Annotated in this window: 49 protein-coding genes and 4 pseudogenes; 44 read left to right on the forward strand and 9 right to left on the reverse strand. The window is 37.0% G+C overall.

Features of this window, described 5'->3' with window-relative positions:
* The 4 genes and pseudogenes from JOC28_RS01555 to recX all read right to left on the reverse strand — a co-directional run.
* Positions 1–241: transposase family protein (locus tag JOC28_RS01555; protein WP_205008891.1), on the reverse strand; the 241-nt coding region annotated here is incomplete at its 3' end.
* Positions 242–370: 129 nt separating this feature from the next.
* Positions 371–1,528: pseudogene (locus tag JOC28_RS01560) on the reverse strand (ISL3 family transposase); the annotation flags it as partial.
* 169 nt (positions 1,529–1,697) lie between these two features.
* Positions 1,698–2,231, reverse strand: coding sequence for a nucleoside tri-diphosphate phosphatase (ntdP, locus tag JOC28_RS01565; RefSeq protein WP_205008892.1), 534 nt, complete (start codon positions 2,229–2,231; stop codon positions 1,698–1,700).
* A gap of 83 nt (positions 2,232–2,314) precedes the next feature.
* Positions 2,315–3,091 (reverse strand): recombination regulator RecX, encoded by a 777-nt coding sequence (recX, locus tag JOC28_RS01570; RefSeq protein WP_205008893.1) that lies wholly within the window; start codon positions 3,089–3,091, stop codon positions 2,315–2,317.
* A gap of 65 nt (positions 3,092–3,156) precedes the next feature.
* On the opposite strand from recX, the gene JOC28_RS01575 reads away from it, so the two are divergent.
* The 28 genes and pseudogenes from JOC28_RS01575 (at position 3,157) to JOC28_RS01710 (ending at position 38,102) form a co-directional block, all read left to right on the forward strand.
* A complete protein-coding gene (locus JOC28_RS01575) occupies positions 3,157–4,098 on the forward strand; it encodes a helix-hairpin-helix domain-containing protein (protein ID WP_205008894.1) in 942 nt (313 codons plus the stop codon).
* The gene (gene rlmD, locus JOC28_RS01580) at positions 4,098–5,456 is read left to right on the forward strand and encodes a 23S rRNA (uracil(1939)-C(5))-methyltransferase RlmD (protein WP_205008895.1); all 1,359 of its coding nucleotides are present in this window, start codon (positions 4,098–4,100) and stop codon (positions 5,454–5,456) included. Before JOC28_RS01575 ends, rlmD begins: the two co-directional genes overlap by 1 nt.
* Before the next feature lie 204 nt (positions 5,457–5,660).
* Positions 5,661–5,834 (forward strand): hypothetical protein, encoded by a 174-nt coding sequence (locus JOC28_RS01585; protein WP_205008896.1) that lies wholly within the window; start codon positions 5,661–5,663, stop codon positions 5,832–5,834.
* Positions 5,831–6,643: a replication initiator protein A gene (locus JOC28_RS01590; protein WP_205008897.1), complete on the forward strand. Its 813-nt coding sequence runs from the start codon at positions 5,831–5,833 to the stop codon at positions 6,641–6,643. The genes JOC28_RS01585 and JOC28_RS01590 overlap by 4 nt, the downstream gene beginning before the upstream one ends.
* Positions 6,644–6,796: 153 nt before the next feature.
* Positions 6,797–8,167, forward strand: a complete 1,371-nt coding sequence (gene dcm / locus JOC28_RS01595) for a DNA (cytosine-5-)-methyltransferase (RefSeq protein WP_205008898.1) — start codon at positions 6,797–6,799, stop codon at positions 8,165–8,167.
* Complete coding sequence (locus JOC28_RS01600) at positions 8,148–8,594, forward strand: hypothetical protein (RefSeq protein ID WP_205008899.1); 447 nt, start codon at positions 8,148–8,150, stop codon at positions 8,592–8,594. The genes dcm and JOC28_RS01600 overlap by 20 nt, the downstream gene beginning before the upstream one ends.
* On the forward strand, positions 8,575–8,955 hold the full coding sequence (locus JOC28_RS01605; RefSeq protein WP_205008900.1) for a thioredoxin domain-containing protein: 381 nt from the start codon (positions 8,575–8,577) through the stop codon (positions 8,953–8,955). Before JOC28_RS01600 ends, JOC28_RS01605 begins: the two co-directional genes overlap by 20 nt.
* Positions 8,956–8,964: 9 nt before the next feature.
* Positions 8,965–9,201 (forward strand): transcriptional regulator, encoded by a 237-nt coding sequence (locus tag JOC28_RS01610; RefSeq protein ID WP_205008901.1) that lies wholly within the window; start codon positions 8,965–8,967, stop codon positions 9,199–9,201.
* A complete protein-coding gene (locus JOC28_RS01615; RefSeq protein ID WP_205008902.1) occupies positions 9,201–9,791 on the forward strand; it encodes a CPBP family intramembrane glutamic endopeptidase in 591 nt (196 codons plus the stop codon). The genes JOC28_RS01610 and JOC28_RS01615 overlap by 1 nt, the downstream gene beginning before the upstream one ends.
* Positions 9,792–10,055: 264 nt before the next feature.
* Positions 10,056–10,358: a hypothetical protein gene (locus JOC28_RS01620; RefSeq protein ID WP_205008903.1), complete on the forward strand. Its 303-nt coding sequence runs from the start codon at positions 10,056–10,058 to the stop codon at positions 10,356–10,358.
* Positions 10,348–10,836, forward strand: coding sequence for a hypothetical protein (locus tag JOC28_RS01625; protein ID WP_205008904.1), 489 nt, complete (start codon positions 10,348–10,350; stop codon positions 10,834–10,836). The genes JOC28_RS01620 and JOC28_RS01625 overlap by 11 nt, the downstream gene beginning before the upstream one ends.
* On the forward strand, positions 10,833–12,716 hold the full coding sequence (locus JOC28_RS01630) for a VirD4-like conjugal transfer protein, CD1115 family (RefSeq protein ID WP_205008905.1): 1,884 nt from the start codon (positions 10,833–10,835) through the stop codon (positions 12,714–12,716). Before JOC28_RS01625 ends, JOC28_RS01630 begins: the two co-directional genes overlap by 4 nt.
* 26 nt (positions 12,717–12,742) lie before the next feature.
* The gene (locus tag JOC28_RS01635; protein ID WP_205008906.1) at positions 12,743–12,979 is read left to right on the forward strand and encodes a hypothetical protein; all 237 of its coding nucleotides are present in this window, start codon (positions 12,743–12,745) and stop codon (positions 12,977–12,979) included.
* A gap of 18 nt (positions 12,980–12,997) precedes the next feature.
* Complete coding sequence (locus tag JOC28_RS01640; RefSeq protein ID WP_205008907.1) at positions 12,998–13,852, forward strand: VirB6/TrbL-like conjugal transfer protein, CD1112 family; 855 nt, start codon at positions 12,998–13,000, stop codon at positions 13,850–13,852.
* A gap of 71 nt (positions 13,853–13,923) precedes the next feature.
* Positions 13,924–14,274: a PrgI family protein gene (locus tag JOC28_RS01645; RefSeq protein ID WP_205008908.1), complete on the forward strand. Its 351-nt coding sequence runs from the start codon at positions 13,924–13,926 to the stop codon at positions 14,272–14,274.
* A 19-nt stretch (positions 14,275–14,293) separates the two neighbouring features.
* A pseudogene (locus tag JOC28_RS01650) lies at positions 14,294–16,573 on the forward strand (VirB4-like conjugal transfer ATPase, CD1110 family); the annotation flags it as partial.
* A gap of 2 nt (positions 16,574–16,575) precedes the next feature.
* Positions 16,576–19,386 carry a phage tail tip lysozyme gene (locus tag JOC28_RS01655; protein WP_205008910.1) on the forward strand — a complete coding sequence of 937 codons (2,811 nt, stop codon included), beginning with the start codon at positions 16,576–16,578 and terminating at the stop codon, positions 19,384–19,386.
* A gap of 460 nt (positions 19,387–19,846) precedes the next feature.
* Positions 19,847–20,440 carry a PBECR4 domain-containing protein gene (locus JOC28_RS01660; RefSeq protein WP_205008911.1) on the forward strand — a complete coding sequence of 198 codons (594 nt, stop codon included), beginning with the start codon at positions 19,847–19,849 and terminating at the stop codon, positions 20,438–20,440.
* A 443-nt stretch (positions 20,441–20,883) separates the two neighbouring features.
* Positions 20,884–26,850, forward strand: a complete 5,967-nt coding sequence (locus JOC28_RS11010; protein WP_205008912.1) for an SspB-related isopeptide-forming adhesin — start codon at positions 20,884–20,886, stop codon at positions 26,848–26,850.
* Positions 26,850–27,005, forward strand: a pseudogene (locus tag JOC28_RS01670) (calcium-binding protein); the annotation flags it as partial. The gene JOC28_RS11010 and the pseudogene JOC28_RS01670, both read left to right, overlap by 1 nt.
* 588 nt (positions 27,006–27,593) lie before the next feature.
* Positions 27,594–34,481, forward strand: a complete 6,888-nt coding sequence (locus tag JOC28_RS01675; protein WP_205008913.1) for a DEAD/DEAH box helicase family protein — start codon at positions 27,594–27,596, stop codon at positions 34,479–34,481.
* Between the two features lie 72 nt (positions 34,482–34,553).
* Complete coding sequence (locus JOC28_RS01680) at positions 34,554–34,856, forward strand: DUF5962 family protein (protein ID WP_205008914.1); 303 nt, start codon at positions 34,554–34,556, stop codon at positions 34,854–34,856.
* Between the two features lie 9 nt (positions 34,857–34,865).
* Positions 34,866–35,153 carry a DUF5966 family protein gene (locus JOC28_RS01685; protein ID WP_205008915.1) on the forward strand — a complete coding sequence of 96 codons (288 nt, stop codon included), beginning with the start codon at positions 34,866–34,868 and terminating at the stop codon, positions 35,151–35,153.
* A gap of 164 nt (positions 35,154–35,317) precedes the next feature.
* Positions 35,318–35,971: a peptidylprolyl isomerase gene (locus JOC28_RS01690; protein ID WP_205008916.1), complete on the forward strand. Its 654-nt coding sequence runs from the start codon at positions 35,318–35,320 to the stop codon at positions 35,969–35,971.
* A gap of 47 nt (positions 35,972–36,018) precedes the next feature.
* Positions 36,019–37,098 carry a CHC2 zinc finger domain-containing protein gene (locus tag JOC28_RS01695; protein WP_205008917.1) on the forward strand — a complete coding sequence of 360 codons (1,080 nt, stop codon included), beginning with the start codon at positions 36,019–36,021 and terminating at the stop codon, positions 37,096–37,098.
* Between the two features lie 53 nt (positions 37,099–37,151).
* Entirely contained in the window at positions 37,152–37,358 is a 207-nt protein-coding gene (locus tag JOC28_RS01700) for a DUF5965 family protein (RefSeq protein WP_205008918.1), read from the forward strand.
* 2 nt (positions 37,359–37,360) lie between these two features.
* A complete protein-coding gene (locus tag JOC28_RS01705; RefSeq protein ID WP_205008919.1) occupies positions 37,361–37,756 on the forward strand; it encodes a DUF5945 family protein in 396 nt (131 codons plus the stop codon).
* 49 nt (positions 37,757–37,805) lie between these two features.
* Positions 37,806–38,102 (forward strand): hypothetical protein, encoded by a 297-nt coding sequence (locus JOC28_RS01710; protein WP_205008920.1) that lies wholly within the window; start codon positions 37,806–37,808, stop codon positions 38,100–38,102.
* Between the two features lie 18 nt (positions 38,103–38,120).
* Here the strand turns inward: JOC28_RS01710 and JOC28_RS01715 are convergent, their stop codons facing one another.
* From JOC28_RS01715 to JOC28_RS01730, 5 genes are all read right to left on the reverse strand, one after another.
* The gene (locus JOC28_RS01715; protein WP_205008921.1) at positions 38,121–38,414 is read right to left on the reverse strand and encodes a DUF5960 family protein; all 294 of its coding nucleotides are present in this window, start codon (positions 38,412–38,414) and stop codon (positions 38,121–38,123) included.
* On the reverse strand, positions 38,401–38,769 hold the full coding sequence (locus JOC28_RS01720) for a hypothetical protein (protein ID WP_205008922.1): 369 nt from the start codon (positions 38,767–38,769) through the stop codon (positions 38,401–38,403). The genes JOC28_RS01715 and JOC28_RS01720 overlap by 14 nt, the downstream gene beginning before the upstream one ends.
* A gap of 170 nt (positions 38,770–38,939) precedes the next feature.
* Entirely contained in the window at positions 38,940–40,253 is a 1,314-nt protein-coding gene (locus JOC28_RS01725; RefSeq protein WP_205008923.1) for a Y-family DNA polymerase, read from the reverse strand.
* A gap of 4 nt (positions 40,254–40,257) precedes the next feature.
* Positions 40,258–40,392, reverse strand: coding sequence for a hypothetical protein (locus tag JOC28_RS10805; protein WP_275582118.1), 135 nt, complete (start codon positions 40,390–40,392; stop codon positions 40,258–40,260).
* A gap of 2 nt (positions 40,393–40,394) precedes the next feature.
* Positions 40,395–41,084 carry an XRE family transcriptional regulator gene (locus tag JOC28_RS01730; RefSeq protein ID WP_205008924.1) on the reverse strand — a complete coding sequence of 230 codons (690 nt, stop codon included), beginning with the start codon at positions 41,082–41,084 and terminating at the stop codon, positions 40,395–40,397.
* 367 nt (positions 41,085–41,451) lie between these two features.
* On the opposite strand from JOC28_RS01730, the gene JOC28_RS01735 reads away from it, so the two are divergent.
* The 16 genes and pseudogenes from JOC28_RS01735 (at position 41,452) to JOC28_RS01805 (ending at position 57,303) form a co-directional block, all read left to right on the forward strand.
* Positions 41,452–41,805 carry a hypothetical protein gene (locus tag JOC28_RS01735; RefSeq protein WP_205008925.1) on the forward strand — a complete coding sequence of 118 codons (354 nt, stop codon included), beginning with the start codon at positions 41,452–41,454 and terminating at the stop codon, positions 41,803–41,805.
* 9 nt (positions 41,806–41,814) lie between these two features.
* Entirely contained in the window at positions 41,815–42,180 is a 366-nt protein-coding gene (locus JOC28_RS01740; protein WP_205008926.1) for a MobC family plasmid mobilization relaxosome protein, read from the forward strand.
* Positions 42,167–44,030 (forward strand): annotated as a pseudogene (locus tag JOC28_RS01745) (SAG1250 family conjugative relaxase). The gene JOC28_RS01740 and the pseudogene JOC28_RS01745 overlap by 14 nt, the downstream one beginning before the upstream one ends.
* A gap of 166 nt (positions 44,031–44,196) precedes the next feature.
* Positions 44,197–46,095: a type 2 lanthipeptide synthetase LanM gene (gene lanM / locus JOC28_RS10665; RefSeq protein WP_239548787.1), complete on the forward strand. Its 1,899-nt coding sequence runs from the start codon at positions 44,197–44,199 to the stop codon at positions 46,093–46,095.
* A gap of 15 nt (positions 46,096–46,110) precedes the next feature.
* Positions 46,111–47,148 carry a lanthionine synthetase LanC family protein gene (locus JOC28_RS10670; RefSeq protein ID WP_239548789.1) on the forward strand — a complete coding sequence of 346 codons (1,038 nt, stop codon included), beginning with the start codon at positions 46,111–46,113 and terminating at the stop codon, positions 47,146–47,148.
* A 12-nt stretch (positions 47,149–47,160) separates the two neighbouring features.
* On the forward strand, positions 47,161–49,284 hold the full coding sequence (locus JOC28_RS01755) for a peptidase domain-containing ABC transporter (RefSeq protein WP_205008927.1): 2,124 nt from the start codon (positions 47,161–47,163) through the stop codon (positions 49,282–49,284).
* A gap of 1,014 nt (positions 49,285–50,298) precedes the next feature.
* On the forward strand, positions 50,299–50,481 hold the full coding sequence (gene slmA / locus JOC28_RS01760) for a salivaricin M family lantibiotic (RefSeq protein ID WP_205008928.1): 183 nt from the start codon (positions 50,299–50,301) through the stop codon (positions 50,479–50,481).
* Positions 50,482–50,612: 131 nt separating this feature from the next.
* Complete coding sequence (gene slmA / locus JOC28_RS01765; RefSeq protein ID WP_205008929.1) at positions 50,613–50,795, forward strand: salivaricin M family lantibiotic; 183 nt, start codon at positions 50,613–50,615, stop codon at positions 50,793–50,795.
* Positions 50,796–50,878: 83 nt separating this feature from the next.
* On the forward strand, positions 50,879–51,061 hold the full coding sequence (gene slmA, locus JOC28_RS01770; protein WP_205008930.1) for a salivaricin M family lantibiotic: 183 nt from the start codon (positions 50,879–50,881) through the stop codon (positions 51,059–51,061).
* An 87-nt stretch (positions 51,062–51,148) separates the two neighbouring features.
* Complete coding sequence (gene slmA, locus JOC28_RS01775; protein ID WP_017648786.1) at positions 51,149–51,325, forward strand: salivaricin M family lantibiotic; 177 nt, start codon at positions 51,149–51,151, stop codon at positions 51,323–51,325.
* A 30-nt stretch (positions 51,326–51,355) separates the two neighbouring features.
* Complete coding sequence (locus tag JOC28_RS01780) at positions 51,356–51,463, forward strand: QVPTGV class sortase B protein-sorting domain-containing protein (protein WP_017648787.1); 108 nt, start codon at positions 51,356–51,358, stop codon at positions 51,461–51,463.
* Between the two features lie 418 nt (positions 51,464–51,881).
* Complete coding sequence (locus tag JOC28_RS01785) at positions 51,882–52,616, forward strand: ABC transporter ATP-binding protein (RefSeq protein ID WP_205008931.1); 735 nt, start codon at positions 51,882–51,884, stop codon at positions 52,614–52,616.
* An 11-nt stretch (positions 52,617–52,627) separates the two neighbouring features.
* Entirely contained in the window at positions 52,628–54,646 is a 2,019-nt protein-coding gene (locus tag JOC28_RS01790) for an ABC transporter permease (protein WP_205008932.1), read from the forward strand.
* A 176-nt stretch (positions 54,647–54,822) separates the two neighbouring features.
* Positions 54,823–56,397 carry a sensor histidine kinase gene (locus JOC28_RS01795; RefSeq protein WP_205008933.1) on the forward strand — a complete coding sequence of 525 codons (1,575 nt, stop codon included), beginning with the start codon at positions 54,823–54,825 and terminating at the stop codon, positions 56,395–56,397.
* Positions 56,378–56,974 carry a response regulator transcription factor gene (locus JOC28_RS01800; protein WP_205008934.1) on the forward strand — a complete coding sequence of 199 codons (597 nt, stop codon included), beginning with the start codon at positions 56,378–56,380 and terminating at the stop codon, positions 56,972–56,974. The genes JOC28_RS01795 and JOC28_RS01800 overlap by 20 nt, the downstream gene beginning before the upstream one ends.
* A gap of 107 nt (positions 56,975–57,081) precedes the next feature.
* Entirely contained in the window at positions 57,082–57,303 is a 222-nt protein-coding gene (locus JOC28_RS01805) for a helix-turn-helix domain-containing protein (RefSeq protein WP_205008935.1), read from the forward strand.
* Positions 57,304–57,671 lie beyond the last annotated feature (368 nt).

Genomic DNA, 57,671 nt, shown 5'->3' on the forward strand with positions numbered 1-57,671 from the left:
AACGGCGCTTTTTGAGACGGATAAGGATCTTGTAGCCCACCATTTCGAGGTAAGGAATCTTGCATGGCTTCTGGAAATCGTACTTAGCCATGTCAGCTTGGCAGCTAGGACATTGCGGCGCATCATAATCTAATTTGGCGTGATATTCTCTGTGAGTTGGAAATTTGTCAAAATCTTTTTCAAAAGTGATGTTAGGGTCTTTAATATCGAGCGAGTCTTTGATATAATCTACTTGTTCCATATGAATCTTTCTAATGTTATAGTTTAGCGCTTTTCATTATAAGTCATGTGGGACTTTTTTTCTACATTCAAAAAGCCCTACAATCTCCTTGGTGGATTTACCCACTACAGAAATTATAGAGCCTAATAACTAAGCACGAGAGAGAATCAAAATGGTTCTCTCTTTTGTTGCGTTCAAAGCGAGAAGAATCCGTTTTTTGAAATTTTCAAAGTTTCGAAATCCAAAAGCATTACGCTTAATCACTTTGATGAGGTTATTTGTTGCTTCAAGTTTAGCATTAGAATAAGGCAGTTCCAATGCGTTGATGATCTTCTTTTTATCCTTGATGAAAGTCTTGAAAACGGTCTGAAATAGCGGATCGACAGTCTTTTTGTTTTCTTGAATGAGGTCAAAAAAGGTTTGAGAATTCTTTTCTTGAAAATGGAAAAGAAGAAGCTGATAAAGTTCGTAATGTTTCTTTAGCGCATCAGAGTAGCTTAAAAGGCGCTGCACAATCTCCTTATTGGTCAAGTGCATGCGGAAAGTAGGACGATAAAATCGCTTGCTAGAAAGCTTACGGCTATCCTGCTGTATAAGCTTCCAGTAGCGCTTCAAAGCCTTGTATTCGTGAGATTTACGGTCAAATTGGTTCATGATTTGGACACGTAATTTATTCATAGCACGAGATAAATTCTGAACAATATGGAAGCGGTCAAGAACAATTTTGGCTTTAGGAAATAAGCTCTTAGCGAGCTCATAGTAAGGGCTGAACATGTCCATGGTAATGACTTTAACACGACTGCGAACCTTGTGAGAATAGCGTAGGAAATGGTTTCTGCGTCCGTCGAGGATAGCAATAATCTTGTTAGAATCGTAATCCTGAGCGATAAAGCTCATCTTGCCCTTCTTGAAGGCATACTCATCCCATGACATTGTCTCAGGTAAGCGACTTAGATCAGTCTTACTTTCAAAACGATTCAGCTGACGATAGACAGTCGAAACAGAGACTGCAAGGTCACTAGCAATGTTGGACATAGCTTCACGGCTCATGAGTTTCTTCGTGATTTTGAGATTGACAATATTGGGAATTTGATGGTTCTCTCGAACAAGTGAAGTCTTAGCGACAGCCATTTTCCCGCAAGCCTTACACTTGAAACGACGCTTTTTAAGGTGGATGAGAACCTTGTAGCCAACCATTTCGAGGTAAGGAATCTTGCAGGGCTTCTGAAAGTCATACTTAGCCATGACACCTTGGCAATTTGGACATTGCGGAGCATCATAATCTAATTTGGCATAAAAGACTTTGTGATTGGTTGCTTTTCATTATAAGTCATGTGGGACTTTTTTTATACTCAAAAAGCCCTACAATCTCCATGGTGGATTTACCCACTATAGAAATTATAGAGCCCTTTTTATTTGAAAGGAATATAAAAAGCCCTATCTACTCATTCTAGACTGGGCTTTTAGTTTGACAACTTTATCTTCTTTTTAATTCAAGATATCGTTTATACCAGATGTTAACATACGATTGTGAAAATGGTCCTTTACCATTGTTAATCCAATCAACCAGGATTTTGACATTTTCTTTTAGGATAAAGTCAATTTCTGGTGAATATGACATTTGAAGTTTGTGTAGTTCATATTCATCAACGTCTAGTAATTTTTTTTCGCCATCTGCAAAGACTTTGACATCAAGGTCATAGTCTATATACTTTAGCGCTTCCTGATCCATGACGTAGGGGCTTGCAAGGTTGCAGTAGTAAGAGACTCCATTGTCTCTAATCATGGCAATAATATTGAACCAATATTTTTTGTGAAAATACACAATTGCTGGTTCTCTTGTGACCCAACGTCTGCCGTCGTGTTCTGTTACTAGTGTGTGATCGTTAACTCCGATAACCGCATTTTCAGTTGTCTTTAATACCATAGTATCACGCCATGTACGGTGTAAACTACCATCATGTTTATAACTTTGAATTGTAATAAAGTCGCCTTCCTTTGGTAATTTCATTTGGTTACCAACTTTCTACAATAAAGGTTATCGTAGTTATTTTATCACAATTTTCAGAAAAAAACATTACTTTTCCTAAGCTTTTAGAAATATTCTCTCAAGTTTGCTTTGATTTCCGAATAGTCAAAGCCTTTACGCATAAGGGCTTGTGTCATTCTTTGTTTTAAGTCGTAGCCGTCATATTTTTTCTGATACTTTCGATAAACTTTGTCAATTTCCTTGAGAAGTAGGTCCTCTTCAAGCTCTTCATCTTTTTCAATATCAAGTTGGTTTAGGTAGCCTTGAATATCAGTATAATGAAATCCCTTGTTTTGTAGTGATTGAGCAACTTTATCTTTTAGGGCTCTAGCTGGGAGTTTATGGCTATATTTTTTGAGAAGCTTTTTAGCTTGCTTTTCTAGTAAGTTTTCAAAATCATTATCTCCTAGAACTTGAGTGATGATTTCTTTTGAAATCCCTTTTTCTAGTAATTTTTGTGATAGGACATGGGGACCTTTGTCTCCAGTAGAGAGATTTTGATTGATAAAGGACTCAGCGTATTTTTGATCGTCAAGCCACTTATCTTCTCTCAGATTATCTAGTACCTTGTAGATGATTCTTGCTTCAATTTCATGCTGAAAGAGATAGTCTTTGACTTCTTTCTCCGTTCTTTGTTTAAAGGAAATATAGTAGAGTGCTAGGTTTTTCCCGTGAGAATATTGGGCAAAATTTTTAATCTCTTCTAAGGTTTTATCATCTAGGGTCATCCCTTTTGAAAGGAAATAACGGACGATAGTATCCTCTGTTACGTAAAGTTTTTCGGTCTCATCTATTTCTAGAAGATAGAGTCTTTTTTTCTTTTCGATTTTGGTGATTTTCATAGTTTTTATTATATCAAAAATGGTAGAATAGAGGTATTGAACTATCATTAAAGGGAGTGATTAGTATGACTGATGAGAATAAGGTGATTGACCTAAATCATTATCGCCATGAGAAGTTTCTTGAAGAGGATTTTTTAGAGTCTCTTTTGGATATGACAGATGAAGAGTTAGATGACTATTATGATGATTTGGCTTTTGGTCAAGAACATTATGATCAGGAGGCATCTGCTGAGATAGATGAGCTCTATCCTGTCTATCGTGCTCTTACTTCAGGTGATGAGGAAGATAAGGCAAACTTTTGCTATTGGCATGAAGATAGTCAGCTTGATTATTTTAAGAACAAGTTTGCCTTGGGACTTTTTTGTAAGCAAAATGGTCTTTACATACAAGCGCTCAGCCATTTTCAAGAACTGCTAGAGCTTGATAAAGCCGACCAAGTCGGTGCCTATTATGAAGTCATGGCTGTGCTGATTTTGTTGCACCGTTATGATGAGGTTGAGGCCATGGTTGCTGACAAGGAAGTTTTGGATGAACAGGAATTGGTCTTGCTCTTTGTGGCAAGTCTCTTGGCAGATGATATTCCTTCCTGCCGAACTTATGTTAGTCAACTACTAGAGGTAAATCCTTATTTTACGGCATTTTTAGATGAGGATACCTTCCCACTGCCTCAAATTATGGAGGCTGTGAATTTAGAAATGGTATCATCTAGAAGCTTAGATAGTCTTTATTTCTCTTTTTCCCGTGTTTTACCAATTTTATTGACAGCTTATGGTTTTGTTCACTCTTATCTGATCAATCATTTTAATGAGATTGCTTTGGAAGAGGAAGTCATGTTAGAAGAGTTGGACTTTGTGACTGACAAGATGAGACGAGAACTTAGTTACTGTGGGATCTTTAGATTGCAAGACTTTGCGGACTGGACAGAGGAAGAGATACTAGCTATACCAGGTATCGGTAAGGTCAAATTGACTAAATTGAAAGAAGCGGGAGCTATTTTTAAAAAATAATGAATTTACAAGTCAAACAGAGGATTCCTCTGAAAATTAAACGTATGGGTATAAACGGTGAAGGGATTGGTTTTTATAAGAAAACGCTGGTCTTTGTGCCGGGTGCGCTTAAGGGTGAGGATGTCTTTTGTCAGGTGACGTCTGTTAAGCGAAATTTTGTAGAGGCAAGGCTTCTCAAAATCAATAAGTCGTCTAAGTTTCGTGTGGCTCCAGACTGTGCTATCTATGAGGAGTGTGGTGGCTGTCAGCTCATGGACCTACGCTATGATAAGCAGCTGGATCACAAGGATGATATCATCAGACAGGCACTCAAAAAGTTTAAGCCAGAGGGCTATGAAGATTATGAGATTCGTCATACTTTGGGTATGGAAAAGCCTCAGCACTACCGTGCCAAGCTGCAGTTTCAGACACGCTCTTTTGGTGGAAGTGTTAAAGCAGGACTCTATGCAGAAGGTTCCCATCGTTTAGTTGCTATCGAGGACTGCTATGTACAGGATCAGCTGACGCAAAAAATCATTAACAAAGTCACACATCTCTTGGATAAATACAAGATTCCTATCTACAATGAACGCAAGATTGCTGGTATGAGGACTGTTATGATTCGTAAGGGACAGTCTAGCAATCAGGTACAGTTGATTTTTGTGACCAGTCGTGAGCTTGCTCTGACTAAGCTTATCAAGGAGCTGACTGCGACATTTCCTGAGATTAAGACTATCGCTCTTAATCTTAATACTAGTAAAACCAGTGACATCTATGGTGACAAGACTGAAATTCTCTGGGGACAGGATAGTATAGAGGAGTCTGTGCTTGATTATAGCTTTGCTTTGTCACCGAGAGCCTTTTATCAGCTCAATCCTGAACAGACTCAGGTGCTTTATAATCAGGCTCGTAAGGCTCTGGATGTTGGTGTGGATGATCATATCATCGATGCCTATTGCGGTGTGGGGACTATTGGATTTGCTTTTGCTGCTAAGGTAAAAAGCGTGCGCGGTATGGATATTATTCCAGAGGCTATCGAGGATGCTAAGAAAAACAGCGCAGCTATGGGCTTTGCCAACACCTACTACGAGGCAGGAAAGGCAGAAGACATCATCCCTAAGTGGTATGAAGAAGGCTATCGTGCCGACGGCTTAATCGTGGATCCACCAAGAACAGGCTTGGATGACAAGTTACTAGCGACCGTTCTCAAATACAAGCCAGAAAAAATGGTCTATGTTTCCTGTAATACATCGACCTTGGCACGTGATTTGGTTAAATTAGCCAAGGTCTATAATGTAGAGTATATACAGTCAGTTGATATGTTTCCGCATACAGCAAGGACGGAGGCAGTAGTGAAACTACAAAAGAAGGAATGCTGAAAATCCTTGATTTCATGCAGTTTTTTAAGCACTTTGTATTTGTTCCAGATGGTCAAGGAGGACTAAAAAAAGTCCAAAAAAAAGAGATAGAAGTTAGCGTTTTTATCTCGCCTGTCTGTGGAAGACACAAAGATTAGATATATCAAAGTTTACGAGAACATTTTAATAAGTGTTCTCGCTTTTTTATTTTCAGGAGGAAAAATTATGGAACATGAAGGAATGTCATCACGACAGCTTGTGATGAATCATCTTATGACGATTATGGGCATTGAAACCATTGAGGCGAGTCTGCTAGTAGCTGACTTGGAAAAGGAAGGTTTGCTTCAATTTGATGATTTTGGAAATGTTAGTTTATTAGTATTGGAGGGACAATCATGAAACGTATTACGGCTAGTCAATTTCAAACATCTGAGCGTTATTATAAGCTCCCTAAACTCTTATTTGAGAGTGATCGGTATAAGGATATGAAGTTGGAGGTTAAGGTAGCTTATGCTGTCCTAAAAGACCGTTTGGAGCTATCTCTGAGTAGAGGTTGGATTGATGAAGATGGCGCAATTTATTTAGTATATTCCAATTCCAAACTAATGGCTCTGCTAGGCTGCTCTAAGTCAAAATTGCTGACGATAAAGAAAACCTTACGAGAGTTTGGCTTGATTGATGAAGTTCAACAGTCTTCCAGTAAAAAAGGACGCTTGGCCAATAAGATATATTTGGGAGAGTTGGAACATGAGATACCCCCAGTCTCAAATTCAGACGGGGGAGGTGTTCAAAAAAGACTAGGGGAGTCTGAAAATCAGACGGGGCCGGTCTTAAATTCAGCCCCTAGTGAAACTGAATATAGTGAGACTGAATATAGTGAAACTAAAGGGAGGCATTTTTCTTCAGAGGAGGATGAGGAGATAAAAGCTCCTCAATCTCAAGAGAAACTAATGGCTCGTAAAGTTGAAAAAGTTAGTCCTTATGATCAGGACTACATTTGGGATCTGGTCTATGAGCGCTTGCGAAAAGACATGTCGCAATCAAATGCTGATATAGCAATGATGAGCTTTGAAGAGCGTTATAGCTATGCTCTTGAACACATGACCTACGCTAAGTCAGCTGAGAAGATTGCGGAATATGTCTTTAATGGCATTCTTGCCGAGTGGAATCAAAAGATTCGAAAGCTACATCTGAAAGGAGGTGATTGAGATGTGGTGGTTATTTCTAGCTATTATTCTAGTATCGCTGATAATCTTTTTTATTGAGTTAAAGCGTGCGCCCCAAATGGATGATCATATTTAACAAATGGTTTTACCCTCAGTGAGTGAAGCCATTTGTTCTTGCCCAAAAAGGAGGAAATAATGTATTTTATGGATTTATTTGCAGGTATTGGTGGCTTTCGGATGGGAATGGAAGCTGCTGGACATACCTGTTTAGCTTATTGTGAGATTGATAAGTTTGCGAGACAGTCTTACCAAGCCATGTACAACCTGAAAGGAGAAATGGAATACCATGACATTAAACAAATTACAGACCAAGAATTTAAACAATTCAGAGGCAAGGTGGACGTCATCTGTGGCGGATTCCCTTGTCAAGCATTTTCACTCGCCGGCAGACGATTGGGATTTGAAGATACTAGAGGAACTCTTTTCTTCGAAATTGCTCGAGCGGCCAAACAAATCAAACCACGTTTTCTCTTTCTTGAGAATGTCAAGGGCTTACTCAGTCACGACAAGGGCAGGACGTTTAGAACAATCCTCGCCACGCTGGATGAGTTGGGGTATGATGTCGAATGGCAAGTCCTTAACAGTAAAGATTTCGGCCTACCTCAAAACAGGGAAAGGGTCTTCCTTATCGGACATTCTAGAGCCTATCGTCCCAAGTTCCTTTTTCCTCTCAGAAGAGAAAGCTATGCAGCTAATTCTCAAAGACTAAAGTCCTTAGGCAATATTAACCCATCAGGTAATGGTATGAATGGAGAGGTCTATCTTTCAACAGGCTTATCACCTACCTTAACGAGAGGAAAAGGGGAGGGACCAAAGATTGCTATCCCAGTTCTAACACCTAATCGACCTCATAAGAGACAAAATGGGAGACGTTTTAAGGAAAATCAAGACCCCATGTTTACCCTAACTAGCCAAGATAGGCATGGGGTGCTTGTGGCAGGAACTATTCCATCCAGTTTTGAACAAACTGGACGTGTTTATGATATAGCTGGGCTATCGCCTACCTTAACTACAATGCAAGGTGGCGATAAAATTCCTAAAGTTCTGCTCAAAAAAGAGATGCCCCATCTCAAAATAAAAGAGGCTACGAAACAAGGCTTTCAAAAGGCTTATGTAGGAGATGCCATCAATTTGTCTTACCCAAATTCAGACAGCAGAAGAGGACGAGTTGGAAAAGGGCTTTCACATACCCTGACCACATCAGGTCAAGTAGGAGTGGTCGTGGCAGCCTTGGAGGAGCGTCAAGGAAAATGGTATCAGGTGGCCGGGCTTTTAGTTGGCGATAAACTCTATCGCTTAAAGATTAGACGCTTAACACCTAGAGAATGCTTCCGACTTCAGGGCTTTCCTGACTGGGCTTATGAGAAAGCTGAGAGTGTTTCCAGTAAGAGCCAATTATATAAACAAGCTGGTAATAGTGTTAGTGTGACGGTTATTGAAGTCATTGCGAGGGCATTAAAAGAAATCGAAGAAAAGGAGACAGAAAATGACACCACTCAATTGTAAAAGTATCTTAGATTGCGATGAACTAGAGACAAGGATTCATCAAGCAGAAATGGAGAAAATTTCTCTGACCCTATTGGACTTGCCGAACTATGACTGTGATATTACGGTAACCTTTGAAGACGACTACCATAAAAAGGTCAATTTCCCCTTATTTTATGAGTCAAATCTTCATCGTGCCCTTGATTTTGTGGAAAATCAAGATATTAAAAATGGTGTTGATGCCTTTGTGACAACAGATAAGGAACTTGCCTTTTTAGCCTATGGTCAACACTATACGGTAAATGGCGAAGATGACATTTTAAAGAGTCTGATTACCATCAAATCTTGGAATGAATCCCACTTACCAATTGATATGGCTCGTGTTTTTGGCGTTTCAAAGGAGACGGAAAAGGAAAAAGGTGTTGAACATGTTACAGATTTATCTTAGTCATAAAGTCGCTCAAAACCAAGCCCTCCTTGAGCAGCTAGATGCCTATGGTGTTTCCTATCAGGCACACGGTGTTGAAGAGATTGGTCAAGCAGAAGTGTTGTCACTTTTTGAAGTGACAAGTGATTGTTTTGAAATATTAAGCCCATCCTATCTCACTTACAAACGCCGTGACACGCTAAGTCTGATGGCTTTGATTACCCTTGTAGCCCAACAGCCTTCAAAAAGTTTGCGTCTTCCCTTAATTGTCTATCGTAACCACGTTTATCCTGCTGTTAAGCCTGATGACCTACGAACCTTTATCCCAAGGTCTGTTAAGGTACATCTTTACTGGAAACAGCTTGGCTTGTCAAAAAGCTAGGAGGAGAATATGGGAGAACGTTTTTGGGATAACTTAACCCTAATTTTGATTGAAAAAGAGATGACCTTGGTGGCCTTGTGCAGACGACTATTTCAAGGACAATATGTCTATCCTAGTGAGTTTAAGCGTCTTTACCAAACGGTTAGGCACTACAAGTCTGAAAAGCGAATCCCCCAGTCTCAGTGGGTGGAACAGATTGTCTGTATTCTAGACTTAGATTATGAAGATTTGTTTAGGAGATTGTGATGTTACGGCTTTTTCTTTTTTACCTCTTGCCTTTTCTAAATAACTATCTCTTACTGGCTTACCTTCAAGGAATGATTGGAAAAGAAATCCTAGTTACCTTGCAAGTTCTTTTTCTTTTGAATCTTGCTTGTGAAATCTATCGTTTTAGTAGGGGGAGAGACCTCTTTACGAGCTGTTGGAAGAAACGGTTGCTTTTCTTAGCTCTTGGACTATTAGCCATGTTCCTCTTGTCTTTAGTAATGACAGGCTTAACCAGTGGTACCAGTCATAATCAGTCAAATCTTCTTTTTCTTCAAGATCTTATTCCTTGGTATGCTTTTCTCTTGTTTCTGATACTGGCGTCAACGATTGAAGAATGCCTCTATAGACAACTGATTTGGGAAAGACTTAACGGAAGGTGGGGAAGACTTCTTGTGACAAGTTTCTTCTTTGCTTTTGCGCATGAAGTGTCTCTCTCACTTTCTTTTTTACTCTATTTTGGTCTAGGTCTTATCCTTGGCTTTATGCGACAAGAAACTGACCTACTAGGAGCGATTAGCCTCCATATCACTTGGAACCTCCTTTTATATTTTCTTTTGTTACTGATGTGATAAAAGTTTCAAGAAGTCTTTCGTAGAATAGGCTTATGTTCTTTGACAATTTCATCCCCTCCAGTTTTGATTAGCGTGCCTGTGTAAGGAGAAACTGAGAGTTAATTTCCCCTTGACAAAAGGGCAGCGGCACAAAACAGATGGGAGGACGTGTCTCAAAGAACGCATAGGAAACTGTGTCAAACGTCAGGTTTGGACTAACCCAAAGGAGTTTGTCGTTACCAGACTAAAACGATGCGAAAACAAAACAAAGGAGTCCTGCATATGAAAACGGTACGCTTATGTGACCTCAAACGAATGGGCCAACAAGGAGGCTATACTATCAAACTAAAACGCCATTTTCCCATTCATCTGGGAATCGGAAAGTTAAAAAGAGACGGTATTGAATTTGAACGCCTAGTTTTCTTTGATGGAAAGCCACGAAGGGTTACCATCAAGGAACCCTATTCTCATGAATTGCTTTATGCCATAGCTTCCATTAAGTGTCAAAAGGTAGAAGTAGCTTATCGAAGAAGTCAAGGCAACTTGCTTGTCCTAACAGGGAAAGGGTATCACCATGTCCTCTGAACAACAAGAACGCCTTGCTATCCAATACGCAGAAAGAGCGGCTCTCTTTACCCTTAGAAGTTTCATTAAATTACTAGAATGGTCAGTCAAATATGGTCTTGCTCAAGATAGTGCTTATAAAATCGGAGTTCAAAAACTTGAAGAGCTCTTACAGAGTCCTTATGCTATTGAACAGATCAATCTAAGTCAAGACCTGCAAGATAAACCCATTGATATAGAGAAACTACAAGAAGAACTCACAAAAGAAGGGTTCCCGATTGCAGTTGCTTGGCAAGGAGATAGCCTCTACTTTTACAGTAAGGATAAGTCTCTCTTGGATAAGCATCTGGAAGGTCTTTTGAAGCATTTTATGGAACAACCTGATAAGTTAAAAGAGCTGTCACTGGATAAGTCACTCGACCAAGAAATTCAAGAGGCTAAAGAGCAGGTTAAGGTCAAAGACAATCTTTCTGTCAAAGAAAGGGAGATGGTGCTATGACAACACGAGCTAGAAAAATTGCTTTAGTAACCCTATTTGGCTTAGCTTTTGGCTATTTCTGCCATCGTCTGACCCTGCTCTATGATGACTCTAGTGGCTTAGCCCTAGAGCGCCTAACAAAAGTCCTTGATGGCATAGCTCTAACCTTAGAAAAAGAGCCTATCAATGTGAACTTTACCAAGTGGTCATTCCTAGCTTTTTTCCTAGGTTTTCTTACCACTGTCTTAGGTTTTCTTTACCTCTCAACAGGTCAGAAGATTTATAGAGAAGGCGCTGAATATGGGTCAGCTCGATTTGGCAATCAAGCTGAGAAAAAAGCCTTTAAAAGTAAAGATGCTAGCCAAGATATTTTGTTAGCTCAAGGCATTGGCTTAACCCTAACGGAACCCAAACCTCCACAATATGACCGTAATAAGAACTTAGTTGTCATAGGAGGTTCTGGTTCAGGAAAGACCTTTAGGTATGTGAAACCGAACCTGATTCAAATGAACTGTTCTAATATCGTGGTGGATCCCAAAGACCATCTAGCAGAGAAAACAGGAAAACTCTTCTTAGAGAATGGCTATCAGGTAAAGGTTTTAGACCTTGTGAACATGACCAATTCAGATGGCTTCAATCCTTTTCGTTATGTGGAGACTGAGAATGATTTGAATCGCCTGCTAACTGTTTATTTTAATAATACCAAAGGAAATGGTTCACGGAGCGATCCCTTTTGGGATGAGGCATCCATGACGCTTGTAAGGGCTATTGCCTCTTATTTGGTTGATTTCTACCAGCCACCTTTAACCAGAGCAGGGTTATTAGCGGATAGTCGCTTGACGAGAGAAGAGAGGGAGAAAAAAGAGAAGGCAAGACAAGATGAAAAGGACAGTCGGAGAAGACGAGGGCGTTACCCGTCATTCTCTGACATCTCTAAACTAATAAAACTCCTTTCTAAAGATGATCATGAGGATAAGAGTGTCCTTGACATCTTGTTTGAGAATTACCAAAAGACCTATGGTTCAGATAACTTTACCATGCGAAATTGGGCAGACTTTCAAAATTATAAAGATAAGACCTTGGATTCGGTAATTGCCGTAACCACAGCCAAGTTTGCCCTCTTTAATATCCAATCTGTTATGGATTTGACAAAACGTGATAGTTTGGATATTCGCTCTTGGGGACAAGAAAAAACAATGGTTTATTTGGTTCTACCAGACAATGATTCGACCTTTCGCTTTTTATCTGCCCTCTTTTTTTCAACGGTTCTTGCCACCTTGACAAGACAGGCAGACCTTGACTATAAGGGAAAGTTACCCATTCATGTTCGTCTAACTATGGACGAATTTGCCAATATCGGTGAGATTCCAGACTTTGCGGAGGCGACCTCAACCGTGCGCTCACGTAACATTAGCCTAGTGCCCATTCTTCAAAATATTGCCCAACTTCAAGGGCTTTATAAGGAAAAAGAGGCTTGGAAAACCATTCTCGGTAACTGTGATAGTCTCTTGTATCTAGGTGGGAATGATGAAGAAACCTTCAAGTTCATGAGTGGACTTTTAGGCAAACAAACCATAGATGTCAGAAACACCAGTCGTTCCTTTGGACAAACAGGGTCTGGCTCGCTCTCCCATCAAAAAATTGCAAGGGACCTCATGACACCAGATGAAGTAGCGACCATGAAACGAGATGAATGTCTTGTAAGGATTGCCAATATACCTGTTTTCAAGGCTAAGAAGTACCTCCCAACCAAACACAAGAATTGGTCACTTCTTGCAGATAAGGATACAGATAGTCGGTGGTGGGATTACAAGATCGATCCTTTGGGTCAAGGAGAGCCTCCTTTTGAGGTGTCAGACTATCAGTGCCGTGATTTAACACAGGATCCACGTTTTGTTTAACAGTAATTAGAAATCGAGGACTTTTCATGAAACTCACTTCATTTGTTTATGGCGTTGATGCCAGTTCAATGTTTTCTCAAGCCATGTCTTTGCTTCAAAAAGGCATGATTGCAGTCGGAGCTTTTCTAGTGGTTATGGGAATCATCAACCTAGCGACCAATATCAAAGATGGTGGACCAGGTGTCCGTAATGCCATTATGGAAATTGTCGGTGGAGTAATGGTGGGTGCCGCAGGAGCTTTTATCACACAGATTACAATTTAGAAAGGGGCGTGAGCGCAAATGCTTTTCTCTTATGTCCCTTCATTTGTTTTTCTTGCGACCGAAAAAGTTTCAAGCGATAACCTTTTTGAAGGATTTTCACTTGATTTAAAGGCGACAAGTGATTTGGTTAAGAGTTTGTCTGACTATAATCCGACGGTTTGGGCTTATATGTCAACTGTGACCAAAAGTGTCATGCAACCCTTGGGTGTCGCTATATTAGCTGTTATTTTGATACTGGAATTTTCTAAAATGGCTAAAAAGATTGCCAACTCTGGTGGGGCTATGACACTTGAAGCAATTGCGCCAATCATTGTCTCTTATATTATGGTTGCGGTTGCCATTACGAACACCAGTGTTATTGTTGAGGCTATCTTAGGCCTGTCATCTTATGCCATTGAGCAGATTGCGACCATTGTCAGTCAAGGAGGGACAAGCTATGATACCTTATCGGCTGTTAAAGGGTCTGGAATCGTAGGTAAGATGATTGTTGGTTTTGTAGCTATTCTCATTTGGTTGGTTCGCATGGTTAGTGCAGCTTTGGTCAATCTGTTAATTTCGATTCGCTTTATCCAACTTTATTTAATGATTCCTTTTGCCCCTCTAACCATTCCAACCTTTCTTAGCGATGATTGGCGAAGTGTTGGGATTGGTTATCTCAAAAATATCATGGTTTATGGACTACAAGGTATCTTGATATTCTTAATCATTTCCCTTGTCCCTCTCTTTGAATCGGCGGCTAAGATTGCCGTCTCAAATGGTTCAGGAACCATGAATGCCCTTGCAGTGATGTTCGGTGGTTTGGTTCAAGCCATCTTACTTATCATTGCTCTTGTAGGGTCACAACGAACAGCACGAAGCATTCTTGGAATGTAAGTGCCTATTGAACTAAATTTGGAGAGATGGAGACCTTGTGTCCCCTCTCTCTTTTTCATTAAGGAGAAGAAATGAATACCCGTGTTTTTAAAGATATTTCAAAATACCAACATAGGGCTTGGTTAGGCTTTACCACAAGACAAGTCATCTTTGTCTTACCTGCTATTGCCATCACCCTATTGATTCTTGGTTTAAACCTTGTCTACTGGCAGTTTGGCGATTGGTTTGTTTATGGTTTTGTCTTTTGCTTTACCATTCCCTTAATGTTATTTGGGGTCTATCGCCCTAACGACCTGCCTTTTGAAACCTATCTCAGCTACCGTCTTCATTTTGAATTGACAAAGCCCCTAAGAACCCTAACAGGAAAGGAAGAAAAAAATGACCTTCAGAAAAAAACGATTAACGAAATTGAAAGCCTCTAAGGAGGCACAAGCCCTTAGGCAAGAACTCCTACCAAGTGCTGCCAATACCCTATCCTACCAAGCTATTTTTGAAAATGGCCTCATGCAGGTGGCACCAAACTATTTTTCTCAATCCTATCTCTTAGGAGATGTCAACTACCAGACAGTTGGTTTAGATGATAAAGGAGCCATGATTGAAACCTATTCTGATTTAATCAATTCCCTAGATGATCAAACAAACTTCCAACTGACTATTTTTAATCAAAGGGTTAACCTAGATAAATTCAGACAAAGTGTCCTCTATGCGTCTCAAGAGGATGCCTATAATCCTTATCGTGAGGAACTAAACCAAACCCTGAATCAGAATCTAGATGCCGGAGAGAATAATTTCTCAACACAGAAAATCATTACCTTTGGAAAGAGAGAACAATCTGCTAAATTAGGTTATCGTGCCTTATCTCAAGTTGGGGAATTTTTCAAGAGTGGTTTTTCAGAAATAGATGCCTCTTTTGAGGCTTTAACAGGGCAAGACCGAGTCAATGGTCTTGCGGATATGCTTAGAGGAGAAAACCATTTACCCTTTACTTACAAGAGCTTAACCCTCTCAGGTCTTAGCACGAGACATTTCATTGCCCCTACTAGCCTTCAGTTTAAAAACAAGCATTACATCGAAATAGATGACCGTTACCTACAAATTCTCTATGTTCGTGATTATGGGATTGAATTAGGAGATAAATTTATCCGTGACCTCATACAATCTGACTTAGAGTGTCTTTTAAGTCTCCATGCCAAAGGCTCTTCTAAGTCTGAAGCGATGAAGAAGTTACGCACCAAGAAAACCTTGATGGAATCACAAAAAATTGGGGAACAACAGAAAATGGCAAGAACTGGAATCTATTTGGATAAGGTTAGTCATGTGCTTGAGTCTAATATTGACGAGGCAGAAGAACTCCTCAAAACCATGACACAAACTGGAGATAAGCTCTTTGACACCGTCTTTATTATTGGCTTATTTACAGATAGCCTAGAAGAGCTTTCTGAGGCGGTTGGGACTGTCAAACAGATTGCAGGAGCCCATGATTTGAGTGTGGACGGTCTCCCTTACATGCAAGAGGCTGCCTTTAATAGCCTGTTGCCCCTTGGCTATAATTTCCTTGACGGTCTCTCACGTAGCCTCTTAACAAGTAACATCGCTGTCAACTCCCCTTGGACTTCGGTTGACTTGCAAGATAGTGGTGGGAAGTATTATGGTATCAATCAGATTTCATCAAATATTATTACCATTGACCGTCAGAAACTAAACACTCCGTCTGGACTCATCTTAGGAACATCAGGCTCTGGTAAAGGAATGGCAACCAAACATGAAATCATTACGACTAAGTTAAAAGAGGGAAATGAGGGGACAGAAATTATCATTGTTGACCCTGAAGCAGAGTATGGTGTGATTGGACAAGCTTTTGGCGGTGTTCAAATTGATATAGCCCCAGACTCGACAACCTATCTAAATGTTTTGGACCTCTCAGATGATACCCAAGATGAAGATCCTATCAAAATGAAGTCAGAATTTTTATTGTCATGGTTAGGAAAACTCCTTGACCGTAAAATAGATGGTCGTGAAAAATCAATTATTGACCGTGTAACACGCTTAACCTATAAGCATTTCGAGACACCTTCACTTGAGGAATGGGTTTTTGTACTCTCTCAACAACCTGAAATAGAGGCAAAAGACCTAGCACTTGACATGGAGTTGTATGTGGAAGGTTCCCTGAACATCTTTGCCCATAAAACGACCGTCAAAGCAGAGAATAACTTCCTCATTTATAATGTCAAAAAACTTGGAGAGGAATTAAAACCGATTGCTCTGATGGTTGTTTTTGACCAAATTTGGAATCGTGTGGTTAAGAATCAGAAACTAGGTAAGAAGACGTGGATTTATTTTGACGAAATGCAGCTCCTTCTTTTAGACAAGTATGCGTCTGATTTCTTCTTTAAGCTTTGGAGTCGTGTTCGTAAGTATGGTGCTATTCCAACTGGAATTACCCAGAATGTCGAAACCCTCTTGTTAGATGCCAATGGCAGACGCATTATTGCCAATAGTGAATTTATGATTTTGCTTAAACAGGCAAAAAATGACCGAGAAGAATTAGTTAGAATGCTTGGTCTCTCAAACGAGTTGGAAAAATACCTCGTCAATCCTGAAAAGGGTGCAGGCTTAATCAAGGCAGGGTCAACGGTTGTTCCCTTTAAGAATAAAATCCCAAGTCATACCCAACTCTTTGACATCATGAGTACAGATCCTGACAAGATGACAAGGAGTTAAGCATGTTAAAGAGTAAACAAGACCTTAAAAAACGTCTCAAGAGTCATCAGAAAAGCCTCATCAAATCGAAAAGACAACTCAGAAGTGACCTGAAAACCCTTCAGAAGAAAGAAAATCGAGCCAAGCAAAAAGGAGAGACCTATCTCAAACCCTTTAACAATAAACAGAGCATGGCCAGGTTTCATCAGACCTTAAAACAAGATAGCTCATCTAAACAGGAGCTATTAGAAAAGAGCTATCAGACAGAACGTGATAAGCAAAAGATGCAACTAAAGGATGATTTAGCACAGGTACCGCCTAAGGCTTTTTCTGCCAAAAGTTATAAGACTCATCGATTAAAACCTGCTAAGCAGCGCTATCGTTTGGCAAAGCAGAATCTCAAAGCTTTCCGTGTTAAGGAAAAGCAGAGTTTCAAGGGACAAAGGACGCTGAGGAAAGTTCCCCTTTTTAGGGAGCAATCTCAAAAGTCAGTTGAGCAGCTGCAATTAGAAAAAGAGCTTAGTCACGCCAAGACTAATCTAAAGCAGTCCAAGCGTATTTATGGCTCAAAGCGGTCAACTACTCAAAGCAAGCGTTTTTTAAGACAAGCTAGTCGTGACCTTGTTCATCTTGTCTCACAGGATGATGATTTAGATGGTCTAAGAGAGATTCAAGATAAGGTAGCGGCGAGTAAGCGATATAGTCGTTTTCTCTATGATGCTGGAAGATTCAGTTTAAAGAGTGGGCAGGCAAGTGTCAGGCTAGGAAAAAACAGTGTCAAACAGGTTAGAAAAACTTCTAAAGCATTGACTGCTCCTTTCAAGAAAGGACGCTTTAAGCAAAAACATCTGAAGACTTTACGACAAAAAAATTTAAGGCAGTTTAAATCGCTTTCCTCGCTTTTTCAACCCTTTAGAACCTTCTTTACGGCACTTACATCTAACCCCCTGACATGGCTAGTCTCAGGTATCTTACTCTTTGTCATGCTTATGATGGGATTTTTCATCAGCGTTACCAGTAATAGTTTAATCCAGCAAGATGAGTTTGAGTTAACCAAGGCTTATCAGCACATGACTTGGGAAGATGCCGAACATACCAGAACCAATGAGACTGGAATCACTTATTTTACCAAGATTGATGATGTGATGGTCTATATGAACTACCGTTATCAAGATTATGAGTTAAATCAAGCCATGGATTTGTCTTTAGAGACTTATCAATCCTACTTATCTCAGTTATGGAGTGATTTGAATGCAGGCTCTGCTATTAAGAGCATGAAGGATCTGTACCAAAATAACCCTGATTATAAATTATCAGATGAAGAAAAGTCAGACCTTTCAGAACTGAGTGAAAATGGTGTCTATGATAGTCTTCAGGAGTTGGATAACCCATTTGAGGGACAAAGCAATGACGACAGCTTACAGATGACTTATCGCTACGGTTATTATCATATTGACGGAAAACCTAGCCTTCAGTCTTATATCGTTTTAGAGGCAAAGAGTGGACAGACAATCGTAGCCCCAATGGATGGGAAAGTAGTCCTTGATGGGGAGAATATTGTCCTCATTTCTGGTCAAGGTTCTAGTGAACGCCGCTTGACCCTTTATCAGATTTCAACGGGACGTGTCGCAAACAATCAAGTCGTCTCAGCTGGAGAAGTAATTGGTCAGACTAAGGACGATACTGGTCTCAAAGTGACCTATCAAAAGTATCAAGATGATAAAGAAAGTCTAACCACTGTCAATCCTGCCTTTTACTTTCCAAAAGTGATTCAAGTGCAAACCACCATTTTACCAACAATTGGTCAATTTGGTGGAGATGAATTTGCCAGAGCTAAAACCATTTATGACTATTTAAAAGCTAAAGGAGCTACTCATCAGGCTATTGCGGCGATTCTTGGTAACTGGTCTGTTGAGTCATCTATCAATCCTAAGCGAGCAGAAGGCGATTACCTCTCGCCACCTGTGGGTGCTAGTGATTCTTCTTGGGACGACGAGACTTGGCTAGACTTAGGGGGACCAGCCATTTATAATGGCGCCTACCCTAATATTCTTCATCGTGGTTTAGGACTTGGGCAATGGACGGATACAGCAGATGGTTCAAGAAGACATACACTTTTACTGACTTATGCTAGAACAAAAAATCAAAAATGGTATGATTTAAACCTTCAACTAGAGTTTATGATGGAAGGGGATAGCCCTTATTATACGACTTGGCTAAAAACATTTTTAGAAAATACAGGAAGTCCTGCCAGCCTTGCCCAAGTCTTTTTGACACGTTGGGAGGGAAACTCTGGCGATAAATTATTAGAGCGCCAAACCAGAGCTACTGAGTGGTACTACCAGATTGAAAGGGGCTTTAGTCAACCAAATGGTGGAACAGCTCAAAGCGATCCAAAATCACTTGAAGCCGTGCACAATGACCTCTATGAGAACTCAATTCCAGGTGGTGGCGATGGGATGGGCTATGCCTATGGTCAATGTACTTGGGGAGTTGCGGCACGCATCAATCAACTAGGCTTAAAACTCAAAGGTCGAAATGGGGAGAAGATTCCAATCATTTCTACGATGGGTAATGGTCAAGATTGGGTTGGAACCGCAGCTCGTCTCGGTGGAGAAACAGGTTCAGTACCAAAGGAAGGAGCAATTATCTCCTTTGCGGGAGGTAGTCACGGTACATTTGCCCAATATGGACACGTCAGCTTCGTTGAAAAAGTTTATCCAGATGGGTCTTTCCTCGTTTCTGAAACCAACTATAACGGCAATCCTAATTATACTTTCCGTAAGATTTCATCGGCAGATAGTGCCATGAGTTTTGCCTACACAACAAAATAAAAGAATAAGCTAACAATATGAGCATTTGTTAGCTTATTCTTTTTTGTAATTTATCAAAAATATTGTAAATTATTATTATTTTTGATAAATTACAAAAACAATAATAAAATGGAGATGGTTAGAATCAACACTCTTATGAATGCCTTTCATTTTGACCTGGAAGAAGTGGATCCAATAAGCCTAAAACGTCCTTTAGCCTTTCAGAAACTGTTTGAGTTTTTGATTTAAATTTCTTGTCAAATATCTCCTTTTCTGATACAATAGTAAGTGTAGAAGACAACTATTACTAGTGTATAGGAAACTGTATCTAGTACTGGCAGAATAGACAGCTACGGTCTGCTTGTAACTGTTTATTGCCTTATTGGGTTTGGATAGGTTTCACCACGAGCAGATATCTAAAAACTTATCAACTGATGGGGAGTCTAAACAGCTCCTCATTTTTATTTGGAGAAATGATTAAATGTTAAAAAATATGTGGTTAGCTTATTCATTATTAAAGCACCGAGAATTTCAAATTAGTTTTGAGAAGACAGTAGCTGGTAAAGCTATTCAGCAATATCTTAGCCTAGAGTTTAGAGACGATAACTTTAAACATATAGCAGGCTTTCATAAGTTAAAACTGAATAGTATGAAGGATGCAAAACGTATTCCAGAAATGATTCGCACAGAAAGATTAAGTTATCATTCTGTTGCATCGTCTCCTAAATTTGAAACTTTCTTAAGAAGAGCAACTGCTTCAGAGCTTATTGGGCTTGGATTGGTTATGAAGGATTGTTTTGTTAACCTTTATGAGTATGTGAAGCCAGAGTGGTCTAAACTTAATGCAGACTTTCTGTTACATTTGAGAATTGGAGCCTATGACTATTATCTGTTTTTGAAATCAATATCAAAAGTTAACAATAGTCCAGGGTCTATTTATAAGTGCAGACCTGTATCCTTTTTTAGAAATGAACCGAAGTACAGTGAGCAAAAGAGATATGAGTTACACCAAACGAGACTACGACTTCAATCTGTCGTTGAAAAAGTCGGAGGAATAGAGAAACAAATTATTTAGTTTGTGATAGTTTCTTTTAGTATAAATGAACATGACAGATATTATTGATTAAGATGTGTGCAATCCTATCTGAGGACTAATGTGTTAGTTCTCTTTTTTATTTTCTATTAACTAGAAAGAGTTGGCATTACATTTTTCATGTAAGTGTGGTACAAACTATTTTTATTAATCTGTCATGTCTCTTCCAACACAAAACAACCAAGAACATCTAAGCTCTTGGTTGCAGGAGATTATGAAAAAGAAAAGTTTTAGGAGTGAGTTTAGTATAAAGAATATTGCTTAAAAGTTTCTTAATGAAAATCTGACAGGCTATGTATCTATCAGTTGATGGATACGTAGCCTTTTTTGGTGTGATAACTTTTTCAAATGGGGCTTGATATGATTGGAGAAAGTGGCTAGGGAGACTTGGTTACTTAATCTATATCAAGAAAAGGAAAGATGTCATGACAAAACTCAATAATCATCGATTGTTACATTTGGAAAAAGGACAAAAACATGTCTTTCGTAAAAGTAAAAAATACCGTACCCTTTGTTCAGTTGCCTTAGGGACGGTCATTACAACAGCTATTGCACTTGGAGGCAGTCTTGTTCAAGCCGATGAGGTGCTAACCACAGAATCAAGTCAATCAACTACTTTGACTGAAAATCCTGCTACAAATCTCGTAGAGGCACAACCGTCAGAAACGCCTGCTCACCAGATTGCTGAAACGTCAACGGAACAAGTATCAGGAGAAATTCCGATTACGATTGATCATTCGAGTTTAGACCAAGCTGTAACAGAAGCAGAATCGCAAGGTGTAAATGTCGTAGAAGATGCTGCTGTTGACCTTGGAACGACACAGACATCAAATGAGACACAGGAGAAACTTAGTCAGGCAGCTCAAGATAATCAAACTCAAATTGACCAGATTAAACAGGTAACGGATAACTATGTTGCTGCTAAGGAGAACTATGTCAACGAGGTAACAACGATTGAGAATGCGAACCAGTCTTTGGTTGCGGCTCATCAAAAAGCAGTTCAAACCTCAAATCTTGCAACTACAACACTGAATGAAGAGACACTAAAACTTCAAGAAAACTACACCAATGTCCAGATTCAAGTATCGGATAAGCAAGTCTCTTCAGGAGATGGTACTTCAATTAAAAGTTACCAAGACTATGTGACAGCTGTTGAAACCGTGATTGATTCTAACAAGGCGGCCATCGAGGCTTATGTGGTTGAAAAGCGTAAGGCGGATGGAACTCGTGAAAAGAATGCTCAAATTGAGGCAGAGAATGCAGCTGGTCTAGCTAGGGTTGAAGCAGAAAATGCCGCTATTACAAAGCGTAACCAAGAAGGACAAGCAGCAGTAGATGCAGAAAATGCAGCGGGTCAGGCAGCTGTTGATAAAAGAAATCAAGACAATCAAGCTCAATCATCCGCAACCGATGCTGAAATTGCGGCAATTATTGCACGCAATAAAGCTAAGGAAGAACAGGTTGCTCGTGAGAATGCTGCCATAGATGCCTATAATGCTCAGGAAAAAGCACGTTATGAGCGTGAGTTAGCTGAAATTTCTAAAGGAGAGGACGGTTATATCTCAGAGGCTCTTGCACAAGCCTTGAATTTGAATAATAGCGAGCCACAAGCCCAGCATGGGGCAACAACTCGTAACCCAGATAGTATCATTGCGACTGGTGCCGCTGTACTAGGAGGTTATAGTAAGATTCTTGACTCAACAGGCTTCTTTGTCTATAACAATTTCTCAACTGGTGAGACTCTAGGTTTTGATTATTCTAACCTTCAAAATGCGACCTTTAACAATCAGCGCATTACTAAAATTCACTACGACATTACGAATCTCGTTTCTCCTTCAGGGACAAATTCCGTAGCTCTCTATGTTCCAAATGATCCAACAGAAGGCTTTATTGCTTATCGAAATGACGGAACAGGCGACTGGCGTAGTGATAAGATGGAATTCCGTGTCACAGCTAAGTATTATCTTGAAGATGGTAGTCAAGTTAGCTTTTCAAGTGAGAAACCAGGTGTCTTCACACACTCCTCTCTAAACCATAATGATATTGGCTTAGAGTATGTCAAGGATTCGTCAGGCCGCTTTGTTCAGATTAACGGTTCTACCATTCAGGTCACAAACGAAGGCTTAGCACGTTCTTTGGGGTCAAACCGTGCTAGTGACCTTGGTCTTTCTCAAGAATGGGATACGACTTCAAGTCCCTATGCTTATAAGGGAGCTATCGTTTCAACTGTAACTTCAGGAGATTCTTATACAGTAACCTTTGGTCAAGGGGATATGCCTGCAAATGCTGGGGGAATTTCGTATTGGTTTGCCCTCAATACCTTACCAGTCGCAAAAACAGTAACGCCATACATACCTAAACAACATGTAACGGCAACTTTAGAGCCTGTCCCAGAAACAGAACCAGTGACACCAGAAACCTACACTCCAAAGACCTTTACTCCTGAAGCATTAAAAACTTTTACGCCACAGGAATTGGAAACAGTTGTGGAGCCAGAGTTATCTTTGGAACGTGTTAGCCCTCCAATTGATCCAACCTTAACGGAACTTCCTTCAGCTCCAGAAGTACCAACGGTTCATTATCACTATCATACTCTAGCAACACAGCCAGCTATTGTAAAAGAGGTCAAAAATAGTGATGGTGTATCTATTGATCAAACTCAAGTTGCTAAAGCCTCACGAGTGATTTATCCATTGACAGTTGAGGCTCTATCTCCAAATCGTTCCCAAACAACTAGTCTAATTTTTGAAGATGCTCTCCCTGCTGGATATGAGTTAGACTTGGAAACAAGCATGTCTGAAAATAGTGACTATGACTTGACTTATGATAAGGAAAATCATTTAGTAACCCTAACCGCAAAACCGTCACTTCTTGAAAGTATAAACAAGAATCGCTCACAGTCATACACCCTAGTATCTCCTAAGTTATACGGTAACGTTCAAAATGATGGGGCTACCTATACCAATAGCTATAAGTTACTGGTTAATAAGGGAACCAATACCGCATATACAGTAAATTCAAATCTTGTTACGGTACGAACGCCTGGCGATGGAAAAACGACCAGTCTCATCACTCCAACTAAGGATAATCGCAATGCGGATGGTGTTATTATCAATGATACCGTCGTGCCTTTAGGGACAATCAATCATTACAGTCTAACGTGGGATTTGGATCAATATAAAGGGGACAAATCTTCAGCTGATACCATCGCAAAAGGTTTCTTTTATGTTGATGATTATCCAGAAGAAGTGCTTGATGTCATGTCAGATGGGGTTAGTTTGACAACTCTTGATGGTGAGGTTGTAACAGGCTTTAAGGCTATGGTCTTTTCGTCACTTGAAGAAGTTCCGAATGACTTGAAGTCCAAATTGCTTGCGGCTAAGATAACACCTCAGGGTGCTTTTCAAGTTATTTTACCTGATGATAACACAGCCTTCTATCAAAACTATGTTCAAACAGGAAAATCTCTTCTTATCACTACAAAAATGGCAGTTAAAGAGAGTTTAGCAGGGCAAGAAGTAAGGTATCAAAATAAGGCTTACCAGATTGATTTCGGAAACGGCTACCAAACTAAGGAAGTATCAAATACCTTGGTTACCCCTCATCCAGAAAAGAAAGATTTGAATGCAGATGGTGAGGACATCAATCACACACCAATGGCAGTTGGTCAAGTCAATTATTACCAATTAACTTGGGATCTTAGTCAGTATCAAGGTGTTAAGGCGAGCCAAGCAGCCATTCAAGAAGGCTTTTATTTTATCGATGACTTCGACGAAACCGCTGTTACGCCTAACAGCGACCTGATTCAGCTGATTGACAGTCAGGGGAAAGAGGTAACAGGTGTAAACGTGACTCTCTACCAGTCTCTTTCTGAGCTTCCTCAATCACTACAAAAGATTTTGGTAGCTGCTGGAATTTCCCCTAAAGGAACTTTTCAAGTCTTCTCAGCTGATAATCCAACAGACTTCTATGAGCGTTATGTGACTAAAGGTCTAGATATTGTCATCACCAATCCGATGACTGTTCTAAAAAGCTACCAAGGTCAGTCTGACCCTTATCAAAACAAGGGTTACCAAGTTGATTTTGGGCATGTTTATCAGACACAAGTCGTTGATAATACGGTTCCAGTTGTCACTCCAAGCAAGACAAATAAAAATGTAGACGGAGAAGATATGGCAGACAAACCTGTTATTTCTGGTACGATTAACGACTATACAATGATTTGGGATTTAGACCAGTTTAAAGGGATGAAAGCAAGCGCAGCAGATATTGCAAAAGGCTTTTACTTTGTCGATGACTACCCTGAGGACACAGTGAGTGTCGATGAGTCAGGCGTGACTCTCTCAGATAGCCAAGGAAATGCGGTTACAGGTGTTTCACATCGTATCTATGCCTCTTTTGAGGACTTACCTGAAGAACTTAAAACCCTCTTTTCATCAGAAAAAATGAGTTTAACAGGAGCTATCCAAGTCTTTTCAGCTGATAATCCTAAAGACTTTTATGAGCGATATGTGACCAAGGGACAGAGCCTAACCATCGTTAGTCCAATGCGGACGAAAGAGCTGCTAACTAGCGCTAAAGAAAGTTACACCAATAAAGCTTATCAAATTGATTTTAACCAGATAAGCCTTGCAGATGTTGTAACAAATACCTTGGTTAAACCTGAGCCACAGAAACAAAACCTGAATGCGGATAAGGTTTCTATCAATGGTCAAGCGATGTTGGTTGGTTCACAGAATTTCTATACTTTGACTTGGGACTTAGACCAATATCAGGGTATTCTTGCTAGCCAAGACCAGATTGCAAAAGGTTTTTATTTTGTCGATGACTACCCAGAAGAGGCTCTTGATATTGATGGAAATCAGATCCAAGTGCTAACTCGTTCAGGAGAGGCTGTTTCTGGTATCACTGTACAAACCTACCAGTCACTTGAAGAGGCTCCAGAATCCCTACAAGCGGCATTGCAGGCTAAACAAATTTCCCCAAAAGGTGCTTTTCAAGTCTTTAGTCCTAAAGACCCAGTAGCATTTTATCAGAACTATGTTCAGACAGGACAGACATTGACAATCAGTAACCCAATGACTGTTAAAGAAGGTCTTTATAACAGTGGTCAGTCTTATCAGAATAAAGCCTATCAGGTGGATTTTGGTCTCGCCTATGCGACTGAAGAAGTGACTAATTTTGTGCCAAAAGTGAAACCGACTAAAACAAATACCGATGGGAAAGGGGTGGTTATTGATGGCAAGACTGTCTTACCTCTCTCTGTAACAACCTATGATATTACCCTCGATTACAGTCAGTATAAGGACATGATTGTTACTGATGATGTTCTTGCCAAAGGTTTTTATATGGTGGATGACTACCCAGAGGAGGCTCTAAGTATCCTAGAGGACGGTATTAAGGTTGTTGACCAAAATGGTAATAGCGTAACAGGGCTTTCTGTTAAAACCTATGACAGTCTTTCGGATGCCCCACAAGTGGTACAAGATGCTTTCAAAGATAGAAAAGTAGAGCCTAAGGGAGCCATTCAAGTCTTCTCGGCAGCTGATCCAAAAAGCTTTTATGAAACGTATGTGAAGACTGGTCAGAACTTAAAGGTGTCAATTCCTATGGAGGTTAAGGCAGACCTTGCTAAAAGTGGTGGCCAGTATAGCAATACTGCCTATCAGATTGATTTTGGAATTGCCTATGTTACTGAAACTGTCCTAAATCAGGTGCCAAAACTTGAGCCGGAAAAAGATGTGGTTATTGATGTTAGCCAAAAAGGACAGAGTCTCAACGGACAAGAAATCGCTTTAAATCAAGTTTTCAATTATCGCTTGAAGGGAGCTCTTATTCCAGCTGATCGAGCAAGTGACCTCTTTGAATATAGCTTTAAAGATGATTATGACCAATCGCATGACCGTTATAATGGGCATTATCAGGTCTTTACGACTGTTGCCGTAAGCCTAACAGATGGAACCACTTTGGCAGAGGGAACTGATGTGACAAAATATACTCTTCAAACCTTGGATACTGAGAATGGTTTCGTAACTATTGAATTTGATAGTGCCTTTCTCTCAAAAGTATCAGCTCAATCTGTCTTTCAGGCTGATGTCTACTTGGAGATGGAACGCATTGCGACAGGTCAGGTGGAAAATACCTTCGAGCATATTGTGAATGGTGTGACCATTACGTCAAATACCGTATCTACTTATACACCAGAGGTTCAGGTAACGGTGCCACCACAAGAAATTCCTCAATCTCCTTTATCAGAGACAATTGAAACTTCCAAAGCACAAGTGCTTCCAAGTACAGGGGAAGTAGATAATGGTTTTCTTGCTTTGACTGGGCTAGGCGTTTTGGGGCTTACTTATGGTCTTCATCGAAAAAGAAAACAGGAGGGTAACTAATGGTTATCAAGAATCACTTCAAAGATTCCGACCAAGATGGTTTGTCTGATATGGCTGAATTAGCTTACGGAACCAATGTCTTCTCACAAGATTCAGATAATGATGGTAGGACTGATTTGGAGGAACTCCAGGAGGGACAATCCCCACTCCAAAAGATGATTCAGTCCTTAAAGGAGCTTCAAGAAAGGGACTATGAGACCTTTATTATGGCTTTATTTGAGGTGGAACTATCGGTATCTAGTCCTGTTCTTTTAAAGCAATTGTATAAGGATTACATGACGGATGATCGAATGATCCTTGTGAATGAAGAGCTTTATGAACACTCTCGTCAACTGCAAGAGAGTGTTCAGGAGGAACTGTCAGACTTGTTTGCTCGTCTATACCGAACTGGTGCTGGTAATGCTTTTATTATGGATACGCTTAATGATCAATCCCTCAAAAAAGCTATGACTGGCTATGATGTCTTTGATGGTATCTCCTATGATAAGGTGGCTTTAGATACTTTAGAAGATATGATTCAACATGACTTGTCCTTAGTTAGTCAAGATTATTTTTCAGATTTGGTTTATCTTGCTTTAGAGAAGAAGTTACTGGATGAGAAATCAGAATTTCTACAAGTTTATGTCGAACAGTTACTTCCAATATTATCTAACGAGAATCAAGTGACATCAGACATTAGCATGGTGTAATCATTTGGGCTGAGCGCTTGTCTCAGCCCTATTTTTATAGAAAGAGAGGTTTGTATGACACTGAGAGAATTTTTAGACAGCTTACGAGCTCCAGTTCGTATGGCAACTTCAGAGGTACTTGATTTTTTAGCCTATCAAGCTCAAGAGATTGACCGCCCTTGGCAAGATGTTTTAGAGGCTTTTGTAGCAGGAGAGCGGACGGATGTTACTAGAGCAGGAATGACTGATTTATCCCAAGAAGTGGCAGCATTTCTATTAAGCTCCCCCTATGGTTCTTTGGATAGTCTAAAGGCTTATATTCGTCACTTTTCTGAGGCCGGTCTGAACCGACTAGACCAATTAAATCAAACGGAGAAAGAGTTGGTAAGAGAACTTTCAACCTATCACTTGGCTTATCGTTTTCACTTGTTACAGGAGAAACATTATCAGGCTCTTGAAGATGGTCGTTTTCTTTCCTATTTGCCAAATGTTAATCTGGTTAATATCTCTAAAGTTGCCCATAATCTATCAGATCGGATTAGTCGTGATATTGAAACATTTTCACTAACCTATGAGCCAGAAACTGTTCGAGAAACAAAAGAGAAGTCAAGTGAAGAGATTTACTTTAAGGAAGAAGAGACAGATCTTGAGGCTTATAGGGGCAAAACTCTAGTTGCTAGTCTATCAAAGCGTGACTTTAGTGTTAGGCACGAAGCGGACTATGAAGCTCTTTCGTTTTTAGATAAATTTGCCATTATCAGCCGATTTGACCAAGTTAAGGAGGAATTGGAACAACAAGAATTAGATAAGGAAAAGGTCGAAGAAGAGCTTAGTCTTGTTTTTAGAGAAGAGCCTGAGCAAGTATCTGCCTATTTAATGCCTGACGAAAGCCTAATATCTTATTTAGACCTTTTAAATGGTCAGAGCCACTATTTAGACGGTTACCAAGACTTGTCTTTAGATTTAAAAGTGGACTTACTGAGCTATTATGATACTGTTCGCAATCATTTGACAACTCCTAAAGAGATAAGTTCGCCTGAGAAAGAATCTGTTAGCTCAGAAGCATCTAGTGTGGAAAAGAGTGATAATGGTCATTCCTATACCTTTCTTAATGAGGCTGGTATTAAGAGTGACCAACTGACTCAGGAAGAGCTTAAGATTTATGAAGATGCTTATTATCGGTTTGACTTGAATCCAAGTCAGTTGCGGCTACTAGCCTCAAAACCCTTTCATGAGATTAGTAACCTAGCGCTTAGTACAGAACTCCTGTCTCTAGGAATTGATGAAACTTACATTCCATTTTTCCTTGGCTCAGAACTTTCTATAGCTGACCTTCAATTTCTTGGAAGAGAGAGTTTAACGAATGCTTTAGCTTTGGAAGTGTTAGACCAGTTTGAAAAATATAAGCTAGAAAACCCTGAAGAGGATAATCGCTCAATTTTAGATCATCTCCTTCATGTTAGGAAAGAGCTGACAGATTTAGAAGAACCACAGGCAAATCAACTTGTCCAAGCCATCTTGGAGAGATTTCCAGTTGGTAGTTATGTGACCTACCGTGAGGATACTTTTGAGCTCATTTCTGTCGATAATGCAGGAGATAACTTAGTTAGACTAGAATTATTGAATGATTTTACCTATATCATTGAAGAGAATCCTGTTCTTTATGTGGGCAGTTTAGATGAGGTTACGCAAAGCCTTCATCTTGTCGTAGAGGAAGAGCAGCAAGTCACTAAAGAAGAAAGTCAGTCAGAGCTTGATTTGTTTGATTTTATTGATGGCGATCCAATTGTAGCAGAAGTCATTGATGGCGACTTTAAAGAACTTGATGTTACTCATGAAGTCGTTACTAATGTTAGTGAGAAAGAAGTCGTAGATGAAGGTGTTCAGGATTTTGTCTTTCCAGAAGACCTGACAGATTTCTATCCTAAAGGAACACGAGAAAAGATTGAGGCTAACGTGAGAGCTATTGCCTTGGTAAAAAAACTTGAAAGTGACAATAGACAGGCAAGCCCTGAGGAACAGCACATTCTAGCTAAATATGTTGGTTGGGGAGGTCTTGCCAATACTTTCTTTGATGACTATAATCCGAAGTTTGAACGAGAACGCTCGCAATTACGAGACTTAGTTAGCCCTAAAGAATTTTCTGATATGAAACAGTCCTCATTGACTGCCTATTATACAGACCCGATGATTATCCGACAGATGTGGCAGAAACTTGAGAGAAGTGGTTTTAAGGGTGGTCGTATCTTAGACCCTTCTATGGGAACGGGGAATTTCTTTTCTGCAATGCCTCTATCAATCAGGGAAAATAGTGAGCTTTATGGGGTAGAATTAGATGGAATCACTGGTGCTATCGCAAAACAGCTACACCCGAATAGTCATATTAGTATTACAGGTTTTGAAAGCACAACTTTTCAAGATAATGCCTTTGATTTAGTGATTTCAAATGTCCCATTTGCCAATAGTCGAATTGCGGATAAGGCTTATGAGAAACCTTATTTGATTCATGACTACTTTTTAAAAAAATCACTAGATTTAGTTCATGATGGTGGTCAAGTTGCCATTATTTCTTCTATTGGAACAATGGATAAGCGAACGGATAATGTCTTAAAAGATGTCAAAGACCAGACACAATTTCTTGGTGGGGTTCGTTTACCAGAGACAGCCTTTAAACGGATTGCTGGAACCAGTGTTACAACTGATATTCTCTTTTTCCAGAAAGACTTAGATAAGGTGCTAGGTGGAGATGAATTGGCTTTTTCTGGGTCTATTCGCTATGAAGATGATCACCGTATATGGCTCAATCCTTATTTTGATGGTAAGGATAACCCTCAAGTATTGGGGCAATATGATGTTAAACAGTTCAATGGTGGGATGCTTAGTGTTAAGGCAACTGATAAGCAGCTTGACCAAGCCTTATCAAAGGCACTAGGCAATATTAAGCAACCAATTGTGAAGTCTTTAGATCAGATTGACTATTCAGAGCAAGTCTTTCAGGAGGTTAAGAGAGATTCTTCTATACCGAGAGAGTTAGAAGACAGTCTAGGGCTCTATGCCTTTGGCTATCAGGGGAATACCGTATATTATCGTGATGAAACTGGTATCCGAGTAGGGTCTAAAAGTGCAGAAATCTCTTACTATATAGACCAAGCAGGTGATTTTCAAGGTTGGGATAGTGGTGTATCTCAAAAGGCTATTGACAGCTTTGTCAAACGCCAGATTAGAGATTCTGATGCTTTAGATGTCTATGTGACAGAAGAACCAGCCAAAAGAGGGCGTTTTAAAGGTTTCTATAAAAAGACAGTCTTTTATGAAAGCCCACTTTCTGAGAAAGAAGTGTCTCGTATAAAGGGAATGGTTGACCTTAGAGATCTTTATCAGTCTATCATCGAGTTACAAAGAGACTATGACTATGATAGAGAAGTATTTGCGAAACGACTAGGTCAATTAAATCAGACTTATGACCGTTTTGTGAAGGCTTATGGTTTTTTAAACAATTCTGTGAATCGAAACCTTTTTGATAGTGACGATAAGTATTCACTTTTAGCAAGTCTTGAGGATGAAGTGATGGATAGCAGCTCTCAGAAGGTCACTTATAAGAAATCTCTAGCTTTTGACCGTGCTTTGGTTCGTCCTGATAAAACCCAAACAGAAGTTACGAGTGCGCTTGATGCCTTAAATGCCAGTTTAGCTGATGGACGAGGGGTTGACCTTGCTTTTATGCGATCCATTTATCCAAGTGCATCAGAGGAAGAGCTTATCAAGGAACTTGGACATCGGATTATACCTAACCCAGAAGCCTACTTAAAGGGAGAGCTGACTTATGTGTCACGGCAAGATTTTCTCTCAGGAGATATTTTAAGTAAACTAGAAGTGATAGACCTCTTGCAGCAAGAGGAGAATTCGGATTTTGATTGGGAATATTATCGTCAATTATTGGAAGAGGTTCGCCCAGCTCTTGTAACGCTAGCTGATATTGATTATCGTATTGGCTCACGCTGGATTCCTGATGAGGTCTATGGTAAGTTTGCCTGTGAAACCTTTCTAGGACAGACCTTTACTTTGGATAGTCCTGACGTGCATCAGGTCATTAACCGTAGTCAGATTGATGGGACTATGACCCTTACAAAAAGCTTTAGCTATAAGCCTACAAGTGCCCATGAGCGAAGTCTTGGTGTCTCAGGGTCACTCTATGAGAGAGGACGCTCTATCTTTGAAAATCTTTTAAACTCAAATCAACCAACCATTACACGCACAATCCAAGAAGGCGATAAGAAAAGAGTTGTCACAGATGTGGAGAAGACTAGTCTTTTGCGAAGTCGTGAACAGGACTTGCAAGGGCTTTTTCAAGACTTTGTGGCAGCTTATCCAGAGATAGGAGAATTACTGGAAGATGTTTATAATAAGCTTTATAATCGCACAGTCTCTAAGATTTACGATGGGTGTCATTTAGAGATTGATGGTCTCGCTCAGCATATTAGTTTGCGCCCTCATCAGATGAATGCCATTCAACGTATTGTCGAGGAAAAGAGAGCCCTTCTAGCCCACGAAGTTGGTTCAGGTAAGACCCTAACCATGCTTGGAGCAGGCTTTAAACTCAAAGAATTAGGTCTGGTCAACAAACCCCTCTATGTTGTTCCATCTAGTTTAACAGCACAGTTTGGTCAGGAGATTCTAAAGTTTTTCCCAACCAAAAATGTCTTTGTCACTACCAAGAAAGACTTTACCAAGGCAAGGCGCAAGCAATTTGTTTCTCGCATTATTACTGGAGATTATGATGCGATTGTTATTGGGGATAGTCAATTTGAGCGTATTCCAATGAGTAAGGAAAAACAAGAAACCTTTATCCAAGATAAGTTAGAAGAAATGCGAGCTTTAAAAACAGGAAGTGATAATAACTATACTGTAAAAGAGGCTGAACGGTCGATTAAGAGTTTGGAAAATCAGCTCAAAGAACTGCAAAACCTTAGTCAGGATACCTTTATTGAGTTTGAAAACCTCGGTATTGACTTTCTCTTTGTGGATGAGGCACATCATTTTAAGAATATTCGCCCGATTACAGGCTTGGGGAATGTCGCAGGTATTACGACAACGACATCTAAGAAAAATGTGGATATGGAAATGAAAGTTAGACAGGTTCAGTCGGAGCATGACCACCGTCACGTTGTTTTTGCGACAGGAACTCCAGTTTCTAATTCCATTAGTGAACTTTATACCATGATGCACTATGTTCAACCAGATGTCTTAGAGCGCTATCAAGTTCAGAATTTTGATTCTTGGGTAGGAGCTTTTGGTCATATTGAAAATTCGATGAAATTAGCTCCCACAGGGGATAAATACCAACCCAAAAAACGATTTAAAAAGTTTGTCAATCTGCCTGAATTGATGCGTATCTATAAGGAAACCGCTGATATTCAGACCTCAGATATGCTTGATTTACCAGTTCCTGTGGCTCATATTATTCCAGTTGAGAGTGAGTTGACAGAGAATCAAAAAGCCTATCTCAATGAATTGGTAGAACGGTCAGATAAGATTAAGTCAGGTTCAGTTGATCCAAGTGAGGATAATATGTTGGTTATTACCAGTGAGGCTCGTAAGCTAGCAATTGATATGCGTCTCCTTGATCCTTCCTATAACTTGACGGATAACAACAAACTGCTGCAAGTCGTTGATAATGTTGAGCGCATTTATCGTGAGGGGATGATGAATAAGGCGACACAGATGATTTTCTCTGATATTGGTACTCCTAAAAAGGGAGATCAGACTGGCTTTGATGTTTATCATGAATTGAAAGAACTCCTGGTAGATAGAGGGATTCCTCAAGAAGAGATTGCTTTTGTCCATGATGCCAATACTGATGACAAAAAGAATAGTCTATCACGTAAGGTTAATAGTGGCGACGTTAGGATTTTAATGGCTTCTACGGAAAAAGGAGGTACAGGGCTTAATGTTCAGGCAAAAATGAAGGCTGTCCACCACTTAGACGTTCCTTGGCGTCCGAGTGATGTGACACAGCGAAATGGACGGTTGATTCGCCAAGGCAATGAGCATGATGACGTAGACATTTATCATTACATTACGAAAGGGTCTTTTGACAATTACCTTTGGGCCACTCAAGAGAATAAGCTACGCTATATTAAACAAATTATGACCTCAAAAGATCCTGTTCGTTCAGCAGAAGATATTGATGAACAAACCATGACAGCCTCAGACTTTAAAGCACTTGCGACAGGTAATCCGTTTTTGAAGCTCAAGATGGAACTAGAAAATGAACTGGGATTACTTGAAAATGAGAGACGTGCATTTCAACGGACCAAAGATGACTATCGGCGCACGATTCACTATTGTGAGGAGAACCTACCATCTATGCATAAGCGACTAGACGGTTATGAGCAAGATATTGCTAAGGCAGACAGCAGCAAAACCCAAGCTTTTGCCATGACTTTAGGCAATCAGGTTTATACAGAGCGACCAGAGGCGGGAGACTACCTCAATAAGCTCTTAAAACACCTTTATTCAGAGACTAAAGAATTACGAACCCTAGGTCATTATCGAGGATTTGACTTAAAGGCGTTGACTCGTTCTCCAAGCGAACCGTTGCCAGAACAGTTGACCTTACGAGTTGTTGGTCAAAACCAGTATTCTGTCACACTTGACTTAAAATCAGATATTGGCACTATTCAGCGTATTAGTAACACCATCGATCATATCAGCGATGACCAAGTCAAAACAAGAAAGATGGTGGAAGAGTTGCAAGATAAGCACCGTGTGGCTAAAGAAAAGGTAGATGCTCTTTTTCCAAAAGAGGGAGCTTATCAAGAGCTTAGAGCTAAATACGATGTGATTGGACCTTTAGTAGAAAAAGGCGCAGCAGTCGAAGAAATCGAAGAGGCTATGGAGACATTCCAATCCCAGATGGAGAATCAACAAAGGTTAGAAAGTTTTCCTCTTGAATTAGCCTAAAGCGCTGACAAATAAGAGTGAGCGCGGTACAATAAGGTCATCACAAGATAAATAGATAAAAGGAGTAATGACATGACACTTCATGTGGAGAGCATCAGACAAACTTTAGATGATTGGTTAGCACAAGGCTTTACCAGTCCAGAAGATTATCAATCTTATCTGAAATTAAAAGAAAACTATGAAGATGAGACACACGATTATAGTTTTTCAAAGAGAGAAGTCATTGGTCAATTAGAGCTTATGATGTCAACTCGTGAAAATAACTTCCCAAATCTTGAGGAAGGGCTAAGAGAGGTATTTCTTGAGCTCGTTGCTCAACTTGATGAACTAGACAAGGGACAAGCTGATTACTATCGCCGTCAGCTTATTGACTAGGAGAAGCCTATGGAAACAATTGTACAAGGGATTGGTATTCTACTGGGACTAGGAGTCATTTTAACGATTCTCTTTCGTTTACTAAGATTAGCAGTAGGCTTAGGTATCCTTGCTTTGTTTAGCTTTTTGGTCTTTGTGGAACTCTATGGTATCTACCTTCTATTCACAGAGTTTAATCTCTATGTGGAAGATTTTAAGACTAATGGTTTCATGAGTTTCTCAGGATGCCTTCTCCTTATCAATCTGATGTTTTTATTCTCTATCATTTGGATTAGGAGACAAAGGAAAAGGGTTTAGAGATAACTGCGGCTGAGAGGCTGAAGCTATTAGTTAAGGAAAACGTCATTCGCTAAGAGAATAAGCAGAGTAAAGATCACCTTATGGTGGTCTTTTTGTGATACTAAAATCAAGGCAACTGTCATATTCTTAGTCTTAACAAAGAATAAGGAGGTCATTATGACATGATTGATAAAACGAAGGTTAAGATTGTTGCAAGCCTTGGGGCTGTTGCAATAACTAGCTTTATTGCAGTTATGGGGTATTCTGTTGGTCATCAGTCCGCTACCCAAATGACACAAGCGACAATTCGTAAGGAGGCTAAAGCCTTACTTCAAAAGCAGGAGAAATCAGATAAACAGACAAAAATTTCAACTGACGGAGTCAAAGAATTTCTAACCCAATATTACACGAAGGAAAAGTTGAGCGAAAATAATGAGCGTATTAAACCTTATTTAACAGATGCCGCATTTTCTGAAGAAGTAGCACGTCAAAATGAAGCTCTCAATCAGGTCTACAAGGATTATATGATTGATTATCGTTTTGAAGATGCTCTTATTTATATCAATCAGGAGAATAATCAAGCGATTGCTCAGGTTAGTTATCGTGTCACTTATATTGCCGACCTTGAACATAAAGATGAGGCAAAAACGACTCAAACTGAAACCCAAACACTTCTGCTAAGTTATGCCAAAGTAGGCGATAAACTTCTTGTCAATCACATGAAGTCTTGGAATAAAACTTTGGAGGAGTTGGAGAAAGATTCTGAGCTTTCTTCTAATCAGGAAGTTAATTCTGCAATTCCAGCTATTTCAAGTTCTACAACAGTTGGACCATAAAAATAAAGCGTGGTTATTGCCATGCTTTTATGATATGGAGGATTGGTATGGAAACACTAAAAGATTTAAAACAGAAGTCTTTGATAGCTATTGCAGAGTCATTGGGTATTCCTTTTAAGCGGATTTCCTCTGATATTTACGAACATCCTGAACATGATTCATTTAAAGTTTTTATGCGAACAAATACCTTCAAATGGTTTTCAAGAGACCAGGGAGGAGATGCCATTGATTTTGTCCAAACTCTTACTGGAGTCGGCTTCAAAGAGGCAGTTAGCTATCTAAAAACTGGTAATTTTCAACTTCATAAGGAAGAACTGGTTAAAAAAGAACCTTTTCGTTACTATGTGACAGAAGATGGGCAAGAGGATTTTCATCTAGCAAGACGATACCTAAAAGAAGAAAGAGGCATTTCTGACTCAACAATCAATTTTTTTGGCAGACAAGGTATTATGGCACAGGCTCTTTATCGACATGAACCTGTCTTAGTTTTCAAAGCATTTAATCATAGACATGTTCTTGTTGGTGCAAGTCTTCAAGGTTTAAAAAGGCATATTGACGAGAAACGCCCTTATTTAAAGCGGACGATGAAACACTCCGAGGGGCATGTTGGTGTTAGTGTTGATATTGGCAAGCCTAATCGTTTAGTATTTACAGAATCCGTTATTGATGCGATGAGTTATTTTGAATTGCACCAATCAAGCCTAAAAAATACTCGATTAGTAGCGATGGATGGCTTGAAACGTAGCTGTATAGCCTATCAAATCCTTAGACTTATTGCAGGAGAAAAGAAGAACCTACCTTTTTTAGATAGCTTGAATCCATCAAAACTGCTTACCTATCTTACCACTTTAATTGAGACAACGACTTACTTTAAAGAATCTCCAGATGTTATAACATTAGCAGTTGACCATGATAAGGCTGGTCTTGATTTTATTGGAAAGTGCAGTGATTTGTCTTTACCTTTTCAACTAGACCTTCCTCATCTCCTAGAAGAGAAAGGAAAGTCAGATTGGAATGACATTCTTAAATCTCAGAAGAATCCTAGTTTAGAGAGTCTTATCAATCAGGCGAGGATTCAAATTGGAACAAAAGAAAAGACGACTGGGCCGTTTACGTTAGAGGTGTGATAAAAAAATCAAGCCCTATGGGCTAGACTAATCACTATAAGGAGGACGCAAAAATGAGTGTCATAGAACGCCTAGAAGAAAAAGTTTCTAGGCAAAGGGAGAAGGTACTAAAAGAACAAGAAAAATTAGAGCAGTATCAAGAGCAACTACAAAACGCAATGTTTACTGCGTTTATGAGACGGCAACAGGCTAGTCCATTAGGATTTAACCAAGCACTTGATCAGGCTTTTGGCCAAGAAGAAATAAGAAATGAGGACTAAAAATGACAAAAGATTGGCAGTTTAATCAACCCTTAGAAGAGCAAGGGACAGCAAGTGAAGAACGTGAAAAAATTGCGGCTTTATTTGGAAAAACAGGAGATAAGCCTGCTCCAGTAGATAACCTAGACTATTTGGCAGCCTTTGAAAAGCGTAAGCAAGCTCCATCTCCACAACCTGCTCCCAAAAAGCAAGTGTCTAAATCTTTAGAACAAGCACAAGAGGTTAGCTCAGATATAACGTCTGACTATAAACTCTACCTATCAAAACAGATTGCACAGAATACAGATGATGTGATGTTAAGTCAGAAAAAAATTGAAGACTTGCATAGTCTGATTGACCAGAAAAATCAACAAACGAAAAAACTTCAGGCCATTTATGATGCCATTGATGAGCTTTAACAGACACAAGCAGTTCTATAATCAGGACTGCTTTTTTGAAAGGAAGAAGATGTTTCAATTACGAAAAAAACAAAAGTCAAAACAAACAAAAGACCTGTTTAAACTTCTTATTCATCGCTTGTCTGAGATGGATGATCATCAATTAAATAAAATCAATCAATTGATAACTTTGATTTTTGATGAAACATCAAAGACCGAGATAGAGACTCCTATTTCAGAGCAATCTCCCATTCAAACAGAGAATGACAAAAGCCTCGATGAGCATATCATTGAGGCTAAAAATAAATTACACGTAGAAAAGCTAGAGAAGAATATCGAGAAATTTAAGCAATCTAAACGAAATTAGTCGTATGCACACTAATTCTTACTCAATATGTTTAACGGTTTTCCGATAGGTATATTTGGAAACCGTTTTTGTTTCGCTTAGAGTTGTAATATCAAAGATAAAGTAATGGTCACTATTATCTTTAGCGTTTTCTTTATTGAGTTTAAAATAGTTTTTCTTTGATTTGTACATGGCAAGTAGAATATCGTCTGTAAGAAAAGTAAGTGGTGTATCGAGCGCTGAGTAGCGATAAAAGTCAGTCTCAAATTGTCGATAGCTATCACTAAAGTAATCCATTTGAAGTTGATTACGATGAAAATCAAGCTGATTCATCTAAAACCTCCTCGTCTAACCTGATAGAAAGAATTTGTTCCAGGGAAACAGTAATTTGTGACTCTTTTGTCTTAACTAAAATATAATCTTGACTTAGATGTTGAATTGTTCCGATGACTGTCACTTTTTTCTTGTTTTCTAGAACAACTATACAGCTAGGAAGTTGATTGGAGTAGAGTTGGCTGAGTAAGAGTAGCTTTGTTTCTACTGATAATTCTGAAAGATAGCTGATATGATTGTTATCATCAGAGAGTGCAGTAGTGTGTTCAGATAGGAAAAAGCCCATCCATTTTTGCATTCCTGTATCTTGGTATTCTCTAGCAGATTGAAATGGCAAATATGAGCGATCAACCATATTAGAACCTCCTTTTAAATAATAGTTGACAGTCTTATCAAAAAGTTTAGAATAGTCATATAGACATCGTAAAGATAAGGAGTGACGGTTCTGACTCCTTGTAAAATAAAAAAGTGACCAATCGATGTTAAGGTGGCTAGCCCATCTTTTTTTGTTTAATAGATTATAAGTCACTTTAACCCGTCTAAGCCACCAGCAGAGTGCCCACCTATTAGTTTACTTCTTGCAATGTTTCTGGAACTGTCCAAAAGGACGGTTCCTTTTTGAATGGCTAAAAAGCCAAATTCATCCCTTATGTTATCAATCGCAGATTGGAGTTTATCTTCTTTTTCGATAGCTTCTATATCGTCAAAAAGGGAAAGGAGTGTGTAGTTCTCATCCACGAATCCAGAATAGTTGACGGCTATTCCCCGAACAGCCCCTGATTGATATTTCGAACGAAAGAGTTTTAAAACGGTATCAGTCAATAGTCGTGTTATATTGGTCGGGTCAATCTTCATCTGAGCTTGTATAGGGCCTTTCATTTCCGTCTTTGAATAATTAACAAAAATTGAAACAATCGTTGCTTTTTTATGTTCTTTTCGTAATTGAATGGCAACTTGTTCAGCCATTTCAGATAGCACCACCTCAATTTCTCTTTGTTGGAGATAGTCTCTCGGAAGAACCTGAGAGTTGCCAAGACCGTGTGATTTTGGTTGATAAGTGTTATGAACATTACTCTCATCAACACCATTGGCATGAAACCAGAGCTGAACACCAACTTTTCCAAATTCTTTTAGCTTTGAGATTGCCCATACTTTACTTTCGACATCTTCATAAGACCAATTGGCTCTCATTGTTACTGTTTTCTTTGCCTCGTTATCAAGTGCAAGTTTAGCTAAAAGAGGATTAGCATTGCTCATTCCAATAGTTGAGATAATACCAGTCTTTCGCCAAATATCACGTTGGATAATGGCTGATAAATTATCCAATTTCTCCCTTCTCGTCAATGCCTTATCTTTGATAAAGTAATTGAGAGAAGAAGTTAAATCGATAAAGCCTTCATCAATCGAATAGGGAAAAATATCATTTGGTGCTGCAAAGTCTTGAAAGACATGTTGAATTTCGATATTTTTTTCAATATATCGATCCATCCTTGGCGGTACAATAATAGTTCTTTTCGCCCAATGCTCAATAAAAGATTTGTATTTAGGTGTCACTTCGATGCCTTGTCTCCAAGCATTTTGATAACTAAATTTTCTTGTTTTAATATCAAATGGGAGGTCGTAGGAACGCCCAACATTATTTTTTCCAAAGACTTTCTTAAACATGGGAGATGAGGCAAGGATAAGGCCGGAAGAGTTATCAGCACGACTCATAACACAGAGGGAAGTGTGTAAAGGGTTCAAACCTAAATCAACACATTCCACTGAAGCATAAAAGGATTTCATATCAATAAATGCTATATCTGATTGAGGTTCTTTGGAATAATCAATATAGCCCATCTTTTTACCTCGCTTTTAGTTTTTTCAGTTCATCGATAACTTCATTGATACAATCGGTCACATCGTATTCTTTCAAATCAAGTGTAAGAATAATGCGATTATTCTTAAGATAAATCATTTGTTTAACTGTACTAGACATTGTTATCCTCCAATAACAGGCATAAAATGACCGACAACGACACCAACAATTTGAGGATTATCCTCATATGGAATAAACCGCTCTTTGTGAAGTGGGTTTAAAGAGACCATACGAAAGCCTGTTTCTTCACGATAGAGTTTCTTTATATAAACATTATCATTCCATGATAAGGCATAAACTGCCCCATCATAATCAAAACCATTTGCACGGATAAGGGCAACCTCTCCGCTTTGATAAACAGGCTCCATAGAGTCACCCTTAATCCAAGTCGCAATATCATAGCCAGTTTGTTCAATTTCAGAATAGACGATTTCTGTCTCGTATTCATCAAAAAGACTTTCTCCTGGACCAGCTGATAGAGCGACTTCAGATAGAACTTCAACAGCAAAGAGTGGGACCACTTTGTTTTTGTTCTGCTCTTCCAATAAATTTTCGACAAAGGAGTCTGCTTTTTTACGGTTTTCTTGGGATAGTTGAAGGTAGTTTGAAATGATGTCAAACTCAGATTCAAAGTAGGTTTCAGGAACTTTCAAAATAAGAGACAGTGCTGTCAGATTTTTCTGATTGGGTACTGTCTTCCCATTTTCCCAGTTATGATAGGCAGTACGATTAACCCCTAATTCATTGGCGATAGCAGTTTGAGATAAGCCCAATTCAGTTCGCTTTGCCTTGAGTCTTTCTTTTGAAAACATTTTATACCCTCTTGTTAATCTATAACTTAACAAAAATTATAACAGATGTTTTTAAATTTTGGAAGAGAAAATAAGCGGTGTGATAAAATTTCCAAATTTTCCTTGCTATACTTTTTTCAACTCTTGTGAAGTACCTCTTAATTTTTTCAACAGGGGTTTGGGGGCGGAGCCACCAAGTTATCGTATCGTCTAGTCTCTGAAACCGTGGGTTTCGTAGAACTAGGCGATAGATTTTTGGGAAGTTGTGGACACAGCTTCAATGCTCGCAAGTACCCTAAGGAGGCTGAAATCACTAAGTCTATTTTGGGCTGACGCTGTCTGCCTGTCTGACGCTGTCAGTACCGATGGTTTAGAAAGGAAAAATAAAATGAAACAGGATAGACGCTTGATCCGTAAGCAATTTCGATTGACGAAAGAGGAAGAAAAAATCATCCAAGGACAGATGGCTAGAAAAAATGTGCTTAGTTTTTCGGAGTTTGTTCGTAAAAAGGTATTGGAGGAGGAGAGAATAGACACTCAAACCCTCAGTTACCTGTTGCTTTTTCAAACAATCAGTAACCTTGCCAAGGATATTCATCGTGTTCAAGTATTAGTAGAGCAGAAAGATATAGAGGTTGGAGAGAGTCTTTCGCTCATACTGAAATGTGTTCAGGAATTGCTCTCAGAAATAGAAAGTTTCTTGCCTTTGAGTGCAGATTTTAAAAATAAGTATTTACGTTAGGAGGTACTAATGGCTTATCGTTACCGCAATCATTTAAAAAAAGTTTTTCTATCTGATGAAGAGCTAAATACCTTAAATCGTCTTATTGCAAAAAGTGGCTGTTCCACATTTTCAGATTATGCTCGTTTAGTCTTACTAAATCCTACTGAAAAATTTATAACCATTCAGGATAATAGTTTTAGCGATTTAGTCATGCAGTTAAAACGAATTGGAAATAATATTAACCAAATCGCTCATCATGTGAATCAGAGTCATTTAATCTCGAAAGATGATGTAGATAGATTACATGAAGCTGTAAAGGAGTTGATTACTGAGGTTGAAAAACAATACACACTCAAGCTTGAAAAGTTGAGGTCTTATTATGGTCATCACTAAACATTATCCTATCTATGGGACAAAGCATCGAAGACGCTTAATCAAATATATTTTAAATCCTGATAAAACGAACCAGTTTAAATTACTTTCAGACTATGGCATAAGTCATTACTTGGATTTTCCGATTTGGGAAGATTTAGTTGAAATGTATCATAGTAACTGTTTAAACAATGATAAACTCTATGAGAGACGTGGTCAGTATGTCGAGCATCTTAAGAAAAATATTCATGCCCATCATCTGATTCAGTCCTTCTCACCAGACGATCCCTTAAGCCTAGAAGAGATTCATCGTATCGGTCATGAAGTCGCAATGGAATTAACTGGGGGACAGTTTAAGTTTATTGTGACGACTCATATTGATAGGTCTCATGTTCATAATCATATTATGATAAATGCCATAGACCAAAATTCATTTAAGAAATTCGTTTGGAACAAGAAAATGTACCAGAATTTTAAACACATTTCAGACCGTATTTCTAAAATAGCTGGTGCAAAAATTATAGAACCCAATCGTTATTCGCATAAACAGTTTGAAGCTTATAAGCGAAGTAATTGGGGTTATGAACTCAAACAGAGGCTTTACTTTCTTATGGAGAACTCAAAGAATTATGAGGATTTTTTTAGAGAAAGCAAAGGCGCTGCATATCAAGATGGATTTTAGTGGTAAGCATGCCACTTTTTTTATGACTGATAGTGAGATGAAACAGGTCATTCGTGGGAATAAACTCAATAAGCGTCAACCTTACAGTAAGGAATATTTTCAGCACTATTTTGCCAAAAAGGAAATTGAACAGATCCTAGAATACCTCTTGCCAAGAGTAGAGAGTTTTGAAGAGCTACAAGAAAAAGCAAAAGAACTTCACTTAGTAATCAAACCTAAACAGAAGTATGTGGACTTCGTATGGCGAGGGATAATGATTTCAAATCAAGCCCTGAGTAAGAAGGAGATGTATGATTTGGATTATTTTGAGACGTATTTTTCTGACATAGGAACAAGAATTCCTTTATCTGAACAATGGATAAGTGATTTCATTCTTCATCAAGAAGATGAGAATGAAAATGTAACCTCCTTAGAAAATATTGTTAGTGCTTTTCAAGAATTTAAAGCAAAAAGAGATGCCGTCCATGAGTTTGAAGTTACATTGGTAGACCATCAAATAGAAAAAGTTGTTCAAGACGGTATTTTTATTAAGGTCGGTTATGGTATCGGAAAGGAAGGCTTGGTCTTTATACAGAATAGACAACTGGATATTATTGAAAAGGATAGGGAAACCCAGTATAGAATCTATCTTAGAGAGACTGCTCAATTTTTTCTTTACAACAAAGAAAAGTCGGACTTAAATCGCTTTATTCGTGGGAGAGAATTGATTCGACAACTAGGAGAAGAAAGTCAACTGATACCAAAACAAAGAAGAGCTAGTCTAGAAACAATCAAAGAGAAACTCGAAGAAGTGAATCTCCTAGTTGAACTAAATGTCCAGGAAAAGTCCTATATCAACATCAAGGATGAACTGGTTTTAGAAATTGCCACATTAGATTTAGCCATTTCAGAAACCAATCAAAAAATCGCTACCTTAACTAAGATAGCGGAGTGTCTCGTCAATTTAGAAAGCGAAGATAGTGAGAGTAGACGATTAGCACGTTATGATTATGGCAGACTAAATCTCTCAGCAGCAATCAAACTAGACAAAGTGGAAAAAGAAATTTCAGACCATCAAAGCGACTTAGAAATGAAGATTGATGCCTATGAGCATAGTGTAAGGCGTTTAGAGAAGTTTATAGCAATATTGAATGATAGAGTAAGATACAATCAGATTCAAGAAAAGAAGGAGGAGAGAGATTTAGAATGAGGTTTAGTAGCCGTAGCTATTAGTCCATATTATTGAATTGCAACAACAATAGTGTACAGTGCTAATTTCTTACATCTCTATCTAACGTATCTTTAAAAGTGCACATTTTACTCATTTTAGATATCGTAAAATTTGTTAACCTAGTGTTAATAAGGAGGTATTTAATATGTCTAAAGTTTCAAAAAAATGGTTGAAGTTATTTAATCACGTTACGAATAACACACAACTGGATATGTTTTTAACATCAATTTCTGGTGAAAGTCTAACTGAGTGGGAGAACAGACATAGGATCTATGAGCAAGAGGAAAAATACAATACCACACGAGAATTAAGTGAAATTCAATGGGAATTATATGAGCCACAGGATAACTTGAGGCATAACATTCACTGGCTAGATTTATTTAAACCAGTTTGCTTAAAATATTTAGAAAAACTATCGATTTTTCTAAATAATACTATTTCTATTCAAGATAAAAAGCAGTTTTTTATAGAGATTGAATCAACTTTTTTTGAAATTTGCATGAATATTAGCTACCGAACAGTTATTTTAGAAATCAATAATTTGAGACGGTCTAGTCGTCTGATTGGGAAAGATAGTAAAGAGCGATATGATTACTTTATAAATACTTTATTACAAAATCGAAATTATATTCTGGAGTTCTATAATAAATATCCGGTATTGTATGAACTGCTAGATAAAAAACTGTCTAATACTTTTGAGTATGTGAAGCTGATTATTACTCAATTTGAGAACAGTAAATTATCTATTGAAAGTTATTTCAATCTTTCTAATCTGGTATTATCAAAAATACACTTTAATGTAGGAGATACTCATTCAGATGGTAAAAGTGTTTGCATTTTAGAGTTTGACAATGGTAGAAAGTTAGTTTACAAACCGAGAAATATGTCTGTAGATGTCAATTTAGACTTATTTGCTAAGGAGTTTTCAGACACTTTTGATCTGCCAAATGTGTTATTCATCCCAAGGACTTTTAGCAAAGATAGTTATAGTTTTGTAGAGTTTATACAAGAAAAGGAATGTAACTCAATTCAAGATGTCAAAACATATTATAACAATATGGGGAAGCTACTTGCTTTTCTTCATGTTTTTGGTGCAAAGGACTATCATGGAGAAAATATTTTAGCTCATCAATCAGCTCCATTTCTTATTGATAATGAGACCATTTTGCACCTTAATGAAAATGAAATAATAACTTCTAACATCCAAAATATATACGACTATGTAGCTAATTCTGTATATAGTGTAGGGATTCTACCAATGACATTATATTCTATCAATAATGATAAAGGTATGGAAGTTGGTGCTTTGAATTCTGGAGAAAGACGAGAATCTCCTTATTTGACACATCAATTAGCTAATGTTGGTACAGATGAAATCAGGATAGAGAAAGTATTTAAAGAAGTAGGTGACTTTCCAAGTACTGTAAGGTATAAAGGAAAAACCGTGTCTTGTTCTGAATATCGAGAATGTGTTCATCAAGGGTTTGAAACAATCTATAAAATAATTTTAAATAACAAAGATAAAGTAATTGAAATGATTACTAAATATTTCAAAGATTGTGAAACAAGATATATCTACAGAAACACAAATATTTATGTCCAGTTTTTGGAAACTAGCCATCACCCAGATTTATTAAAAAACAAATATGATTTTGAAATGTATTTGCTGAGGTTGTTTGAATATGGTGATGTTGAGATTGAGTTTGATAGAATAATGATAGAAGATGAAATAAGTCAGCTTAGAAAGGGAGATATTCCGATTTTTTATACAAATTCATCCCAAAATAAAATCTATAATGGAATACATTCGCATCTATTTACCTTAGATGGAAGTAGTATTTTAGAAAAAGTATTAAGTAGAGTATCGAATTTATCAGAAAAAAATTTACTAAGGCAGAAAAGAATAATAAACATGACCTTTATGGGTAGTGAATTATTTTTAAAGAATCGTGAAGAAAGTAACGAAAAGAATTTAAATCTTAAATCAAGTTTTATTGATCATATTATGTCTGCAAGATTTGAATTTGATGGTGAAAGTAGCTAGCTGAGTATGCTAGCAATGAATAAGAATTACGATATTTCTCCAATGGACTATAGTTTATATAATGGAACTTCCGGAATGATTTTAGGGATTAGTAGTATAAAAGATGACAGATTACAGTCTATTTTACCAGGAGTTGTGAGATATACAAATAATTATGTACAAAATTACTGTCAGGATGAGTTTCTTCCTCATAAATTGGGAGCATTTACTGGCATCTACGGCTATTTATATACATTATGTACCTTAAAACAAAAAGGAATTGCTCTTATTGAAAATCAAGAAGAACTAATTAAAAAAATTCTGTTATCTACATATGATTCTATACAAAAGCTAGATAATTTAGATATTATTGGAGGTCTTTCAGGGATTCTTGCTGTCTTGATAAAGATTAAAGAGGTAACTAGTAATTATTCTGATATTAGTAATTTAGCTGATACTATGGCTAAAGATATTGTAAAACGATTAATAATAGCTTATAGAGAAAAGGGATACTGGGTTGAGAATGATCCTGGCTATGCGCATGGAGATTATGGGGTTATTGCTCAATTATTTAAATACTCTAAACTTCTAGATGAAAGATCTAAACTAAAAAAGACTATTGTTTTTTGTATTCAGGGGTACCTTGAGAATGAGCGTTCACAATTAGGTAGAGAAAAAGTTATTCCCTTGAGGGAAAATGCTAAGTATTACTCTTGGTGTAACGGGATTGTGGGGATTATTAAAGTGAAACACTATTTGCTGCTCAATGGATTCCCAGATCCATACTTAGAAAAAGAAGTTGACTATTATTCGAAAGAAGTGTTATCACATCAATTAAATTTTGAAAATTCAATTTGTCATGGTAATGTAGGAAATTTAGTAATTGTAGCTTCTATTTTAGGTGAATCCGATGCATTGGTGGAAAAAATAGCTTCTGAGAGCAGCTCATATTTTTTTGATAAGATAGCTTTTGAGTGTGATGATTGGGGAGTTTTAACCGGTGAATTGGGGATACTAATGGCAAACTATGAATCAGGTAGAAAAATGTTGAATGAGATTTTGCTTTTAAATTAATGGGAGATGGAGATGAAAAGAAAGATACCTTTTATTGAACAACACCAGAAGACAGAGTGTGGTTTATGTTGTGTAGCGATGGTATCAAGTTACTATGATCACGAAATTACTATTAAAGATTTGAGAAATCTTAAGGAAACAGGGAGAGATGGAACTAGTTTTCATAATTTAATAGATCTATTAGAGAATATAGGATTTGATGTAAAATCTTTCCGTTTTCCGAAGGAACAAATTGATAGCTTCCCCAAGATAAAGGTTCCAGCTATTGCGTTGTGGGAGAGTAAACATTTCGTTGTCATCGAAAAAGTTACCTCAAAACATGTTTGGATAGTTGATCCAGAATTAGGCAAATTAAAATATGATTTGATAGAATTTTCAGAAGGCTTTTCTGAATATCTGATTAGTATTATAAATTATAAAAATGTCGAAAAAAAGAAGTCAAAAGAGAGCTATATTAGTGTTTATCAAAAATTATGGCTGTCTTGGCACTACTTCCTCCCGCTACTACTTGTAACATTGGCAAGCTACGCAGTAAGTTTTATTCTGCCAATATGGATACAACAAATTATAAATAGAGTTACGGCAGGGATTAAGCTTAGTCAGTCTAACATGGTTGTATATATTATATTATTCATATTGATTTATTTTGCAATTATGTTAGGGCAACGTTATCTTTCTGTTAATTTAACTAATGATATAGATAATAGATTAAATAACAGTGTAATTAAACGTTTATTTAAATTACCTTATAAGTTTTTTTCAACAAGAAGTAGTGGTGATCTGATTTATTCAATAAATGGTTTAGTCAGAATTAGGCAATTATTTACGAATCAAGTCATATTGGGGATACTTGACGTAGGATTTGTGATATGTATCTTAGTGTATTTTGCCTATGTAGATCCGATAGTTTCTATCTTGGCATTGTTGCTATTATCATTAAATTTGTTATTACTGTTATCAACAAAACAGAATTTAGAGCAAAAAAGTAAAGCTTTTATTATAGCTCAAAATGATCTTCAAAATAAACAAATTGAGATGATTTATTCTATGATGGGAATAAAAATGGAGGGATTTGAGAGACAAACGTATGAGCAGTGGAATCATTATCTTAACAGATATTTGTATAGGTACAAGCATAGTGAAATATTTTCAGGAATTGTAAATTCATTATTTACAATTATTACTTTTATATCACCATTTATTCTATTATTTGTTACGCTTATAACTAGTGAGCAACCAGTGGTGCCAATAGGAGGAGCATTTGCGATATATTCACTATCGAATTTACTATTTAGCAAAGTTAATAATATCTTTGATACGATTGTATCATTTTATAATAGCAAAACATTCTTGTCTCGCATTGTAGAAATACTAGAGGAAGATGTAGAGGAAAATGGTGCCACAAAACATGACTTAAGTGGCTCAATAAAACTTCAGAATGTTTCTTTTTCATACACGAAAGACAGTAAAAAGGTACTTTCTGATATTAGTATTGATATTAAGAAGGGTGAAAAAATATCGATTGTTGGAGCATCTGGTTCAGGTAAGAGTACTCTTTCGAAACTATTGATAGGCCTATTTCCTCCAACATCTGGGAAAATTTTATTTGATGATTTTGACTACTATTCTTTAGATAAACAGTATCTTCGTCAGCAAATAGGTATTGTTCCACAAGACATGACCTTGTTTAATAAGACTATCTTTGAGAATATCGCTGGAGATTTTTCGGTTTCACAGGAAGAAATGATTGAAGTCTGTAAACTTGTTAATATTCATCATGAAATTATGGAAATGCCAATGGGATACAATACGCTAGTTTCAGAAATGGGCATGAATCTTTCTGGTGGTCAACGTCAACGCATAATATTGGCACGAGCATTAATAAAGAAACCTAAAATAATTTTATTGGATGAGGCTACAAGTTATTTAGATAATATTAATGAAAAAGAAATTATGCAGAGATTCAAAGAGCAAAAGATTACTATAATTGTAATAGCACATCGTCTATCTACAATTATTGACTCTGATCAAATTTTTGTAATGGAAAAAGGTAAGATTGCAGAGACAGGGAAACATACGGAATTGTTGGAATTAGAAAACGGTTTTTATCAAAAACTTTATCAGATGGATTACTAATTATATAGAGGAGAGTAAGGTACAATCGTGATTGTGAAGAAAACGGTTTTGTTATTCAATCTCTGTATATTGTTAATTGAAATAAGAGTATAACGGAAGTGCCTCACGAAAAGTATCGCAATTTGGCAATACTTTTCTGAGGTATTTTTGATGTGAGTCTATGTTCTCTTGATAGGATTATACCCCGTTGGGTACAGAGGGAGTGAGGCTGGACAAAAAACTAAAATTTTAGCCTAAAATTAAAATTTGAATATTAAAAAATAGCTTAGAATCAATGTTTTTGACAACATAGTTATAAGCTTTTTCTAGATTTAAAGACTTTTTGTTCAGTCTCAATTCACAAGAAATTTAGTCTACTCTTCCTATGAAACTTTATATTGTCCATGATTATAACTAAAGGTGTATCTAAAGTGAGAAATAAGATTTTTTAGAACCAGGCTTCGAAAAAGTTATTAGTCATAGTATCTTTGTAAGTTATCGTAGTTATAAGCTAATTATTTATGAGAACTGCAATTAAAGAAATTTGCTGGTATCTTGCTTTCAGGAACCTTATCTTTTATCAACGGAACTTTAAAGGAGCAACAGTATTCTTGATAGAAATAGATCTCAAACCTTATTTCATCGATTTACTATAATTAACTAGAATAGTTGAATTCTCTTGCATAGTGGGAATGAGAGTTTTCAGAGCTCCTGAGACTAGTGATGTTTTATTTATCATAAACAATTATAGTACAGAACTTATTATGTAAAAACTGCCAGGAACCACAGAAAGTTAGACCTGCGATATTATTAAAGTGAAAATATATTGTATTGTTAGACTATTTCTAACAATCTTTTTTGTGGAAAGAAGTCTATGTAGATTAGGTTGTTTCTAATCAAAAAATTAATAAAAAGAATGAAATACTCTCAAAAAGTGCTAAATTTTGCGTGATTTACTCATTTTGAAAACATAAATAAGGTGTATACTACTTAATGTAAAGATGATCATCTTAAAAATAAGAAGGAGGTAACCCTATGGTAAAGAACACTAATCACCCTGAGATTGATTCTTTAGAGTTTGAAGTTGAAAATCAAGAGCTTGAAGGGAAATCAGGTTCAGGCTGGTTTACAGCTGTTCAACTAACAGCAGCAGGTCGATGTGGACGTTGGTTTACAGGTTCATACGAATGTTCGTCAAATAATGTTAAATGCAGATAAATTAAATACTGTACTAGAAGTAGGCTGCTTACTTAAAAGCATATTAGGGATCTATCCGAACTATATGAAGATAAGCAACGATTTGAAGGTATGTTCTTGAACACATCAAGTAGAAAAAGGAGTTAAGTATTATGAAAGAGAAGAGAAATAAACATGAAATTGATAGCCTTGATTTTGAAGTCAAAAATCAAGAGCTTGAAGGGAAATCAGGTTCAGGTTGGTTTACAGCTGTTCAATTAACAGCAGCAGGTCGATGTGGACGTTGGTTTACAGGTTCATATGAGTGCTCATCCAATAATGTTAAATGTCGTTAAAGAATAGGCTATTGTAATTTATTTTTATAAATAACCTTTGATTGTTATGAAAAAATAACTAGGAAATCTATGGAGTGTGAACTATGAAAAATAAGAAATTCAATACTGAAATTGATACACTTGAATTTGAAATTAGCAGTCAAGAATTAGAAGGAAAATCTGGAACAGGTGGGTGGTACACTGCTTTTAAGCTAACTTTAGCGGGTCGTTGTGGAAGGTGTTTTACATGTTCTTCAGAGTGTACTAGTAATAATGTCCGCTGTTAGGAAACTATAGTTAGAGCAAAACATAGATTTTTCCATGTTATTATTGACAATATAGGTTAATAATGATATATTCACGGAGGAAAACAGATGAAAAAAGAAACTGCTGTTATTGACACATTAGAGTTTGAAATTAGTAGTCAAGAATTGAATGGTAAATCTGCTTCAGGATGGCGTACAGCTATTCGAATGACCAGTCAAGGCCGTTGTGGATGGATTCTTACTCAGTCATATGAATGTACTACACCAAATGTTCGTTGTGGGTAAGATAATTAAGTAAATTTGAAGGAGGATAAGATGGAAGGCATTATTGGAACACTTGAGTTTTATGCTCCTGTAATTGTACTAGGAGTAATTGTTGTAGGGATTGTTTACTTTATGAAGAAACGAAATGATCGAAAATAGATTATTCTCCTTGCTAACTCTATCAGTTTTTTGAAGGTGAAGATACTTTTCGGACAGTAACTAGTCTGAAGTTGCTGTCCGATTTTTAAAGTTATTTAGCTAAAAAAGGATATGTAAAATCAACACTTTATGTTGAAGAAATTTGATAAGGTGATACATAGAGGCAATCGTATGTGGTTTGGTTGAAGCCGATTGTGATTATCTTTTTTGTAGCTCTTTATTTTACAATTTATCATAAAGAAAAAGTAGTGAGCAGTCTTTCCTGTCAGAGATTTTCTCACTACTAATCATAGATTAGTGTAAAAAATAATAGTCTCGAATTTAGAGGTTATTGTTTTTTTCTTTGCACAAATTACTCATGGCAGAGTGGTTCCAATTAACTATAATTATTGTATAGAAAAGAATGGAGGAAAAAGTTATGTCACAGTTAATTGTAAAAGGGGTAAGTAAAACGTTTGGAGAAGGGGAGAGTCTTGTCCATGCTTTATCGAGTATTGATTTGTTAATTGAAAAAGGAGAATTTCTTGCAATTATGGGTGCAAGTGGAAGTGGAAAAACAACCTTATTAAATTGTATATCTACTATTGATAAACCAACTTCAGGTGATATTTTTTTTGAAAATTTCGATATTATCCATGCAAAAGAAAATCAATTAGCTGATTATCGTGCCAATAATATTTCTTATATTTTTCAATCTTATAATTTAGTTGAAACCTTAACCGTTTTTGAAAATATAGTGCTTCCTCTTCAGATTCAAGGAAAGTCTGTTAGAAAATACCAAACAAAAATTAATGACATACTGGAAAAGTTGTCTATTCAGAATTTGAAAAGAAAGTTTCCAAATCAGTTATCTGGGGGTCAACGTCAACGTGTTGCTACGGCTAGAGCGCTGATTGATGATTCAAAATTATTGATTGCTGATGAGCCAACTGGCGCTCTGGATTCTGCTAATTCAGAAAGCTTGATGACCTTACTACAGGAAGTTAATAAAGTTTTTGGTATTACAATTTTATTAGTTACTCATGATCCAGTGGCAGCTAAGTATTCATCGCGAATGGTACTTCTTAGTGATGGAAAAATTACTGATGATATTGAGCGTAAAGGTCTATCGAATGAAGCTTACCTGCAAGAAATATATAATCGTACAAGATAGGAGAAAAAGAAATGTATCCGAAATTAATTTTACGTAATGTATTTAGAAATTTACAGACCTATACAATATACTTTTTAAGTTTAGCATTGATTTACAGCCTTTTATATGCTTTTAATGCTTTACCGAGTCATCCAGTTATGCAGAGTTTGTCAGGAACTAAGGAGATGATGACAACGATTATGTCGCAATATATGGGAATTTTATCATATCTAATACTTGCGGCAGTTACTTTTCTAATCATTTATTCAACGAATTTTGTATTGGGAAGGCGAAAAAAAGAACTTGGTCTTTATGCTACTTTAGGAATGAAGAAGCATCATATTATTGGTACGCTTTTCTTTGAAACGATGTTGGTTAATATTCTTGCTTTATTTCTTGGATTTTCTCTAGGCCTAGTATTTCTGATTATTTTAGCTCATATTGCTTCAGAATTTTTCATGGCAAATTATTTTGGAAACATGATTTATTTTGACATAAAGTCAGTAACTTTACTAATTTATTCATTTTTCTTTACAAGTATTATTGTGGGAGTTATGAATATCCTTAATTTTAGAAAGAAGAATATTATCGCACTAATTCAAGATAATGGTGTAAAAAAATCATTTTTTTTGACGGGAAGTACAATACTTCAAGTATGTATATTTATCATGTCAATACTAGTCATTTCTTCTGGTAATATTTATCTTTCAAATTTTAAACATTTATCAATCTTGAAAGATTGGGGAATTTTATTAGTTTCATTTTTTGTCATATTTGTTATTTTGTTTTATAACACACTAAGTCATTTTGTACTTAGTAGTTTAAGAAGAGTTCCTAATATTTACTTTAAGAACTTAAATACTTTTAAAATTCGCCAATTTTCAAAACAAGTAGATAGTAATTCAGTTACATTATCTGTTTTATCTTTGACTATGACATTAGCTCTTAGCTTGTTGGTATTTAGTGGGAGTGCTTATACTTCGATGAATCATGATTTAAATAGATTCCTTCCTTATGATCTAGATATCCAGAAGTTTGTAGGAGAAGAATATCACTACAATGATAAGACTATAAAAGAAAAATTAAAAGAAGATGGTTTTGATTTTTCAGCCATTAATGTAGAGTTTGAGCATCCAATTTATCAGAGTCAATTGACCTATAAAGATATTATCGATACAAGTCAATTATGGAATCTCGATAAGGCTTTGGGGGATTCACCTGTTAAAATTATCAGCTTATCAGACTATAATCACCTATTAAAAATCCAAGGTAAGAAAGAGACTACCCTCAAAGATAACGAATTTTTAATGAATGCTAACTACAAAGGAACATTATCACAAATCAAAAAATTTTTAGAAAAGACAAGTGGAATAATGATCGGGCAGCAATTATTAGTACCGGCTTCACGAACACCTCTTAGTAATGTTTATTTTGTTACATCAGTTGAAAATAATGATAGAGGGACTTTGGTTGTCCCGGATAGTGTTGCAACTAAATTAACTATTGAAAGTACTCATTATATAGCACTTTATAAGAGTAAAACTGATAAAAGAAAAATAGAAAACTTTTTAGGTAAATGGGTTGAAAAATATTATTTTACAGATAAAAATGGAAATAATTCTGATTTTGTTTATCAAACGAAAGTCAGAGCTTCAGAACTTCAACTTGGTGTAATGGGGGTCATTGTATTGGTAATGATATTTATTGGAGCAATTTTTATCATACTATCATTAAGTATCATATCTCTTCAAACGACAACGAGTGCTCTTGATAGTGTTAATGATTATCACATTTTATACCTTTTAGGTAATCAGTCAAGACAAAATAAAGTACTTTTATTGCAACAAATTATAGGTTATTTTATTGCTCCGTTATTAATAGCTATTCCATTAGCAATTGCGTTAAGTAAGGCATTGCTAGGCTACTTTGAAAATTTTGCTAGTACAACCGTTATAATAGATATAAACTATCTAGGTATTGCTATTTTGCTCTTTTTCATTTATTTGTTACTAACCTATAGGGTAAGTTGGTATATTATCGAAAATAATTAGTTACAACTACTAAGCCTAGTATATTTTTATACGATGCAAGGAGATGAAAATAGTATTTTAGTGTTAACGGAGGAATCAAAAATATACAAAATGACTATATTGTAAGACCAGAATTCAGTTTATTGGTATTCTGGTTTTATGTTATAATGAAAAAAATATTTAAGTGAGTGATGATAATGAAAAAAATTTTAAAATCTATTTCTGAGAATTCTCTATTTATATGGGGATTTACATTGCTAAATCATCTAGTTTTGATGGTTTATGTTTATTACAACATTCCTATAGATTATTCCAGTGATTTTGATCAAAAATTTGTATTAATATTAGTAGTATTAATGATTTTTTCATGTTATATTTGTAATTTTATTTCATTTAGACATAGTGAATTAAAACTATGTTTAATAATGTTGCTTTTTCTTATTAGTTGGCAATCAATTATTAATCAGGGAGTTTGTAATACACTTTTTCACTTTCTAGATATTCTTCATCCTATTAATTCTTTCCTACTTATATATAGTTCTGTTTCCATTATTTTATTGGGAGAAAAAATAGGAAAAGAATTACTAAAGGTTTCGCTTGGCCTTACAGTAGTAACAATTTTTAGCTATTTTATTAGCGATCCCCTTTTCATATTTTTATCTATGTTTACGTCTTTTTTTCTGACTTTAATACCATTACTACTACTTATTTTATATAATAAAGAGTTAAAAAATGTTCTTAGATTACAGAGACGTAACTTAATAGTACTTGCTATAGTACTTCCATTCTCTTATATTGGGTTGTACATAAATACCACAGGAACTAGTTTCTTAAATTTAATTTGGTATGTTGAAATTGTTTCTATTTTAGCATTTTTACATTTAAAAACTATTTTTATTTCGTTTCAGAGCAAAGTATATGAATTGAAATTTTCATATATAAAGGCTTTTATGCGTCTTTTTATTGCAGTAAGCTCTTTATTGTTATTCTCTTTTATTATTTTTCGCTTGAGTTTATCTCTTAGTTTCCTTTTTACTAATATTCTATTACTCATATTTGGACTTTGTACAGAAGAATTTATTAGATTATTTAAGTCCTCTGATATGAAAGGCGCAACAGACTATTTAATTGTTCTCTTCTTAAAAAGGAATAAGATGGTAAAAAATCTACTTTCTAACGAAGATACAGAACAGCAATTTTCAGAATTTTTGCATAACGAAATCCTACAAAATGTTATAGCTATCAAAAATTTCAATACCTATAGTGCTAACAAAACATTTGGAAATCAAATCAATCTTGTTTCTGAAGAGTTGGTTCAACGTATTCGAGAGCGAATAGATTATTATCAACCGATGAATGACGCTGACGAATTATTAAATACAAAGTATCGGGCTCTCATCGATAGAATACAGAGACGGTATAAAACCAAGCGGGAAGTAGATGTGAATTTTCCAGTTAATTTTTCATTAATCTCACCCTACGATAAAATCGTTTATCGTTTTATAGAAGAATTGATGACAAATGCTATAAAATATTCTAGTGAAGGAACAATTTTTTTGAATATTGAAGTCAGAGATGATTGCATTTTCTTAACTTCTGAGAATAAATTTAGTTCGAAAGAATCTTCTTTAGGATATGGATTAAAAAATATATCGAATAGACTAAGCGTCTTGGGAGGAAAAATAGATGTGTTAAAAGAAGGAATGACTTTCCATGTTAACATTGTCTTGCCAATTGATAAGGAGTTATGTTATGAAGATTTTGTTAATTGATGATCATAAATTATTTAGTCAAAGTATCAAAATGATTTTAGAGTTATCAGAGAAGATTGATTCAGTGGATTTGGTAGATGAATTTGTAGCTCTAACTGATATTAATTACAATCAATACGATATTATTTTGATTGACATTAATCTAACTAGTATTTACCAAGATGATGGTTTAATGTTAGCACAAAATATTATTGAGAGTGGTTGTAATAGCAAGTTAGTAATTTTAACAGGTTATAGTAAAAAAATGTATGAGTATCGAGCAAAAAGTATAGGGGTATCTGGTTTTTTGGATAAAAGTATAGATCCAGAAGAGTTGATGCAAAAATTACTAATAATTTATAGTGGAGGAACCTTCTTCTCAAACGAAATAATAGTTGATGTTTTAACTTCACGAGAAATTGAAATTTTAGAATTTATAAGAAATGGTCTAACAATTGATGAAATTTGTGAAAAGGTTTTTGTAAGCAAGAGGACTATTTCAAATCACTTGTCGAATATTTTTTCAAAATTAGAAGTAACTAATCGACAGGAAGCTATTTATATTGCTGAACAACTTGGCTATTTTTCTCCTGACTAGCAAATTGAGCTAGAGTTTAAAATACTTTATTTACTAATTTATGCCAGTTTGGCATAAATTAAAAGGTCCGTTCTAAAGTTGACTATAATAGCTTTAGGAGTGAACAAATGTATAGGCGATTCAAGGATCTTAGAGAGGATAGTGATTATACGCAAGAATATCTTGCTAATTATTTATCATGTAGCCAATCAGCATATTCTAAAATTGAATCAGGAAGGCGTCAGCTTTCTATTGATTATCTTATTAAATTATCAGCTCTTTATAGTGTTAGCACAGATTACTTATTAGAACTAACTGATTACCCTTACCGCCTCAATAGTCAAAAATAGTCTCTCCTTGTTTGTTCATTGACAACTGAATAAACCAAGGTGGGACTTTATTTATTTGTTGAGCAATTTAGGGGTTTGCGCCAAGAAATGAGCGAAACACACTCTCCTATAAAATATGATAGTTACATATCTGCCATGACACAAATAATGATAATGATACTTCTGAACGTTCAGGCTGCCAGCGTAAAAGGACAGCGGGTGAGATGCCCATGAATGATCTAACCAATCAAACCCACTGAGGATTGAAAATTGAGAGGTAAATAATATGAGAACTATTTTGTTGGAATATCATATGCAAGTATCTATGCTTGAAATCTTGTATAGGAAAAAATTATTAACTGAGGTTGAGTATATAAATATTAAGTCAA

Source organism: Streptococcus loxodontisalivarius (genome assembly GCF_016908645.1).
GTDB lineage: Bacteria > Bacillota > Bacilli > Lactobacillales > Streptococcaceae > Streptococcus > Streptococcus loxodontisalivarius.

Coding starts and splice junctions, on each gene's coding strand:
- ntdP (WP_205008892.1), bottom strand. CDS start 2,231: ATGAAATTACCAAAGGAAGGCGACTTTATTACAATTCAAAGTTATAAA.
- recX (WP_205008893.1), bottom strand. CDS start 3,091: ATGAAAATCACCAAAATCGAAAAGAAAAAAAGACTCTATCTTCTAGAA.
- JOC28_RS01575 (WP_205008894.1), top strand. CDS start 3,157: ATGACTGATGAGAATAAGGTGATTGACCTAAATCATTATCGCCATGAG.
- rlmD (WP_205008895.1), top strand. CDS start 4,098: ATGAATTTACAAGTCAAACAGAGGATTCCTCTGAAAATTAAACGTATG.
- JOC28_RS01585 (WP_205008896.1), top strand. CDS start 5,661: ATGGAACATGAAGGAATGTCATCACGACAGCTTGTGATGAATCATCTT.
- JOC28_RS01590 (WP_205008897.1), top strand. CDS start 5,831: ATGAAACGTATTACGGCTAGTCAATTTCAAACATCTGAGCGTTATTAT.
- dcm (WP_205008898.1), top strand. CDS start 6,797: ATGTATTTTATGGATTTATTTGCAGGTATTGGTGGCTTTCGGATGGGA.
- JOC28_RS01600 (WP_205008899.1), top strand. CDS start 8,148: ATGACACCACTCAATTGTAAAAGTATCTTAGATTGCGATGAACTAGAG.
- JOC28_RS01605 (WP_205008900.1), top strand. CDS start 8,575: ATGTTACAGATTTATCTTAGTCATAAAGTCGCTCAAAACCAAGCCCTC.
- JOC28_RS01610 (WP_205008901.1), top strand. CDS start 8,965: ATGGGAGAACGTTTTTGGGATAACTTAACCCTAATTTTGATTGAAAAA.
- JOC28_RS01615 (WP_205008902.1), top strand. CDS start 9,201: ATGTTACGGCTTTTTCTTTTTTACCTCTTGCCTTTTCTAAATAACTAT.
- JOC28_RS01620 (WP_205008903.1), top strand. CDS start 10,056: ATGAAAACGGTACGCTTATGTGACCTCAAACGAATGGGCCAACAAGGA.
- JOC28_RS01625 (WP_205008904.1), top strand. CDS start 10,348: ATGTCCTCTGAACAACAAGAACGCCTTGCTATCCAATACGCAGAAAGA.
- JOC28_RS01630 (WP_205008905.1), top strand. CDS start 10,833: ATGACAACACGAGCTAGAAAAATTGCTTTAGTAACCCTATTTGGCTTA.
- JOC28_RS01635 (WP_205008906.1), top strand. CDS start 12,743: ATGAAACTCACTTCATTTGTTTATGGCGTTGATGCCAGTTCAATGTTT.
- JOC28_RS01640 (WP_205008907.1), top strand. CDS start 12,998: ATGCTTTTCTCTTATGTCCCTTCATTTGTTTTTCTTGCGACCGAAAAA.
- JOC28_RS01645 (WP_205008908.1), top strand. CDS start 13,924: ATGAATACCCGTGTTTTTAAAGATATTTCAAAATACCAACATAGGGCT.
- JOC28_RS01655 (WP_205008910.1), top strand. CDS start 16,576: ATGTTAAAGAGTAAACAAGACCTTAAAAAACGTCTCAAGAGTCATCAG.
- JOC28_RS01660 (WP_205008911.1), top strand. CDS start 19,847: ATGTTAAAAAATATGTGGTTAGCTTATTCATTATTAAAGCACCGAGAA.
- JOC28_RS11010 (WP_205008912.1), top strand. CDS start 20,884: ATGACAAAACTCAATAATCATCGATTGTTACATTTGGAAAAAGGACAA.
- JOC28_RS01675 (WP_205008913.1), top strand. CDS start 27,594: ATGACACTGAGAGAATTTTTAGACAGCTTACGAGCTCCAGTTCGTATG.
- JOC28_RS01680 (WP_205008914.1), top strand. CDS start 34,554: ATGACACTTCATGTGGAGAGCATCAGACAAACTTTAGATGATTGGTTA.
- JOC28_RS01685 (WP_205008915.1), top strand. CDS start 34,866: ATGGAAACAATTGTACAAGGGATTGGTATTCTACTGGGACTAGGAGTC.
- JOC28_RS01690 (WP_205008916.1), top strand. CDS start 35,318: ATGATTGATAAAACGAAGGTTAAGATTGTTGCAAGCCTTGGGGCTGTT.
- JOC28_RS01695 (WP_205008917.1), top strand. CDS start 36,019: ATGGAAACACTAAAAGATTTAAAACAGAAGTCTTTGATAGCTATTGCA.
- JOC28_RS01700 (WP_205008918.1), top strand. CDS start 37,152: ATGAGTGTCATAGAACGCCTAGAAGAAAAAGTTTCTAGGCAAAGGGAG.
- JOC28_RS01705 (WP_205008919.1), top strand. CDS start 37,361: ATGACAAAAGATTGGCAGTTTAATCAACCCTTAGAAGAGCAAGGGACA.
- JOC28_RS01710 (WP_205008920.1), top strand. CDS start 37,806: ATGTTTCAATTACGAAAAAAACAAAAGTCAAAACAAACAAAAGACCTG.
- JOC28_RS01715 (WP_205008921.1), bottom strand. CDS start 38,414: ATGAATCAGCTTGATTTTCATCGTAATCAACTTCAAATGGATTACTTT.
- JOC28_RS01720 (WP_205008922.1), bottom strand. CDS start 38,769: ATGGTTGATCGCTCATATTTGCCATTTCAATCTGCTAGAGAATACCAA.
- JOC28_RS01725 (WP_205008923.1), bottom strand. CDS start 40,253: ATGGGCTATATTGATTATTCCAAAGAACCTCAATCAGATATAGCATTT.
- JOC28_RS10805 (WP_275582118.1), bottom strand. CDS start 40,392: ATGTCTAGTACAGTTAAACAAATGATTTATCTTAAGAATAATCGCATT.
- JOC28_RS01730 (WP_205008924.1), bottom strand. CDS start 41,084: ATGTTTTCAAAAGAAAGACTCAAGGCAAAGCGAACTGAATTGGGCTTA.
- JOC28_RS01735 (WP_205008925.1), top strand. CDS start 41,452: ATGAAACAGGATAGACGCTTGATCCGTAAGCAATTTCGATTGACGAAA.
- JOC28_RS01740 (WP_205008926.1), top strand. CDS start 41,815: ATGGCTTATCGTTACCGCAATCATTTAAAAAAAGTTTTTCTATCTGAT.
- lanM (WP_239548787.1), top strand. CDS start 44,197: ATGTCTAAAGTTTCAAAAAAATGGTTGAAGTTATTTAATCACGTTACG.
- JOC28_RS10670 (WP_239548789.1), top strand. CDS start 46,111: ATGAATAAGAATTACGATATTTCTCCAATGGACTATAGTTTATATAAT.
- JOC28_RS01755 (WP_205008927.1), top strand. CDS start 47,161: ATGAAAAGAAAGATACCTTTTATTGAACAACACCAGAAGACAGAGTGT.
- slmA (WP_205008928.1), top strand. CDS start 50,299: ATGGTAAAGAACACTAATCACCCTGAGATTGATTCTTTAGAGTTTGAA.
- slmA (WP_205008929.1), top strand. CDS start 50,613: ATGAAAGAGAAGAGAAATAAACATGAAATTGATAGCCTTGATTTTGAA.
- slmA (WP_205008930.1), top strand. CDS start 50,879: ATGAAAAATAAGAAATTCAATACTGAAATTGATACACTTGAATTTGAA.
- slmA (WP_017648786.1), top strand. CDS start 51,149: ATGAAAAAAGAAACTGCTGTTATTGACACATTAGAGTTTGAAATTAGT.
- JOC28_RS01780 (WP_017648787.1), top strand. CDS start 51,356: ATGGAAGGCATTATTGGAACACTTGAGTTTTATGCTCCTGTAATTGTA.
- JOC28_RS01785 (WP_205008931.1), top strand. CDS start 51,882: ATGTCACAGTTAATTGTAAAAGGGGTAAGTAAAACGTTTGGAGAAGGG.
- JOC28_RS01790 (WP_205008932.1), top strand. CDS start 52,628: ATGTATCCGAAATTAATTTTACGTAATGTATTTAGAAATTTACAGACC.
- JOC28_RS01795 (WP_205008933.1), top strand. CDS start 54,823: ATGAAAAAAATTTTAAAATCTATTTCTGAGAATTCTCTATTTATATGG.
- JOC28_RS01800 (WP_205008934.1), top strand. CDS start 56,378: ATGAAGATTTTGTTAATTGATGATCATAAATTATTTAGTCAAAGTATC.
- JOC28_RS01805 (WP_205008935.1), top strand. CDS start 57,082: ATGTATAGGCGATTCAAGGATCTTAGAGAGGATAGTGATTATACGCAA.